Source organism: Streptomyces sp. NPDC090127 (genome assembly GCF_044746945.1).
Classification (GTDB): Bacteria; Actinomycetota; Actinomycetes; order Streptomycetales; family Streptomycetaceae; genus Streptomyces.
Map to the genome: position 1 here is coordinate 1,029,007 of NZ_JBIVDE010000001.1, position 56,786 is coordinate 1,085,792.

48 protein-coding genes, 1 pseudogene and 1 riboswitch (2 of these 50 only partly in view) are annotated in these 56,786 nt (G+C 72.7%); of the genes and pseudogenes, 21 read left to right on the plus strand and 28 right to left on the minus strand.

The window, feature by feature from the left end:
- The 7 genes from ACIPPS_RS04560 to ACIPPS_RS04590 form a co-directional block, all read left to right on the plus strand.
- Positions 1–424, plus strand: partial view of a 2-oxo-4-hydroxy-4-carboxy-5-ureidoimidazoline decarboxylase gene (locus ACIPPS_RS04560; RefSeq protein WP_401427213.1) — the 3' portion only. 125 nt of this gene lie to the left of the window's left edge; the window shows 424 of its 549 coding nt (coding positions 126–549); its start codon lies off the left edge, out of view; its stop codon occupies positions 422–424.
- Between the two features lie 183 nt (positions 425–607).
- Positions 608–988: a succinate dehydrogenase, cytochrome b556 subunit gene (gene sdhC, locus ACIPPS_RS04565; RefSeq protein ID WP_015035721.1), complete on the plus strand. Its 381-nt coding sequence runs from the start codon at positions 608–610 to the stop codon at positions 986–988.
- 8 nt (positions 989–996) lie between these two features.
- Positions 997–1,470 (plus strand): succinate dehydrogenase hydrophobic membrane anchor subunit, encoded by a 474-nt coding sequence (locus ACIPPS_RS04570; protein WP_260229269.1) that lies wholly within the window; start codon positions 997–999, stop codon positions 1,468–1,470.
- Between the two features lie 25 nt (positions 1,471–1,495).
- Entirely contained in the window at positions 1,496–3,250 is a 1,755-nt protein-coding gene (sdhA, locus tag ACIPPS_RS04575) for a succinate dehydrogenase flavoprotein subunit (protein WP_401426744.1), read from the plus strand.
- Positions 3,250–4,008 carry a succinate dehydrogenase iron-sulfur subunit gene (locus ACIPPS_RS04580; protein ID WP_401426747.1) on the plus strand — a complete coding sequence of 253 codons (759 nt, stop codon included), beginning with the start codon at positions 3,250–3,252 and terminating at the stop codon, positions 4,006–4,008. Before sdhA ends, ACIPPS_RS04580 begins: the two co-directional genes overlap by 1 nt.
- A 113-nt stretch (positions 4,009–4,121) precedes the next feature.
- Complete coding sequence (locus tag ACIPPS_RS04585) at positions 4,122–4,697, plus strand: hypothetical protein (RefSeq protein WP_401426750.1); 576 nt, start codon at positions 4,122–4,124, stop codon at positions 4,695–4,697.
- A gap of 48 nt (positions 4,698–4,745) precedes the next feature.
- Entirely contained in the window at positions 4,746–5,555 is an 810-nt protein-coding gene (locus ACIPPS_RS04590; protein ID WP_401426752.1) for a TetR/AcrR family transcriptional regulator, read from the plus strand.
- Positions 5,556–5,649: 94 nt separating this feature from the next.
- On the opposite strand, the gene ACIPPS_RS04595 is transcribed toward ACIPPS_RS04590, so the two are convergent.
- The 3 genes from ACIPPS_RS04595 to ACIPPS_RS04605 all read right to left on the minus strand — a co-directional run bounded on the left by ACIPPS_RS04595 (position 5,650) and on the right by ACIPPS_RS04605 (position 9,242).
- Entirely contained in the window at positions 5,650–7,203 is a 1,554-nt protein-coding gene (locus ACIPPS_RS04595) for an ABC transporter substrate-binding protein (protein ID WP_401426755.1), read from the minus strand.
- A gap of 216 nt (positions 7,204–7,419) precedes the next feature.
- Positions 7,420–8,985 carry a metallophosphoesterase gene (locus tag ACIPPS_RS04600; RefSeq protein ID WP_401426757.1) on the minus strand — a complete coding sequence of 522 codons (1,566 nt, stop codon included), beginning with the start codon at positions 8,983–8,985 and terminating at the stop codon, positions 7,420–7,422.
- A gap of 11 nt (positions 8,986–8,996) precedes the next feature.
- A complete protein-coding gene (locus tag ACIPPS_RS04605) occupies positions 8,997–9,242 on the minus strand; it encodes an SCO4848 family membrane protein (RefSeq protein WP_362413633.1) in 246 nt (81 codons plus the stop codon).
- Positions 9,243–9,600: 358 nt separating this feature from the next.
- On the opposite strand from ACIPPS_RS04605, the pseudogene ACIPPS_RS04610 reads away from it, so the two are divergent.
- Positions 9,601–10,323, plus strand: a pseudogene (locus tag ACIPPS_RS04610) (D-alanyl-D-alanine carboxypeptidase family protein); the annotation flags it as partial.
- Positions 10,324–10,672: 349 nt separating this feature from the next.
- On the opposite strand, the gene ACIPPS_RS04615 reads toward ACIPPS_RS04610, so the two are convergent.
- From ACIPPS_RS04615 to ACIPPS_RS04625, 3 genes are all read right to left on the minus strand, one after another.
- Complete coding sequence (locus ACIPPS_RS04615; RefSeq protein WP_401426760.1) at positions 10,673–11,746, minus strand: YhjD/YihY/BrkB family envelope integrity protein; 1,074 nt, start codon at positions 11,744–11,746, stop codon at positions 10,673–10,675.
- A gap of 154 nt (positions 11,747–11,900) precedes the next feature.
- The gene (locus ACIPPS_RS04620) at positions 11,901–12,875 is read right to left on the minus strand and encodes a decaprenyl-phosphate phosphoribosyltransferase (RefSeq protein ID WP_401426762.1); all 975 of its coding nucleotides are present in this window, start codon (positions 12,873–12,875) and stop codon (positions 11,901–11,903) included.
- On the minus strand, positions 12,868–13,440 hold the full coding sequence (locus ACIPPS_RS04625) for a phosphatase PAP2 family protein (RefSeq protein WP_401426764.1): 573 nt from the start codon (positions 13,438–13,440) through the stop codon (positions 12,868–12,870). The genes ACIPPS_RS04620 and ACIPPS_RS04625 overlap by 8 nt, the downstream gene beginning before the upstream one ends.
- Positions 13,441–13,647: 207 nt before the next feature.
- On the opposite strand from ACIPPS_RS04625, the gene ACIPPS_RS04630 reads away from it, so the two are divergent.
- Together ACIPPS_RS04630 and ACIPPS_RS04635 are read left to right on the plus strand one after the other, a co-directional pair.
- Entirely contained in the window at positions 13,648–15,012 is a 1,365-nt protein-coding gene (locus ACIPPS_RS04630) for an FAD-binding protein (protein WP_401426767.1), read from the plus strand.
- Between the two features lie 25 nt (positions 15,013–15,037).
- The gene (locus ACIPPS_RS04635; RefSeq protein WP_401426770.1) at positions 15,038–15,793 is read left to right on the plus strand and encodes a decaprenylphospho-beta-D-erythro-pentofuranosid-2-ulose 2-reductase; all 756 of its coding nucleotides are present in this window, start codon (positions 15,038–15,040) and stop codon (positions 15,791–15,793) included.
- A 62-nt stretch (positions 15,794–15,855) separates the two neighbouring features.
- Here the strand turns inward: ACIPPS_RS04635 and ACIPPS_RS04640 are convergent, their stop codons facing one another.
- From ACIPPS_RS04640 to glyA, 3 genes are all read right to left on the minus strand, one after another.
- Positions 15,856–16,449 carry a 2'-5' RNA ligase family protein gene (locus ACIPPS_RS04640; protein ID WP_401427215.1) on the minus strand — a complete coding sequence of 198 codons (594 nt, stop codon included), beginning with the start codon at positions 16,447–16,449 and terminating at the stop codon, positions 15,856–15,858.
- Positions 16,450–16,542: 93 nt separating this feature from the next.
- On the minus strand, positions 16,543–17,556 hold the full coding sequence (gene trpS / locus ACIPPS_RS04645) for a tryptophan--tRNA ligase (RefSeq protein WP_401426772.1): 1,014 nt from the start codon (positions 17,554–17,556) through the stop codon (positions 16,543–16,545).
- Positions 17,557–17,758: 202 nt separating this feature from the next.
- On the minus strand, positions 17,759–19,111 hold the full coding sequence (gene glyA, locus ACIPPS_RS04650) for a serine hydroxymethyltransferase (RefSeq protein WP_401427217.1): 1,353 nt from the start codon (positions 19,109–19,111) through the stop codon (positions 17,759–17,761).
- Between the two features lie 83 nt (positions 19,112–19,194).
- A riboswitch (ZMP/ZTP riboswitch) is annotated at positions 19,195–19,285 on the minus strand.
- A gap of 107 nt (positions 19,286–19,392) precedes the next feature.
- Here glyA and rocD point away from each other — a divergent pair.
- The gene (gene rocD, locus ACIPPS_RS04655; protein ID WP_401426775.1) at positions 19,393–20,598 is read left to right on the plus strand and encodes an ornithine--oxo-acid transaminase; all 1,206 of its coding nucleotides are present in this window, start codon (positions 19,393–19,395) and stop codon (positions 20,596–20,598) included.
- 192 nt (positions 20,599–20,790) lie between these two features.
- Here rocD and ACIPPS_RS04660 read toward each other — a convergent pair whose 3' ends face one another.
- Positions 20,791–21,978, minus strand: a complete 1,188-nt coding sequence (locus ACIPPS_RS04660; protein ID WP_401426777.1) for a glutathionylspermidine synthase family protein — start codon at positions 21,976–21,978, stop codon at positions 20,791–20,793.
- A 17-nt stretch (positions 21,979–21,995) separates the two neighbouring features.
- Complete coding sequence (locus ACIPPS_RS04665; RefSeq protein ID WP_401426779.1) at positions 21,996–22,295, minus strand: hypothetical protein; 300 nt, start codon at positions 22,293–22,295, stop codon at positions 21,996–21,998.
- 90 nt (positions 22,296–22,385) lie between these two features.
- On the opposite strand from ACIPPS_RS04665, the gene ACIPPS_RS04670 reads away from it, so the two are divergent.
- The gene (locus ACIPPS_RS04670; protein ID WP_401426782.1) at positions 22,386–23,249 is read left to right on the plus strand and encodes a hypothetical protein; all 864 of its coding nucleotides are present in this window, start codon (positions 22,386–22,388) and stop codon (positions 23,247–23,249) included.
- A gap of 140 nt (positions 23,250–23,389) precedes the next feature.
- On the opposite strand, the gene ACIPPS_RS04675 is transcribed toward ACIPPS_RS04670, so the two are convergent.
- Positions 23,390–24,751 carry a PLP-dependent aminotransferase family protein gene (locus ACIPPS_RS04675; RefSeq protein WP_401427219.1) on the minus strand — a complete coding sequence of 454 codons (1,362 nt, stop codon included), beginning with the start codon at positions 24,749–24,751 and terminating at the stop codon, positions 23,390–23,392.
- Between the two features lie 242 nt (positions 24,752–24,993).
- Between ACIPPS_RS04675 and ACIPPS_RS04680 the strand changes: the two genes are divergently transcribed.
- On the plus strand, positions 24,994–25,509 hold the full coding sequence (locus ACIPPS_RS04680; RefSeq protein WP_401426785.1) for a carboxymuconolactone decarboxylase family protein: 516 nt from the start codon (positions 24,994–24,996) through the stop codon (positions 25,507–25,509).
- Positions 25,510–25,618: 109 nt separating this feature from the next.
- Here the strand turns inward: ACIPPS_RS04680 and ACIPPS_RS04685 are convergent, their stop codons facing one another.
- The 4 genes from ACIPPS_RS04685 to ACIPPS_RS04700 form a co-directional block, all read right to left on the minus strand.
- Positions 25,619–26,608: a malate dehydrogenase gene (locus ACIPPS_RS04685; protein WP_401426788.1), complete on the minus strand. Its 990-nt coding sequence runs from the start codon at positions 26,606–26,608 to the stop codon at positions 25,619–25,621.
- Positions 26,609–26,936: 328 nt separating this feature from the next.
- A complete protein-coding gene (locus tag ACIPPS_RS04690; RefSeq protein ID WP_401426790.1) occupies positions 26,937–28,082 on the minus strand; it encodes a DUF2690 domain-containing protein in 1,146 nt (381 codons plus the stop codon).
- A 222-nt stretch (positions 28,083–28,304) separates the two neighbouring features.
- On the minus strand, positions 28,305–29,051 hold the full coding sequence (locus tag ACIPPS_RS04695) for a DUF3017 domain-containing protein (protein ID WP_401426792.1): 747 nt from the start codon (positions 29,049–29,051) through the stop codon (positions 28,305–28,307).
- Between the two features lie 2 nt (positions 29,052–29,053).
- The gene (locus ACIPPS_RS04700; protein WP_401426794.1) at positions 29,054–29,914 is read right to left on the minus strand and encodes a bifunctional methylenetetrahydrofolate dehydrogenase/methenyltetrahydrofolate cyclohydrolase; all 861 of its coding nucleotides are present in this window, start codon (positions 29,912–29,914) and stop codon (positions 29,054–29,056) included.
- Positions 29,915–30,193: 279 nt separating this feature from the next.
- On the opposite strand from ACIPPS_RS04700, the gene ACIPPS_RS04705 reads away from it, so the two are divergent.
- Entirely contained in the window at positions 30,194–30,778 is a 585-nt protein-coding gene (locus ACIPPS_RS04705) for a hypothetical protein (protein ID WP_401426797.1), read from the plus strand.
- Positions 30,779–30,905: 127 nt separating this feature from the next.
- Here the strand turns inward: ACIPPS_RS04705 and ACIPPS_RS04710 are convergent, their stop codons facing one another.
- The 3 genes from ACIPPS_RS04710 to purN all read right to left on the minus strand — a co-directional run bounded on the left by ACIPPS_RS04710 (position 30,906) and on the right by purN (position 34,808).
- Positions 30,906–32,357, minus strand: coding sequence for a DUF2079 domain-containing protein (locus tag ACIPPS_RS04710; RefSeq protein WP_401426800.1), 1,452 nt, complete (start codon positions 32,355–32,357; stop codon positions 30,906–30,908).
- Positions 32,358–32,601: 244 nt separating this feature from the next.
- Positions 32,602–34,188, minus strand: coding sequence for a bifunctional phosphoribosylaminoimidazolecarboxamide formyltransferase/IMP cyclohydrolase (gene purH, locus ACIPPS_RS04715; RefSeq protein ID WP_401426802.1), 1,587 nt, complete (start codon positions 34,186–34,188; stop codon positions 32,602–32,604).
- Entirely contained in the window at positions 34,185–34,808 is a 624-nt protein-coding gene (gene purN / locus ACIPPS_RS04720; RefSeq protein WP_401426804.1) for a phosphoribosylglycinamide formyltransferase, read from the minus strand. Before purN ends, purH begins: the two co-directional genes overlap by 4 nt.
- A gap of 243 nt (positions 34,809–35,051) precedes the next feature.
- Between purN and ACIPPS_RS04725 the strand changes: the two genes are divergently transcribed.
- Positions 35,052–35,834 carry a hypothetical protein gene (locus tag ACIPPS_RS04725; RefSeq protein WP_401426807.1) on the plus strand — a complete coding sequence of 261 codons (783 nt, stop codon included), beginning with the start codon at positions 35,052–35,054 and terminating at the stop codon, positions 35,832–35,834.
- Between the two features lie 12 nt (positions 35,835–35,846).
- Here ACIPPS_RS04725 and ACIPPS_RS04730 read toward each other — a convergent pair whose 3' ends face one another.
- The gene (locus tag ACIPPS_RS04730; protein WP_401426810.1) at positions 35,847–37,682 is read right to left on the minus strand and encodes a DUF6350 family protein; all 1,836 of its coding nucleotides are present in this window, start codon (positions 37,680–37,682) and stop codon (positions 35,847–35,849) included.
- 131 nt (positions 37,683–37,813) lie between these two features.
- Between ACIPPS_RS04730 and ACIPPS_RS04735 the strand changes: the two genes are divergently transcribed.
- Positions 37,814–39,406, plus strand: coding sequence for a sigma factor-like helix-turn-helix DNA-binding protein (locus ACIPPS_RS04735; protein WP_401426812.1), 1,593 nt, complete (start codon positions 37,814–37,816; stop codon positions 39,404–39,406).
- A 344-nt stretch (positions 39,407–39,750) separates the two neighbouring features.
- On the opposite strand, the gene sucD is transcribed toward ACIPPS_RS04735, so the two are convergent.
- The 4 genes from sucD to ACIPPS_RS04755 all read right to left on the minus strand — a co-directional run bounded on the left by sucD (position 39,751) and on the right by ACIPPS_RS04755 (position 45,870).
- Entirely contained in the window at positions 39,751–40,635 is an 885-nt protein-coding gene (gene sucD, locus ACIPPS_RS04740) for a succinate--CoA ligase subunit alpha (RefSeq protein WP_401426815.1), read from the minus strand.
- A 20-nt stretch (positions 40,636–40,655) separates the two neighbouring features.
- Entirely contained in the window at positions 40,656–41,834 is a 1,179-nt protein-coding gene (sucC, locus tag ACIPPS_RS04745) for an ADP-forming succinate--CoA ligase subunit beta (RefSeq protein ID WP_401426817.1), read from the minus strand.
- Between the two features lie 377 nt (positions 41,835–42,211).
- A complete protein-coding gene (locus ACIPPS_RS04750) occupies positions 42,212–43,369 on the minus strand; it encodes a VWA domain-containing protein (protein ID WP_401427222.1) in 1,158 nt (385 codons plus the stop codon).
- 203 nt (positions 43,370–43,572) lie between these two features.
- Positions 43,573–45,870: a DUF5682 family protein gene (locus tag ACIPPS_RS04755; protein ID WP_401427224.1), complete on the minus strand. Its 2,298-nt coding sequence runs from the start codon at positions 45,868–45,870 to the stop codon at positions 43,573–43,575.
- Positions 45,871–45,916: 46 nt separating this feature from the next.
- On the opposite strand from ACIPPS_RS04755, the gene ACIPPS_RS04760 reads away from it, so the two are divergent.
- On the plus strand, positions 45,917–46,546 hold the full coding sequence (locus tag ACIPPS_RS04760) for a hypothetical protein (protein WP_401427237.1): 630 nt from the start codon (positions 45,917–45,919) through the stop codon (positions 46,544–46,546).
- Here the strand turns inward: ACIPPS_RS04760 and ACIPPS_RS04765 are convergent.
- Entirely contained in the window at positions 46,458–47,627 is a 1,170-nt protein-coding gene (locus ACIPPS_RS04765; protein ID WP_401426820.1) for an AAA family ATPase, read from the minus strand. The genes ACIPPS_RS04760 and ACIPPS_RS04765 overlap by 89 nt on opposite strands.
- A gap of 110 nt (positions 47,628–47,737) precedes the next feature.
- Entirely contained in the window at positions 47,738–48,151 is a 414-nt protein-coding gene (locus ACIPPS_RS04770) for a hypothetical protein (RefSeq protein ID WP_401426822.1), read from the minus strand.
- A gap of 143 nt (positions 48,152–48,294) precedes the next feature.
- Here ACIPPS_RS04770 and ACIPPS_RS04775 point away from each other — a divergent pair, with 143 nt between their 5' ends.
- Both ACIPPS_RS04775 and ACIPPS_RS04780 read left to right on the plus strand, forming a co-directional pair.
- Positions 48,295–49,665, plus strand: coding sequence for an SWIM zinc finger family protein (locus tag ACIPPS_RS04775; protein ID WP_401426825.1), 1,371 nt, complete (start codon positions 48,295–48,297; stop codon positions 49,663–49,665).
- Between the two features lie 66 nt (positions 49,666–49,731).
- Entirely contained in the window at positions 49,732–51,336 is a 1,605-nt protein-coding gene (locus tag ACIPPS_RS04780) for a DUF5691 domain-containing protein (protein ID WP_401426827.1), read from the plus strand.
- A 220-nt stretch (positions 51,337–51,556) separates the two neighbouring features.
- On the opposite strand, the gene ACIPPS_RS04785 is transcribed toward ACIPPS_RS04780, so the two are convergent.
- Positions 51,557–51,964 carry a cobalamin B12-binding domain-containing protein gene (locus ACIPPS_RS04785; protein ID WP_401426830.1) on the minus strand — a complete coding sequence of 136 codons (408 nt, stop codon included), beginning with the start codon at positions 51,962–51,964 and terminating at the stop codon, positions 51,557–51,559.
- Between the two features lie 302 nt (positions 51,965–52,266).
- Here ACIPPS_RS04785 and ACIPPS_RS04790 point away from each other — a divergent pair, with 302 nt between their 5' ends.
- Positions 52,267–53,097 carry an esterase/lipase family protein gene (locus ACIPPS_RS04790; RefSeq protein ID WP_401426832.1) on the plus strand — a complete coding sequence of 277 codons (831 nt, stop codon included), beginning with the start codon at positions 52,267–52,269 and terminating at the stop codon, positions 53,095–53,097.
- Positions 53,098–53,381: 284 nt separating this feature from the next.
- A complete protein-coding gene (locus ACIPPS_RS04795) occupies positions 53,382–54,953 on the plus strand; it encodes a M23 family metallopeptidase (RefSeq protein WP_401426834.1) in 1,572 nt (523 codons plus the stop codon).
- A gap of 77 nt (positions 54,954–55,030) precedes the next feature.
- Here ACIPPS_RS04795 and pcrA read toward each other — a convergent pair whose 3' ends face one another.
- A protein-coding gene (gene pcrA / locus ACIPPS_RS04800; RefSeq protein ID WP_401426836.1) for a DNA helicase PcrA crosses the window boundary here: on the minus strand, positions 55,031–56,786 show its 3' portion. The gene runs 704 nt beyond the window's last position; 1,756 of the gene's 2,460 nt are visible here — the last part of the coding sequence; its start codon lies beyond the right edge, outside the window — the gene reads right to left on this strand; the stop codon is at positions 55,031–55,033.

The following is a 56,786-nucleotide window of genomic DNA, read 5'->3' on the forward strand; positions in this document are numbered from 1 at the left end:
CGAACGGGTGGCCGCGCACCGCCCGTATCCGACCCTCGACGCGCTGCTCGCCGCCGCCGACGAGGCCGGGTACGACCTGTCCGCGGCCGATCGCGAGGAGGCGCTCGCCGCCGAGTCCTCGGCCGCGCCCCACCCGGACGCCCCGCCCGCCGCCCACACCGCGCTGCGGGCCGCGCACGCCGCGTACGAGAGCCGTTTCGGGCACGCCTTCGTGATCAGCCTCGACGGCGTACGTCCCGGCGAGCGTCTCGACCAGGTGCTCGCGGGCATCCGGTCGCGGCTCGCCAACGAGCCGGAGGAGGAGCGGGTGGTCGCCGCCGACGAGCTGCGCCGGCTGGCCCGCGGTCGGCTCGCGCACCACGTCGGCGCGGCGGCCTGGCCCCTTCTGCCGCCGAATGCCACACATCCGTCCGGAATGCGGTGATCCGGGCAGCGGTGCCTGTCTCTCCGTAGTCCGTCCGTGCCTCTTTGATCACACCTATGGACCCCGCGCGAGCGAACCGACAAGTCGTCGCTACGATGACCAGGGCCGGTGGACCGTACCCGGCCGGGTCAGACCGACACTGAAGCCGGCCGACCCTGATCCCCGCTCCCGGAGGGTTTTTCCGTGCCGGCTGGAACGCTGTACCGCGGCCGGGAAGGAATGTGGTCCTGGGTGGCTCATCGAGTCACCGGCGTCCTCATCTTCTTCTTCCTGTTCGTACACGTGCTGGACACCGCTCTCGTCCGCGTCTCTCCCGAGGCCTACGACGAAGTGGTCGCCACGTACAAGACGCCGATCGTCGCACTCCTCGAGTACGGCCTGGTCGCCGCCATCCTCTTCCACGCGTTGAACGGCCTTCGGGTCATCGCCGTGGACTTCTGGTCCAAGGGCCCGCGCTACCAGAAGCAGATGCTCTGGACCGTCGTGGGCATCTGGGTCGTGCTGATGGCGGGCTCGCTGTACCCCGTCCTCGGCCACGCCGCACGTGAACTGTTCGGGAGCTGACGCCAGACATGTCTGCTGACACCACTTCCGCGATCGGTCCCGTCGAGGGCGCTTCCTACGACGTGGACAACCCGGCCCCGTACATCGAGGCCCCCCGCAAGCGCACCGGCAAGACGCCGCGGGCGACGCGAGGCAACTTCGAGATGGCCGCATGGCTCTTCATGCGCCTCTCCGGCATCGTCCTCGTCGTCCTGGTCCTCGGCCACCTGCTGATCCAGCTCTTCCTCGACGGCGGCGTCTCCAAGATCGGTTTCGCCTTCGTGGCGGGCCGTTGGGCCTCGCCGTTCTGGCAGGTCTGGGACCTCCTGATGCTCTGGCTCGCCATGCTGCACGGCGCCAACGGCCTCCGCACGGTCATCAACGACTACGCGGAGCGGGCCAACACGCGCCTGTGGCTCAAGGGCCTGCTGTACACCGCCACGGTGTTCACCATCCTTCTGGGCACGCTGGTGATCTTCACCTTCGACCCGAACATCCGCTAGGCACGGGGCTGAGGTAATCCACGACATGCAGATCCACAAGTACGACACCGTCATCGTCGGAGCCGGCGGCGCCGGCATGCGCGCCGCCATCGAGGCGACGAAGCGCAGCCGCACCGCCGTGCTGACGAAGCTCTACCCCACCCGCTCCCACACGGGCGCCGCGCAGGGCGGCATGGCCGCCGCGCTGGCCAACGTGGAGGAGGACAACTGGGAGTGGCACACCTTCGACACGGTCAAGGGCGGTGACTACCTGGTCGACCAGGACGCCGCCGAGATCCTGGCGAAGGAGGCCATCGACGCCGTCCTCGACCTGGAGAAGATGGGCCTGCCGTTCAACCGGACCCCGAACGGCACCATCGACCAGCGCCGCTTCGGCGGTCACTCCCGCAACCATGGCGAGGCCCCGGTCCGCCGGTCCTGCTACGCCGCGGACCGCACCGGCCACATGATCCTCCAGACGCTGTACCAGAACTGCGTCAAGGAGGGCGTGGAGTTCTTCAACGAGTTCTACGTCCTGGACCAGCTCATCGTCGAGGTCGACGGGGTCAAGAAGTCCGCCGGTGTGGTCGCGTACGAGCTGGCCACCGGCGAGATCCACATCTTCCAGGCCAAGGCCGTGATCTACGCCTCCGGCGGCACGGGCAAGTTCTTCAAGGTGACCTCGAACGCGCACACCCTGACGGGTGACGGCCAGGCGGCCTGCTACCGCCGCGGCCTACCGCTGGAGGACATGGAGTTCTTCCAGTTCCACCCGACGGGCATCTGGCGCATGGGCATCCTGCTGACGGAGGGCGCCCGCGGTGAGGGCGGCATCCTCCGCAACAAGGACGGCGAGCGCTTCATGGAGAAGTACGCGCCGGTCATGAAGGACCTCGCGTCCCGTGACGTCGTCTCGCGCTCCATCTACACGGAGATCCGCGAGGGCCGCGGCTGCGGTCCCGAGGGCGATCACGTCTACCTGGACCTGACGCACCTCCCGCCGGAGCAGCTCGACGCCAAGCTGCCGGACATCACCGAGTTCGCCCGTACGTACCTCGGCATCGAGCCGTACACGGACCCGATCCCGATCCAGCCCACCGCGCACTACGCCATGGGCGGCATCCCGACCAACGTCGAGGGTGAGGTCCTCAGCGACAACACCACCGTCGTCCCGGGTCTGTACGCGGCCGGCGAGGTCGCGTGTGTGTCGGTGCACGGCGCCAATCGTCTGGGCACCAACTCGCTGCTCGACATCAACGTCTTCGGCAAGCGCTCCGGCATCGCCGCCGCCGAGTACTCCGCCAAGCACGACTTCGTCGCGCTGCCGGAGAACCCGGAGTCCCTCGTCGTCGCGCAGATCGAGAAGCTGCGCAACTCCACGGGCAGCGAGCGGGTGGCCGACATCCGCCGTGAGCTGCAGGAGACGATGGACGCCAACGTGATGGTGTTCCGTACGGAGCAGACCATCAAGACGGCCGTCGAGAAGATCGCCGAACTGCGCGAGCGCTACGAGAACGTGTCCATCCAGGACAAGGGCAAGCGCTTCAACACGGACCTGCTGGAGGCCGTCGAGCTGGGCAACCTGCTCGAACTGGCCGAGGTCATGGCCGTCTCGGCCCTGGCGCGCAAGGAGTCCCGCGGCGGTCACTACCGCGAGGACTACCCGAACCGCGACGACGTCAACTTCATGCGTCACACGATGGCGTACCGCGAGGTCGGCGAGGACGGCTCCGAGACCGTGCGTCTCGACTACAAGCCGGTCGTCCAGACCCGCTACCAGCCGATGGAGCGTAAGTACTGATGGGTACCCCCGTACTGGACAAGGTCGAGGCGGGCTCCGCCGCCTCCCCGTACATCACGGTCACGATGCGGATCCGCCGCTTCAACCCCGAGGTGTCGGACGCGTCGGTCTGGGAGGACTTCCAGATCGAGATCGACCCGAAGGAGCGCGTGCTCGACGCCCTTCACAAGATCAAGTGGGACGTCGACGGCACGCTGACCTTCCGTCGCTCGTGCGCCCACGGCATCTGCGGCTCGGACGCGATGCGGATCAACGGCAAGAACAGGCTCGCCTGCAAGACGCTGATCAAGGACATCAACCCCGAGAAGCCGATCACCGTCGAGGCCATCAAGGGCCTCACCGTGATGAAGGACCTCGTGGTCGACATGGAGCCCTTCTTCCAGGCGTTCCGGGACGTCATGCCGTTCCTGGTCACCAAGGGCAACGAGCCGACGCGTGAGCGTCTGCAGTCGGCCGAGGACCGCGAGCGCTTCGACGACACCACCAAGTGCATCCTGTGCGCCGCGTGCACGTCGTCCTGCCCGGTGTTCTGGAACGACGGGCAGTACTTCGGCCCGGCCGCGATCGTCAACGCGCACCGCTTCATCTTCGACTCGCGCGACGAGGCGGGCGAGCAGCGCCTGGAGATCCTGAACGACAAGGACGGCGTGTGGCGTTGCCGCACGACGTTCAACTGCACGGACGCCTGCCCGCGTGGCATCGAGGTCACGAAGGCGATCCAGGAAGTGAAGCGCGCGCTGATCACGCGCCGCTTCTAGTCCGGCGCCGTCGACCCGTCGTCTTCTGACAGCTGGTCACAACGGTGAAGCCCGCTTCTGTACGCTCGGCGTGCAGAAGCGGGCTTTTCCGTTGGTGGAGAGAGCGGGGAGAGATGAGCGAGCCGAACCCTTACGCGGACGGTGAGTACAAGTGGGGGCCCGGGCAGCAGCAGCCGGGGACCCCCGGCTACGGATATCCGCAGGCGGGGACGCCGGGTTACGGGTACCCGCAGGAGGGGACGCCCGGCTACGGCTACCCGCAGGCCGCCGGCACCGGGGGCGGGTACCAGCCGACGCTGCCCGGCCTGCCGGTGCCGCCGCAGCACCCGACGGGGCAGGGCGGGGGCGCGCCGCTGCTGAGCCTGGGTGACATCACGGTCGTCGGGGACCAGATCATCACCCCGGCCGGGCAGATGCCGCTCCGGGGCGCGGTGTGGAACGTGATGGACATGTCGCGGACCGAGGAGAAGATCCCGACCGTCGCGATCGTGCTGGCCATCATCTTCTTCGTGCTGTGCCTGCTGGGCCTGCTCTTCCTGCTGATGAAGGAGAAGCAGACGACCGGCTTCATCCAGGTCACGGTGGTGAGCGGCGGCCGCCACCACGCGACGATGATCCCGGCGAGGGGCCCGGACACCCTCCACTGGGTCATGGGCCAACTGAACTACGCCCGTTCCCTGAGCATGTGACAACGGGGCCTGCGAGGCACCCGACGCGCCCGGCTAGGCTCGGGGACTGTGAAGGACGTGAAGGAAGAGAAGCCCGCCGAGCGCGACGCACGGGCCGCGGAGCCCGAGCCCACCGCGATCGGAGCCAAGGCCCCGGCCAAGGCCGCGAAGAGCGAACAGACCCGCACGCTCATCCTCGAAACCGCGCTCCGGCTGTTCAAGGAGCGCGGCTACGACAAGACGACCATGCGGGCCATCGCCCAGGAGGCCGGGGTCTCCGTCGGCAACGCGTACTACTACTTCGCCTCCAAGGAACACCTCGTCCAGGGCTTCTACGACCGGATCGCCGAGGAGCACCAGTCGGCCGTCGCGGCGGTCCTGGACAGCGACGAGAAGGACCTCACGGCCCGTATCCGCGGGGTCCTGCTCGGCTGGCTCGACATCGCCGAGCCGTACCACGAGTTCGCGTCGCAGTTCTTCAAGAACGCCGCCGACCCGGACAGTCCGCTCAGCCCCTTCTCCCCCGAGTCGGAGGGGCCGCGCGAGGCCGCGATCGACGTCCACCGGCGGGTCATCTCCGGCGCGAACGTCAAGATCGACCCCGAGCTGGCCGAACCGCTTCCCCAGCTGCTCTGGCTCCAGCACATGGGCCTGGTGCTGTTCTGGGTGTACGACCGCTCCGAGGGCTGCGCCAACAGCCGCCGACTGGTCGAGCGCCTCTCCCCCGTGACCGCCCGGGCGATCACGCTCTCCCGCTTCCGGCTGCTGCGCCCCCTGGTCCGCGAGACCCACGACCTCCTGGCCGACTTCATGCCGACGGCGGCGGGCATGGCCGCCTCGGGCAGGCCGCGGCGCGCGAAGGCCCCCAAGGAGAGCTGAGGCTCCCACCACGACCGAGGGGCCTCGAACCGGTGCACGGTTCGAGGCCCCTCCGTCATCGCCTGTCGCTGTGGACGGTCCGACGGACGCCGGATCAGATCCAGCTCAGCTCCCAGAGCCGCCAGATCCCGGTGCCGTCGGTGAGGTACTGCGAGCCGGCGATCTCGGTGGTCGCCAGGACGTAGTCCTTCTTCTGCCAGAGCGGGACCAGGGGGACGTCCTTCGCGACCTCCGACTGGATGTCCTCGAAGTCGTTGACGGCCGCCGCCCGGTCGCTGTACTGCTGCGTCGCCGAGATCAGCGAGTCGATCTTCCGGCTGGAGAAGCCGTTGTGCATGGCGTTGCCCGCGCCCACGAGCGGGGCGGTGAAGCTGTCGGAGTCCGGGAAGTCGGGCAGCCAGCCGACGGGGTACGCGTCGTACTCGCCCTTCGCGTACGCCTTCTGGAAGTCCTGCCACTCGGCCTCGACGAGCTTCACCTTGAACAGGCCGGTCGCCTGCAGCTGCTTCTGGAGCTCCTTCGCCTCGGCGGCGTAGGTGGCGTCCTTGCGGTAGCCGAGGGTGAAGGTCACCGGCGTCTCGACGTCCGCGTCCTCGAGCAGCTCCTCGGCCTTCTTCCCGGACGGCTCGGGGTACGCGTCGTAGAAGGAGGTGCTGTGGCCGTTGAAGCCCTGCGGAATGAGGGAGTACAGCGGCTCGACCGTGCCGTGGTAGGCGCCGGTGACGATCGCCGGGCGGTCGACGACGGCGGCGACGGCCTGCCGGACCTCCTTCTTCGCCATCGGGGAGCCGGGCTTCACGTTGAAGTAGAGGTTGCGGACCTCGGCGGTCTGCGCCTCCGTGATCCGGGCGGAGTCCTTGCTCTCGCTCGCCTCGGAGAGGAACTCCGGCGGCATCTGCCGGTGCGCGACGTCGACCTGCCGGGTCTTCCAGGCGGTCGCGAGCTGCTCGGACTCCGTGAAGTACTTCACGACGACCGTGGCGCCGGCCTTGGCCGCGCCCCGGTAGTTCGGGTTGGGCTCCAGGCGCGCGCTCTCGCCGGGCTTGAACTCCTTGAGGACGTACGGACCGGAGCCGTCGACCGTGTTGCCGTCGCGCAGCCGCTTCGCGGGGTACTGGCCGCTGTCCACGATCGATCCGGCGCCCGTGGCGAGCTTCAGCGGGAAGGTCGCGTCCCGGCTGTTCAGGTGGAAGGTGACCTTCTGCCCGTCGGCCACGACGCTCTTGAGCGTCGGGAAGAGCGGCGCGGGACCGGTGTCCGACTTGATGCTCAGAATCCGCTCGAAGGAGTGCTTGACGTCCTCGCCGGTCACCTTGCGGCCGTTGGAGAAGGTCAGGTCGTCCCGCAGCTCGCACTGGTACGTCGTGAGCCGCGCGCCGACGAACTTGCAGCTCTTGGCGGCGTCCGGGACGGGCGTGACGACGCCCGGCTTGAAGCTCAGCAGCGTCTGGTAGACGTTGCTGTACATCGCCCAGGAACCGGCGTCCCAGGCACCGGCCGGATCGAGTGAGGTCACCTCGTCCGTGGTGCCGATGGTGATCGGATCGGTCCGGACGTCGTCGGACGGGAGCAGTTGCCAGCCCCCCACCCCGGCGACCGCCAGAACTCCACAAGTGATGAGGATCCGAAGACGGACCGTCGACCGCATCGCCGTGCTTCCTTCATGTCGAGCCCACCCCTGCCGCGGCGGCTCCCAGCCATGCCGCGATGGCGTCACCCAATCACACGGGCTTCACAAGTGGAAGAGGAAACCTTCACGATGCAGCTATATGTCCGAGATGAGACATGGAGGGATCGAACGGTACGTATCGCCCCCTGCGCGATGAGTGATGTCTTCCGCTCGCGCGGCCTCACCCGCGGCTTGTCATGCCTGCCGTGAAGCCAGCTGTACGAGGGTGATGTCGGAGGGCGCGCCGACCCGGACCGGGGGTCCCCAGGCGCCGGCTCCGCGGGAGACGTACAGCTGGGTGTCGCCGTACCGTTCGAGCCCCGCGACGGTCGGGTTGGCCAGCTCGGCGAGGTAGTTGCCGGGCCAGAGCTGTCCGCCGTGGGTGTGGCCGGAGAGCTGGAGGTCGACGCCGTGGCGGACGGCGTCGTCGATGACGATCGGCTGGTGCGCGAGGAGGACGGCGGCCTTCGTACGGTCGCGGTCGCCGAGCGCGGCGGCGAAGTCCGGGCCCTGGCCCTCGCTCTCGCCGGCGATGTCGTCGACCCCGGCGAGGTCGAAACCGGCCGCGATCTCCAGGCGTTCGTTGCGCAGCGGGCGCAGGCCGAGCTCACGGACGTGGTCGACCCAGGCGTCGGCGCCGGAGAAGTACTCGTGGTTGCCGGTCACGAAGAACGAGCCGTGCCGGGCCCTGAGCCGCGCGAGCGGTTCGGCGGCCTGGCCGAGGTTCTCGACGGTGCCGTCGACGAGGTCGCCGACGACGGCGATCAGGTCGGGCTGGGTGGAGTTGATGGAGTCCACGATGCGCTGGGTGTGGGCGCGGCCGAGGACGGGCCCGAGGTGGATGTCGGACACGACGGCGATCCGGTACCCGTGCAGGGCGCGCGGAATCCTGGCCAGCGGCACGGTCACCCGCTTGACGCGCGGGCCACGCAGGACGCCGTACGTCCCGTACCCGACGGTCCCGAGGGCGGCGGCGGCCGCGGCTCCGCCGACGACACGCGACACGAACAGCCGCCGGGAGACGGCGGTGGCGCCGGGGGCGTGCGGGGAGGACCCGGCCTCGGTCTTGGCCTCGATGGTGGCCCCGGCCCGGTCCTCGGTGTCGGGGGGCGCGCCCTGGCCGTTCGCGGTGGGGACCGGGACGGGAGGGGCGGCCGGCTGGGCCGAGGCGGCGGCTGGGGCCGGAGTCGGGGCGGAGGGCGCGGCCGGGGCGGAGGGCGCGGCCGGGGCCGAGGTCGAGGCCGAGGTCGAGGTAGCGGCCGGGGCCGAGGTCGAGGTCGAGGTCGAGGTCGAGGTCGAGGTCGAGGTCGAGGCCGGGGTCGAGGTCGAGGTCGAGGCCGAGGCCGGGGCCGAAGTCGAGGGCGCCGCCGGGGTCGTGGCCGAAGCCGGGGTCGGCGCCAGGACCGAGGCCTGGGCCTGGGCCTGGGCCGTACGGTCGGTCGCCCCGCGCTCCAGCGCGCGCCGCAGCAGCGGGCGTACGGCCTCCCCGACGACGAGGGCGAGGGTCACGTACAGCAGCACGGCCAGCCAGAGGAAGCCCGGCCAGGCCACGACCTGCTGGAGCCAGAAGGGGGCGCCCGCCCGCGCCGAGGACAGGGCCGCGACCGAGAGCGCGGGCAGGACGAAGGCGGCGGCCGTCCCCAGGCGCCGCGCCACGCTCCCCCGCGCGGTGACATCGCGCACCAGGCGCCGCCACACGTACCAGTGAACCCCGCCCAGGAGGCTCAGGGCCACGACAGCCACCAGCAGAAAGCCGAGCACGCGCCCCACCCCTATCCGCGTTCGCGCCGCAATGCGCGCACGCCACGCAACCCGATCGCGCCGACCACCGTCCCCAGAACAAAGGACGTGATGGCGAGCAGCAGATGAACCCAGAAGTAGGCCGTCGGGTCGCCCGCGTCGTCGAAGGCGAGACCGCTCCCGTCGTTCCACAGGTTCTTGACGAAAGTGATCCAGATGAACCAGCTCCACACCCCGAAGGCGAGCAGGAACCAGGAGACCGGCCGGCTGAGCTTCATACCCCCAGTATCACCACCGGTCCCAGAGGCCTCGGCGCCGGGGCGTCCGGGGCCGGGGGGCAGGGCGGAGCGTCGGGCGGGGCGCGGGCCGGAGCACCGAGGGGAGGGCCGAGGGGAGGGCCGGGCGGAGCTCCGCGCGGAGGGCCGGGCGCGTCCGAGTGGTCGCCTGTGGGCCAACCGCCTGGCGGGGTTCGGTTCGTTGTCGGGTACCTGTACGTTTTCGATCGTGTCTGCTTCGAAGACGACCGCCCGGGCGGTCCTTGCCGCCGCGTTGCTCCCCCTCCTCGCCGCCGTCCCCGCCCATGCGGACACGGCGGACAGCAAGAAGGAGGACCAGCAGCCCAAGCCACCCGCCCTCATGTCCTCCGTCGGAGGGTCGCTGCTGAGCAGGCCCGGCACGCAGGTGAACCTCGCGCCCGGGGTTCCGGTGCTGCCCAAGGAGCTGAGCGCGCGGTCGTGGATCGTCGCGGACGCCGAGACCGGTGCCGTGCTCGCGGCGCACAACTCCCACTGGCCGCTGGCGCCCGCCTCGACGCTCAAGATGCTCTTCGCCGACACGGTCCTGCCCAAGTTCCCCAGGACGGCGAACCACACCGTCACCGCCCAGGACCTGGCCGGGCTCGGCGCGGGCTCCAGCCTCGTCGGGATCAAGGAGAAGCAGAGCTACACGGTCCACGACCTCTGGCTCGGCGTCTTCCTTCGCTCCGGCAACGACGCCGTGCGGGTGCTCTCCGCGATGAACGGCGGCATCGAGAAGACCGTCACGGACATGAACGCCCGCGCCGACGAGCTCCAGGCCCTCGACACCGAGGTCGTCTCGCCGGACGGCTACGACGCCCCGGGCCAGGTCTCCTCCGCGTACGACCTCACGCTGATCGCCCGCAGCGGCATGCAGAAGCCGGACTTCCGGGAGTACGCCGCGACCTCCCGCGCCCCCTTCCCCGGCGAGCTCAAGCCGGGCAAGAAGCGCGAGACCTTCGAGATCCAGAACACCAACCGGCTGCTCACCGGCGACCTCGGCGTCGCGCCCTACCAGGGCATCGCGGGCGTCAAGAACGGCAGCACGACGCACGCCGGCTCCACGTTCACCGGCGTTGCGGAACGCAACGGCAAAGTCCTGCTCGTGACGGTGATGAACCCGTCCTCCAAGGAGCAGTACGCGGTCTACAAGGAGACCGCGCGGCTCCTCGACTGGGGCTTCGCGGCGTCCGGGAAGGCCGTGCCGGTCGGCGAGCTGGTCGCGCCGAAGTCCGCCGTCACGGGCCCGGGCACCGGAAGCGACGGCTCGGCCGCTCCGGCGCCGGGCAAGGACGCGCCCGGCGCGGACACCGCCGCGAACGTCGCCGCGGCGGAGCGGCCGGGTGGCGTGGGGACCGCCCTCGCCGTGGTCGGCGGGGTCCTGCTGCTGCTCGCGGGCGGCGTCTTCCTCGTCAACCGCCGCTGGCCGCTGGGCCGCCCTCGGCCGTCCGGCCCGGACGCCGCCCCGGACGCTCAGGAGGCTCAGGAGTCGCCGAGCTCCCCGAGCTCTCCGGACTCGTCGGACGCGCAGGGCTCTCCGGACCCGTCGGACGCTCCGAGCTCCCAGGTTCCCCCGAGCTCTCAGGTTCCCCCGAGCTCCCAGATTCCCCCGAGCTCTCCGGACGCTCGGGATCGGACCGTGACCCCGTAGCCGTCCAGGCGGCGCAGAACAGCAGCAGCTTCGCGGTGAAGTTGATCCAGAGCAGCAGCGCGACCGGCACGCCGAACGCGCCGTACATCGACTTCGCCGCGACCTCCCGCATGTAGCCGCCGATCAGCAGCTTCAGCAGCTCGAAGCCGATCGCGCCGATCACCGCCGCCACCACCAGGCGGCGGCGCGGCGGCTGGACGCCGGGCAGCAGCGTCAGCATGTAGAGCAGGATGAGGAAGTCCGCGAGGGCGGCCACGGCGATGGCGGCGATCTGGAGCAGGATGCCGCCTGCCCCCGAGTCGGGGATGCCGACCCGGTCGGCGGTCCAGCCGACCGCCGTCGAGCCGAGCCAGGACGCGGCGAGCGTGCACAGCCCGACCCCGCCGAGCCCGACGAGCACGACCGCGTCCTTGGCCTTGCGCAGGACGGGGTTGCCCTCGTCCTCGTCGTCCATGCCCCAGACGGCGCGCAGGCAGTCCCGCATCGAGCCGACCCAGCCGATGCCGGTGAAGAGCAGCAGCGCGCCCGCCACGAGGCCGACGGTGCCGGCGTTGTCCACGAGACCGCCGATGTTGAGCTGGTCGGAGATGCCGGGGACCTGCTCGGAGATCTTGTCCTCGATCGTGTCCAGCTGCTCCTTGCTCAGCAGCGCGGCGCCGATCGCGGCGGCGACGGTGATCAGCGGGAAGAGCGCGAGGAAGCTGAGGAAGGTGATCGCGGCGGCGAGCCGCGCCCAGTGCACGGATTCCAGGGTCTCGTACGAACGCCAGGCGTGGGTCCGCATGAGCCGGGCGGCCCAGGGGCCGATGACGGGGAGCTTGGTCAGCCAGTCCATGTCGTACGCGTACCCCTCGATCCGCCGGATGAGCGGAAGACGATCGTCCGAGTGCCCCAGAATCGCAGACAGGTGGCGAGAACCCCGCTGATAACGGGTCCTGACACCGTGTCGGACCTCCCGACGTGGGGCCCGAGGCCGGGGTCGGGGGCTCTCACAGGTCCGCGACCGCCATGCCGTACATCGCCGCCCAGGCGAGCCCGATGACGGCGAGCGGGCGGTCGCGCAGGACGACGTCCTCCGGGGCCCCGGCGGCGCCGCGGTCGGCGAAGACGGCGTAGCGCAGGACGGCGAGGATGAACGCGATCACGGAGAGCTGGCGCCAGGGCAGCAGCGAGCCGGTGGCGACGCCGCCGCTCTCCAGCGCCCACAGGCAGTAGCCCAGGACGGCGACACCGGCCGCCAACTGCCAGACGAAACGCAGGTACCCGGTCGTGTACTGGGTGAGCAACGCGCGCGTGGCGCCCTGCGCGGCCTCCATCTGGACGGCCTCGGAGTAGCGCTTGGCGGCGACCATGAAGAGGGCGCCGAAGCCGGTGGTGATCAGGAACCAGCGGGAGAGCGGGATCGCGAGCGCGACCCCGCCGATCATCGCCCGCATGAGGAAGCCGGTGGTGACGACGGCGAGGTCGACGACGAGGACGTGCTTGAGGCGCAGGCAGTACGCGCACTGCATGACGAGGTACGCGATGAGGAGCGCGGCGGTCATGGGGTTGCACAGGACCGCGCTCGCGACGGCGGCCCCGGCGGCGAGGAGCGCGCCGGTGGCGTACGCGAGGGGGACGGGGACGAGGCCCGCGGCCACCGGGCGGCGGCACTTGACGGGGTGGGCGCGGTCGGCGGCGGCGTCGCGGGCGTCGTTGACCAGGTAGACGGCGGCGGCGGCCGCCGTGAACAGGGCGAAGACGAGGGCGAGTCGGGCTGCGGTGTGCCAGGAGACGAGCTGCCCGGCCGCGACGGGCGCGGCGACGACGAGCACGTTCTTGACCCACTGCCGGGGCCGCGCGGTCCTGACGAGCCCGACGACCGTCGCGGTCGGCTGTCGGCCGAGGCGCCCGCGGCGCCGTTCCCGTACGGCGACGGGCTTGTCGAGGACGGCGGCGAGGCCGGTGGTGGCACGGTCAGCCACGGCCGCCTCCGGGGGGCGCAGGACACGTGGGGCCGGGCGCCCGGAGCCAGGCGCGGCCCAGGGTGGCCGTCACGGCCCCCAGGAGGGCGCCCGCCGCCACGTCCGACGGGTAGTGCACGCCGACGACGAGACGGGAGAGGCACATCGCGGCGGCCACAGGGGCGGCGAGGCGGCGGGCGGTCGGGTGGAGCGCGCCGAAGGCGACGGCGGCCGCGACGGCGGAGGTGGCGTGGGAGCTGGGGAAGGAGTGCCGGCCCGCCGTGCGGACCAGGGGCGCGTACTCCGCCGCCCCCGGGCGTGGCCGCCGTACCACCCGCTTCACGCCCATGCTGGCCAGCTGGGCCCCGGCGGTCAGGGCCGTCCCGCGCAGCCAGGCCGCCCGCCGTTCCGGGTCCACCGCGGCGCAGGTGAGCCCGGCGGCGAGCCAGAGGGCGCCGTGCTCGCCGCCGAAGGACAGCGCACGAGCGGCCCCCGCCACGGAGGCCCGGGCCCCGCAGCCCCGCAGCACGCCGAGCACCCGCCGCTCGGCGGCGACCACGGCCCCGGCCATGTCCGCGTCTCGCATCGGCTCCGCCTCCCGGATCCCGGTCGACTCCGCCGTCGGCCCGGTCGAGCTGGTCGAACTGGTCGAACTGGTCGACCAGGGGTGACTCTGACCGGGCGTCAGGCGGACCGCACGGCAATCTTTCCTGACACTCCTTTAATCACCCATTTCGGCGAACCGCCGGACATACCCGGCATAACACATAGGTCGGGCGATACGGTCGCCTCCATGGCTGTCCACACCGATGCCGAGCCCCTCACCGGCTGGGGCCGCACCGCCCCCACCCTCGCGCGCGTGCACCGCCCCCGCACCTACGAGGAGGCCGCCGACGTCGTCCGCACCTGTGGCGCCCGAGGGACCGTCGCGCGTGGTCTCGGCCGCGCCTACGGCGACGCCGCGCAGAACGCCGGGGGCTCCGTCCTCGACATGACCGGCCTCGACCGCATCCGCTCCGTCGACGCCGTCGCCGGTGTCGTCGTCTGCGACGCGGGCGTCAGCCTGCACCGGCTGATGGAGGTCCTGCTCCCCCTCGGCTGGTTCGTCCCGGTCACCCCCGGGACCCGGTACGTCACCGTCGGCGGGGCGATCGGCGCCGACATCCACGGCAAGAACCACCATGTCTCCGGCTCCTTCGGCCGCCATGTGACCTCCCTCGAACTCCTCACCGCCGACGGCGGGATCCACACCGTCGTCCCCGGCACCGACCTCTTCGACGCCACCACCGGCGGCATGGGCCTGACGGGTGTCATCCTCTCCGCGACCCTCCGGCTGCTCCCCGTCGAGACCTCCCTCATGGCCGTCGACACCGAACGCGCCACGGATCTCGACGACCTGATGGCCCGGCTCACCGCCACCGACGACCGGTACCGCTACTCGGTCGCCTGGATCGACCTCCTCGCCCGCGGCGCCGCCACCGGCCGGTCCGTCCTCACGCGCGGCGACCACGCCCCGTACGACGCGATCCCCGTCCGGGACCGCCGCTCCCGCCGCGCGCCGCTCGCCTTCCGGCCGGGGCAGCTGCCGGCCGCGCCCGCGCTCGTCCCCGAGGGGCTGCTCGGCCGCACGAGCGTCAGCCTGTTCAACGAGCTCTGGTACCGCAGGGCGCCCCGCCGCCGCACCGGCGAGCTCCAGCGGATGTCCGCCTTCTTCCACCCCCTGGACGGCGTCCCGCACTGGAACCGGATCTACGGGCGCGGTGGCTTCGTCCAGTACCAGTTCGTCGTCGGCCACGGCCACGAGGAGACCCTGCGCCGGATCGTGAAGCGGATCGCCCGGCGTGGCTGTCCGTCGTTCCTCGCCGTCCTGAAGCGCTTCGGTACGGGCGACCCGGGCTGGCTCTCGTTCCCCGTGCCCGGCTGGACGCTCGCGCTCGACATCCCGACCCGGCTCTCCGGCCTCGGCGCGTTCCTCGACGAGCTGGACGAGGAGGTGGCGGACGCGGGCGGCCGGGTCTACCTCGCCAAGGACTCGCGCCTGCGGCCCGAGCTGCTGCACGCGATGTACCCGAGGCTCGCCGACTTCCGCGCGCTGCGCGCCGCGCTCGACCCGCGTTCCGTGTTCACGTCGGACCTCTCCCGTCGTCTCGCCCTGTGATTGCCCACTGAGGAGTTTGATCGCCATGAAGGACGCCTTCGGCACCCCGCAGTCCCTGCTCCTGCTCGGCGGCACGTCCGAGATCGGGCTCGCCACCGCCCGTCGGCTGATCGCCCGCCGCACCCGTACGGTCTGGCTCGCCGGCCGTCCCTCGCCCGCCCTGACGGCCGCCGCGGACTCGCTGCGCGCGCTCGGCGCGGAGGTGCGGACGGTGCCGTTCGACGCGCTCGACACGGAGTCGCACGAGGAGCGGCTCGGCAAGATCTTCACCGAGGGCGACATCGACATGGTGCTGCTCGCCTTCGGGATCCTCGGCGACCAGGCGCACGACGAGGCCGACCCGCTCGCCGCCGTCCGGGTCGCCCAGACCAACTACACGGGCGCGGTCTCGGCGGGCCTGATCTGCGCGGGCGCGCTCCAGGCGCAGGGCCACGGCTCGTTGGTGGTGCTCTCGTCGGTGGCCGGGGAGCGCGCCCGCCGCGCGAACTTCATCTACGGCTCGTCCAAGGCGGGCCTGGACGCGTTCGCCCAGGGCCTGGGGGACGCGCTCCAGGGGACCGGGGTGCACGTGATGGTCGTACGCCCCGGATTCGTCCGCTCACGGATGACGGCCGGCCTGGAGGAGGCCCCGCTGGCGACGACGCCGGAGGCGGTCGCCCTGGCGATCGAGCTGGGGCTGCGGCGCCGGTCGGAGACGGTGTGGGTGCCGGGGGCGCTGCGGATGGTGATGTCGGCGCTGCGGCACGTACCGAGGCCCCTGTTCCGCCGACTGCCGGTCTGAGACGACCTGAGGCTCTGGCGGTGAAGGGGGCGCCTCGGCGGAGGGGAGGACCGCGGCCGGGGTCAGCTCGCCGACGGGGCGGGTTCGTCGACCGGTGCACAGCCCTGGGCAGGGACTCCGGAGGCCTGCCGGCCGTCGCCGAACTCGAAGACGCGGAGCTTGCGCCACACCCCGTCCGCGCCCTGCTCGTACAGGGCGAAGGAGGAGCAGGTCCAGGCGGCCTCGAAGTCGGCCAGCTCCTCGTACGCCCGGTCCATCGCCTCCTCGGCGATGGCGTGGGCGACGGTGACGTGCGGGTGGTACGGGAACTGCAGCTCCCGCACGAGCGGCCCGGCCTCGTCCCGGACCCGCTCCTGGAGCCAGCCGCAGGAGGAGACGCCCTCGGCGAGCCTCACGTAGACGACCGGGGAGAGCGGGCGAAACGTTCCCGTGCCGCTCAGCCGGACCGGGAAGGAGCGGACACCGGCGGCGACCTCGGCGAGATGCGCCTGGATCGCGGGCAGCCGCTCCTCGTCCACCTCGGTCGGCGGGACGAGGGTGACGTGCGTGGGGATGCCGTGCGCGGCAGGGTCCCCGAAGCCGGCGCGCAGCTCCTGGAGCAGGCTGCCGTAGGGCTCCGGGACCGCGATCGAAACGCCGAGCGTTACGGTCCCCACGTCGTTCTCCTCCGTAGTCGTGTCCATTCGGGAAAGTGTGGTGCAGCCGCCAGTGTGCGGCCTGCACCGCCCCTGAGGCCAGAGTCCTCGGACTCAGTGCTTCGCGGGCAGGAAGCCCACCCGCTCGTACGTCTGCGCCAGGGTCTCCGCGGCGACCGCGCGGGCCTTCTCCGCACCCTTGGCCAGCAGGGAGTCCAGCGTCTCCGGGTCGTCCAGGTATTCCTGCGTACGGCTGCGGAACGGCGTGACGAAGTCCACCATGACCTCCGCCAGGTCGGTCTTCAGCGCCCCGTACATCTTGCCCTCGTAGCTCGTCACCAGGTCCGGGACGCTCGTCCCCGTGAGCGTGGACATGATCGAGAGCAGGTTGGAGACGCCGGCCTTGCCCACCGGGTCGAAACGGATGACCGTGTCGGTGTCGGTGACGGCGCTCTTGACCTTCTTCGCGGTCACCTTCGGCTCGTCGAGGAGGTTGATCAGGCCCTTCGGCGTGGACGCCGACTTGGACATCTTGATCGTCGGGTCCTGGAGGTCGTAGATCTTCGCCGTCTCCTTCAGGATGTACGGCGCCGGGATCGTGAACGTCTCGCCGAAGCGGCCGTTGAACCGCTCGGCCAGGTCGCGGGTCAGCTCGATGTGCTGGCGCTGGTCCTCGCCGACCGGGACCTGGTTGGCCTGGTAGAGCAGGATGTCGGCGACCTGGAGGATCGGGTACGTGAAGAGTCCGACGGTGGCCCGGTCGGAGCCCTGCTTGGCGGACTTGTCCTTGAACTGGGTCATGCGGGAGGCCTCGCCGAAGCCGGTGAGGCAGTTCATGACCCAGCCGAGCTGCGCGTGCTCGGGGACGTGGCTCTGGACGAAGAGCGTGCAGCGCTCCGGGTCGAGACCGGCGGCGAGCAGCTGCGCGACGGCGAGCCGGGTGTTCGCGCGGAGCTCGGCCGGGTCCTGCGGGACCGTGATCGCGTGCAGGTCCACCACCATGTAGAAGGCGTCGTGGGACTCCTGCAGCGCGACCCACTGACGGACGGCACCGAGGTAGTTGCCGAGGTGGAACGAGCCTGCGGTGGGCTGGATTCCGGAGAGCACGCGAGGACTGTCAGAGGCCATGCTCCACATTCTCTCAGGTGCGGGAGGCGATCCGTGCGGGCACCTTGCGGCGCCACTGCTGGCCATCCCCGTGTGCCCACCCGTCCCGCCCAGCGGGACGATCGCCCACACGGTGGGGGGCGGGCCGGGTCGGGTCGGCACGGCGGGGGGCCTCCGCCCACGCGAGGGCCCTGGGGGCGACGGTCGCGGGGCACGGCGTGGGTCAGGTCGGGAGGCCTGGGGCCGGGTACGCGGTCATCAGCGCCGCCACCTCCGCGCGGATCCCCCGCAACGCCTCCTCGTCGCCCGAGCCCGCCGCCGCCACACCCCGGTCGATCCACTCGGCGACCTGGGCCATGCGCGCCGTGCCGAGGCCCCGGGAGGTGAGGGAAGGGGTGCCGATGCGGAGGCCGGAGGGGTCGAAGGGCTTCCGGGGGTCGTAGGGGACGGTGTTGTGGTTGACGACGATCCCCGCACGGTCGAGGGCCTTGGCCGCGATCTTGCCGGGGACCTCCTTGCGCGTGAGGTCCATCAGGATCAGGTGGTTGTCGGTACCGCCGGAGACCAGGTCGAAGCCGCGGTCGAGGAGCGCCTCGGCGAGGGCCTTGGCGTTGGCGACGACCGCGTGGGCGTAGGCGCGGAAGGACGGCCGGGACGCCTCGCGCAGGGCGACGGCGATGCCGGCGGTGGTCTGGTTGTGCGGGCCGCCCTGGAGCCCGGGGAAGACCGCCTTGTCGAGGGCCTTGGCGTGCCGCTCCCGGCACATCAGCATCGCGCCGCGCGGGCCGCGCAGGGTCTTGTGGGTGGTCGTCGAGATGACGTCGGCGTACGGCACCGGGGAGGGATGGGCGCCGCCCGCGATCAGGCCGGCGATGTGGGCGATGTCGGCGACGAGGACGGCCCCGGCCTCGCGGGCGATCTCCGCGAAGGCGCCGAAGTCGATCGTGCGGGGCAGCGCGGTGCCCCCGCAGAAGATCACCTTCGGGCGCTCCTTGAGAGCGAGCTCGCGGACCTCGTCGAAGTCGATGAGCCCGGTGTCCCGGCGTACGCCGTACTGCACGCCCCGGAACCACCGGCCGGTCGCGGAGACGCCCCAGCCGTGGGTGAGGTGGCCGCCCATCGGCAGCGCCATGCCCATCACGGTGTCGCCGGGTTCGGCGAAGGCGAGGTGGACGGCGAGGTTCGCGGGGGAACCGGAGTAGGGCTGGACGTTGGCGTGCTCGACGCCGAAGACCGCCTTGGCGCGCTCGACGGCGAGGGTCTCGACCTGGTCGATGTTCTGCTGGCCCTCGTAGTACCGGCGGCCGGGGTAGCCCTCGCTGTACTTGTTCTGCAGGACCGTGCCGGAGGCCTCCAGGAGGGCCTCGGAGACGTAGTTCTCGCTGGGGATCAGGCGCAGGGTCTCGGCCTGCAACCGCTCCTCGGCGCCGACGAGCGCGGCGAGTTCGGGGTCGGCGGCGGCGAGGGCGGGGTGGCGGTGGTCGGGGGCGAGCGGGTGGGGCGTGGCGTGCGTCGTGGCGTGGGGCGTCGCGTGCGTCGTGGCGTGGGGCGTGGCGTGCGTCGTGGCAGGGGTCATCGCGTCGGTCACGGCGTTCCTCCGGGCGTTGCGGCGGATCCCGGGGCACTGCGAAGGACGCGGCACCACACGGGACGGGGTCCTTGTGGTGCCCAGGCGGGCGGCACCGCGTGTGGTCTGCCGCGCACGGGTCCCCCGGGGTCGATTCCCCGTACGCCAGTCGCCGTGCGTGTTCTCAGACTAGCTGGCGCGCCGACGCAGAGGTTTCCTCGTCCGGCATCCGAGCGACGATAGGAAAGGGAGCCACACACGCCCCACCCCGCAGGACGAACGGAGATCCCGTGTCGAGTACGCAAGACGCGATCGCTTCCGCGGAGGCGCACAGCGCGCACAACTACCACCCCCTGCCCGTCGTCGTCGCCTCGGCCGACGGGGCCTGGATGACCGACGTCGAGGGGCGCCGTTATCTCGACATGCTCGCCGGGTACTCGGCGCTCAACTTCGGGCACGGCAACCGTCGCCTGATCGATGCCGCCCGGGCGCAGCTGGAGCGGGTGACGCTCACGTCGAGGGCGTTCCACCACGACCGCTTCGCGGAGTTCTGCTCGCGGCTCGCGGAGCTGTGCGGCAAGGACATGGTCCTGCCGATGAACACGGGCGCCGAGGCGATCGAGACGGCGGTGAAGACCGCCCGGAAGTGGGGGTACGAGGTCAAGGGCGTCCCGGACGGGCACGCGAAGATCGTCGTCGCGGCGAACAACTTCCACGGCCGGACGACGACGATCGTCAGCTTCTCCACGGACCACGAGGCCCGCGACCACTACGGCCCGTACACGCCGGGCTTCGAGATCGTCCCGTACGGCGATCTGACGGCGATGGAGGCCGCGGTCACCGCCCACACGGTGGCGGTGCTGATCGAGCCGATCCAGGGCGAGGCCGGGGTCCTCGTCCCGCCGACCGGGTATCTGCGCGGGGTGCGGGAGTTGACCCGCGAGCGGAACGTGCTGTTCATCGCGGACGAGATCCAGTCGGGCCTCGGCCGGACCGGGCGGACGTTCGCGTGCGAGCACGAGGGCGTGGTGCCGGACGTGTACGTCCTCGGCAAGGCGCTGGGCGGCGGTGTCGTACCGGTCTCGGCGGTGGTGGCGGACCGGGACGTGCTGGGGGTGTTCCGGCCGGGTGAGCACGGCTCGACGTTCGGCGGGAACCCGCTGGCGTGCGCGGTGGCCCTGGAGGTGGTCGCGATGCTGCGGACGGGCGAGTACCAGCAGCGTGCGGCGGAGCTGGGCGAGCACCTGCACGCGGAGCTCGGGCTGCTGGTGGGCGGGGGCGCGGTGGAGGCGGTGCGCGGACGTGGCCTGTGGGCCGGGGTGGACATCGCGCCGTCGCGGGGCACGGGCCGGGAGATCTCGGAGAAGCTGATGGAGCGGGGGGTGCTGGTGAAGGACACCCACGGCTCCACGATCCGGATCGCGCCGCCGCTGGTGATCAGCAAGGAGGACCTGGACTGGGGCCTGGATCAGCTGCGTTCGGTGCTCTCGGCCTGAGGCCCACGTCCTTGGAGGGGGCCGGGCCGTCCGGGAGGAGGGCGGTCCGGCGGGCCCCGCGGGGCTCGGGCCCTGCGACGAGACGTCGGAGCAGGACCTGACGCTCGCCCTGGCCGCCGCCGAGGCGGGCGGCCCGAAGCCCGCGCCGCTCAGGGAGTACGTGGCCGAGCAGCCGGCGGCGCGGGGCAGGGCTCAGAGGATGACGTGCGGCAGGAAGCGGGCGTACTCGTCCGTGATCAGGCCCGCCGACTCCCGTATGCCGAGCCCCGCCGCCTCGTCCTCGACGACCCACGCACCGAGCACCACGCGGTTGCCGTCGAAGTCGGGCAGCGGGGCCAACTGCTGGTAGCAGCACGGCTCGTCGCGCGGCTCCGGCGGCGGGCCGTCCGGTTCGTGGACGGTGACGCCCGCGCCCTCGCGGCCGAGGAGCGGCTTGGCGACGTAGCCGCCGCGGGCGGCGAGCTCGCGCGGGCCGTCGAGGTAGGCCGGCAGCAGGTTCGGGTGGCCGGGGTACAGCTCCCAGAGGATCGCGAGCAGCGCCTTGTTGGAGAGCAGCATCTTCCAGGCGGGCTCGATCCAGCAGGTCGTGCCCGTACCGCCGCCGTTGTCGAGGGTGTCCAGGACGTACGGGCCGAAGCGGTCGGTGGCCAGCCACTCCCACGGGTAGAGCTTGAAGCAGCTGCGTATGAACCGCAGCCGGTCGTCCACGAACCGCCCCGAGAGCCGGTCCCAGCCGATCTGTTCGACCGACAGCGCCTCGGTGTCGAGCCCGGCCTGCTGCGCGGTCTCGCGCAGGTACGCGACCGTCATCAGGTCCTCGCCGAGTTCGTCGCCCTCGGAGTGGACGAAGTGGACGGGGTTGCCAGGCGGCAGCAGCGGAGCCTGGCGCCGCCAGGCGTCGACGAGCCGTTCGTGGAGGGAGTTCCACTGGTCGGCGCCGGGGAAACGATCCTCCATCCAGAACCACTGCGGGCTCGCCGCCTCGACCAGCGAGGTCGGGGTGTCGGCGTTGTACTCCAGCATCTTGGCCGGGCCCGTACCGTCGTACCGCAGGTCGAACCGTCCGTAGAGCGACGGCAGTTCGGCGCGGCGGCGCCAGGACTCGGCGACGAGGGAGGCGAGCCGGGGGTCGGTGAGCCCGAGGTCGGCGAACCGGTCGTGCTCGACGATGTGCGCGGCCGCCGCCAGACACATCGCGTGCAGCTCCTCGACGACCTCCTCCAGCGCCTCGACCTCGGGCAGCGTGAAGGAGTAGTACGCGCTCTCGTCCCAGTACGGGCGCAGGGAGTCGTCGGGGTAGCGCGTCAGGGGGTAGACGAGCCCCTGCTCCTCGACCGTCTGCTGCCAGCCGGGCCGGGGTTCGATCGTGTGCCGCCGCATGTCCGCAGAGTCTCCGCTCAGCCGCCGCTGGAACCGGAGCAGCCGAAGCCCCCGGTGTCGACGGCCTTCTTGTCGAAGCTGCCGCCGCTGACACGGTTGTCGCTGACGCTGCCGCCGTAGTAGTACGAGCCGCGGGCGGTGGTGCCGCCGGTGCCGCTGCCACTGCGGCTGCCGCTCTCGCACTCGTAGCTCGGGAGCTTCTCGCGCGTCAGCGGATCGACACACCGCTTGTCGGGCTCGGATCCGCAGGACGTGATCGTCGCCGCGAGGACCCCCATACCGCCGAGCACGACCGTGCTCGACCTCAGCCTGCGCATGATTCTGCCTCCCCATCCCGTGGTTGCGACCGCACAGTTTAGGCCGGTGCCCGGGCGGCCTCGCACTAGAGTCGTTTCGTGCTCCTTGGGATGATTTGCGCGCTGGCTTCCTCGCTCTGTTTCGGTATGGCGTCGGTCCTGCAGGCGCTCGGCGCGCGGGAGGTGAGCCCCGGGACGGGCGGCGGGGTGGACGTGGCCCTGCAACTGCGGGTGATGCGGCGGTGGCGCTATCTGTTCGGTCTCTCGCTGGACGGCATCGGCTTCGGGCTCCAGGTCGTCGCGCTGCTGACGCTGCCGATCTACATGGTGGGGGCGGCGCTCGCCGCGAGCCTGGCGGTCACGGCGGTGGCCGCGTCCTGGCTGCTCAAGGTCCGGCTGCACCGGGCGGAGTGGGCGGCGGTGGCCGTGGTGTGCCTGGGGCTCGTGATGCTCGCCCTTGCCTCCGGCGACGAGGGCGAGCAGAGCTCGTCGGAGCCGCTGCGGTGGGCGATGCTCGGGGCGGCGTTCGGGGTGCTGGGGCTCGGCGCGGCCGCCGGGCGGCTCCCCGGCCGGCCGCGGGCCCTGGCCCTGGGGCTCTGCGCGGGCTTCGGCTTCGGGGTGGTGGAGGTGGCGGTCCGGCTGATCGACAGCTGGTCCCTCGCGAACCCCGCGGTGTACGCGCTGATCCTGGGCGGCGGAACGGCGTACGTGCTGCTGACCTCCGCGCTGCAACGGGGCTCGGTGACGACGGCGACGGCGGGCGCGGTCCTCGGCGAGACGATCGGCCCGGCGCTGGTGGGCGTGGTCTGGCTCGGCGACCGGACGCGGGAGGGGCTGGCATGGCTGGCGATCCTGGGCTTCACCGTGGCGGTGGCGGGGGCGCTGGTACTGGCGCGATTCGGGGAACCCCCGACCCCGGCGACGGAGGAGGTGGGGGCGAGTGCGGGGGGCGCAGGGGCGGGAGGCGGGGCGTGAGGGGGCGGGGCGTGAGGGGGCGGGGCATGAGGGGGCGGGGCATGAGGGGGCGGGGCATGAGGGGGCGGGGCGTGGCCGGCCATGGGGGCAAGCCGGCGCTGGTCCCGCAGGGACGAGGCGCGGGCCTCCGCCGGGGCCCGTTACGTCGGCGGGAGGACTCGGCACAAGGCCGACAGGGCGCCTGACCATGCACTGTCCGGGGGTGTCGCGTAGCCGACCACCAGGCCGTCCTGGGTGCGGGGCACGTCCGGGTGGCGGAAGCGGTCCAGGCCGAGGACGGCCAGGCCCTGCCACGCGGCCGAGCGGACGACCTCCTGCTCCTGGCCCGGCGGCAGGCGCAGGACCGCGTGGAGGCCGGCCGCGATGCCGCTCACCCGGGTCTCCGGCGCCTGCGCGGCCACCGCCGCCACGAGCTCGTCGCGGCGCCGCCGGTAGCGCAGCCTCATCGCCCGTACATGCCGGTCGTACGCCCCCGAGCCGACAAGCTCCGCGAACGCCAGCTGGTCCAGCGCGCTGCCCGACCAGTCGCTGTGACCCTTCGCCGCGAGCACCTCGTCCAGCAGGCTCTCCGGCACCACCAGCCACGCCAACCGCAGCCCGGGCGCGAGGGACTTGCTGGTGGTGCCCAGGTAGACGACCCGCTCCGGATCGAGGCCCTGGAGCGCGCCGACGGGCTGCCGGTCGTAGCGGAACTCCCCGTCGTAGTCGTCCTCCAGGACGAGCCCGCCCGAGGACCGCGCCCAATCGATCGCCGCCACCCGCCGGTCGGGTGGGAGCGCGCCGCCGAGCGGGAACTGGTGCGCGGCCGTCATCAGCACCGCGCCCACGCTCCGCATCGCGCCCAGCCCCTCCGTCCGCGTGCCGCGCTCGTCGTACGGCAGTGCGGGCAGCCGCAGCCCCGTCCGGGTCAGCAACTCCCAGTGCAGGTCGAGCCCGTACGACTCGACCGCCACCTCCCGCACCCTCCGCCCCCGCAGCACCTCCCCCATGAGCCGCAGCCCGTGCACGAACCCCGAGCAGAGCACGATCCGTTCCGGCCGCGCGTACACGCCCCGGGCCCGCGCGAGGTACTCGGCGAGCACCGTGCGCAGTTCGATCCGGCCGCGCGGATCGCCGTAGCCGAAGGCCTCGTGCGGCGCCGCCGTCAGCGCGCGCCGGTAGGCCTTGAGCCACTCGGCGCGCGGGAAGGAGGCCAGATCGGGCGTGCCCGGCTTCAGGTCGTACGCCGGCCGGCCGGGCGCCTTCCTGGCCGCCGTCGCGCGCCGCGCTCCCCCGGCCGCCGCCGCCCGGCGCGGCACCGCGCGCTGCGCCGCCGACCGCTGCGCCACCCGAGTCCCCGAGCCCTGCCGGGCCGTCAGCCAGCCCTCCGCGACCAGCTCGGCGTAGGCGTCGGCGACCGTGTTGCGGGCGATACCGAGGTCCGCGGCGAGGGAGCGGGACGACGGCAGCCGTACGCCCGCCGCCAGACGCCCACTGCGCACCGCCTCACGCAGCGCGTCCATGAGCCCGGCGCGCAGCCCCGTACGCGACCCCGCGCCCGATGCGGCGTCCGATCCGCCGTCCGGCCCGGCGTCCGGTCCGGCCTCCGACTCGGTGTCCCGCCCGGCGGCCGGTCCCCTGCCCGGCCTCGTACCGAGTCCCCGTCCGCGCAGGTCAAGGTGGAGGTCGGCGCCGAAAGTGGCCCAGTCTTCTGCCATAGAAATGGACCATACTCCTGCGCCATCCGGCTCGTACGGTGGGAAGCATGACGACGACCACAGCCTCCGAAGCCACCACGCCCGAGTACGCCCACGAGCACGCCCCCCGCCTCAACTTCGGCGAGCGCGTCCCCGAGTTCTACCGGGCCATGCTGCGCCTCGAACAGGCCGCGGCCAAGGACATCGACCCCACCCTCTACCACCTGATCAAGACCAGGGCCTCGCAGATCAACCACTGCGCGTTCTGCATCGACATGCACACCAAGGACGCCCTCGCCGAGGGCGAGTCGGTGGAGCGGCTCGTCCAGCTCTCCGCCTGGCACGAGTCGCGGCACTTCTACACCGAGCGCGAGCTCGCCGCACTCGAACTGACCGAGGCCGTCACCGTCCTCACCGACGGCTTCGTCCCCGACGAGGTGTACGCGCGGGCCGCCGCCCACTTCGACGAGACGGAACTCGCCCGGGTGATCAGCGCCATCACCGTCATCAACGCCTGGAACCGCATCGCCGTCACCACGCGGATGACGCCCGGGCACTACACCCCCGGCCAGTACAAGAAGTAGGGCCGGACGGAAGGCCGGACGGAGCGCCGCCCGACGAAAAGACGCACCGCCCCCGGCCGTCGTGGCCGGGGGCGGTGCGTCGCGTGCGGGGTGTCCGCCGGGCTCGGTCTCAGATGAGGCCGAGCTCGCGGACGGCGTCGCGCTCCTCCGCCAGCTCCCGCACCGAGGCGTCGATGCGGGCGCGGGAGAACTCGTTGATGTCCAGGCCCTGGACGATCTCGTACCTGCCGTCCTTGCAGGTGACGGGGAACGAGGAGATCAGGCCCTCGGCGACGCCGTAGGAGCCGTCCGACGGGATGCCCATGGAGGTCCAGTTGCCCTCGGCGGTGCCGTTGACCCAGGTGTGGACGTGATCGATGGCGGCGTTGGCGGCGGAGGCGGCCGAGGACGCGCCACGGGCCTCGATGATCGCCGCACCGCGCTTGGCGACGGTCGGGATGAAGGTGTCGGCCAGCCACTGCTCGTCGGCGACGACCTCGGCGGCGTTCTTGCCGGCGATCTCCGCGTGGAAGATGTCCGGGTACTGGGTCGCCGAGTGGTTGCCCCAGATGGTGAGGCGCTTGATGTCCTCGACCGACGCACCGGTCTTGGCGGCCAGCTGCGACAGCGCGCGGTTGTGGTCCAGGCGGGTCATCGCGGTGAAGCGCTCGGCGGGCACGTCCGGGGCCGCGGCCTGGGCGATCAGGGCGTTGGTGTTGGCCGGGTTGCCGACGACGAGGACCTTGATGTCGTCCGCGGCGTGGTCGTTGATGGCCTTGCCCTGCGGCTTGAAGATGCCACCGTTGGCGGCGAGCAGGTCACCGCGCTCCATGCCCTTGGTGCGCGGGCGGGCGCCGACGAGCAGCGCCACGTTCGCACCCTCGAAGCCCTGGTTCGGGTCGTCGAAGATGTCGATGCCCTTGAGCAGCGGGAAGGCGCAGTCGTCGAGCTCCATGGCGGTGCCCTCGGCGGCCTTGACGCCCTGCGGGATCTCGAGGAGGCGCAGCTTGACCGGCACGTCCGCGCCGAGCAGGTGGCCGGAGGCGATGCGGAACAGCAGCGCGTAGCCGATCTGGCCGGCCGCGCCGGTCACGGTGACATTCACGGGAGTGCGGGTCATGGCGATCTCCGTAAGACAGCTGGCGGGTGGGGGTCCCTGCCCCGGGTGCTGGACAGCTCTTCTTGATCGATCGGTGTCTCGACGTGAAGAGATTTTCCAGCGGTCAGGCTATCCGACCCGGGACGGGTCGAACCCCCACCCCCTTGTGGTCCGGCTCACTGCCACCCGACCGGGGTCGACGCCTACCCCGACCGGGGTCAACGCCCAGCCCACCGGGGTCAACGCCCGCTCCGACCGGGGTCGACGTCCGCCCCGACCGGGGTCGACGTCCGCTCCGACCGGGGTCGACGTCCGCCCCGACCGGGGTCGACGTCCGCCCGGACCAGGGTCAGCGCCCACCCGCGCACGTCCGCGCGCCGTTCGTGAGCGTCACGCAGACGGTCGCCGCCGTTCCGTCGGTGACGGCGACCATCGGGGTGTACGCGTCGGGGTCCACGCCCACGGAGACGTCCTGGCTGCTCCCGGCGGCGGTCACGCTCACGGTGTCGCCCGGCGAGGCCCCGGTGATCCGCGCCCAGGCGGCGCCGCAGGCGCTGCTGAACCGCACCTCCAGCTGCCCGGCGGCGCCGAACGGCGTACGGGCGGTGGTGAAGGCGAACGGGCCGCCGCAGCCCATGACTTCGGGGTCCTGACCCGCACACGCGGCGCCCGAGCACGTCACTCCGACGGGGAGCGGCGTCGCCGTGACGTCCGGCCCTGAGCCGGGGGGCGTGGCGGACGGCCGGGTTCGGTCGGTGCCGTCGATGCCATCGATGCCGTCGGTGCCGTCGGTGCCGTCGGTGCCATCGGTGCCGTCGGTGCCGTCGCCGACGATGCCGCTCCCCGCACCGACGCTCCCGCCGCCGTCGCTGCCGCCGTCGCTGCCGCCGAGGTCGGCGAGGAGGACGGCGGCGGTGACGACGAGGAGGGCGCCGACGATCCCGGTGAGGAGCAGGAGGACGCGTACAGCGGCGCGGGGGCGGGGCCGGGAAGCCGGAGCCGCGACGTGGGCAGAGGCCGGCGACGGGGCGGTCGGCTGCGCGGGGGCGGAGGTTGACGGGGCGGCCGGCTGCGCGGGGGCGGAGGTTCCGGTGTCGTCGCCGAGCCCGGCAGCGCTGTGACCGTGGCCGAGGCCGACGCTCGTCTCCGTCGAGGTGTTGCCACTGGGAGCGGGTTCGGCGGCGGCCACCGCGTCGCGCGGGCGCGCGTCCCGGGGGCCTGGTGGGGTGCCCTTCCAGGCGCGTTCGGCCGCTTCCCACTCCACCGTGAGCCGTCCGACGTCGGTGCCGGTCGCCTCGGCGAGCGCGAGGACCGCCCTCCTGGGTGCGAGGAGGCGGCCGTCGAGATAACGGTCCCAGGCGGTCCTGCCGTAGCCGGTGCGGTCGGCCACGGCGGCGACGCTCAGCCCGCTGCCGTCGACGAGGCGACGTAACCGGTCCGCGAACGCCCGCACGTGCGGGTCGAGTTCGTCAGGCAGCGCCCGCCAACGAGGCATGTGCGGTTCCCCCTCGCCTCCTCGCGGCCCCCGCGAGGTTCCTCCCGCTCAGGATGGCAGGAAGGGGCGGGACGCGGGAGTGACGGAGTGGCGGAATGGTCACTTCCGTGCCACAACGGCCGGGCCGCCCTTGAACATCATTGGCACGTACATGACCCTCACAGAGGACGGCGCCCGCCCTCCCACGGGGGAGAGGGCGGGCGCCGTTCGCCCGGACACGACCTAGGTGATCGTCAGATGGAGGATGTCCTCCAGGAACGGGATCTTCAGCCAGGGGTCCGGCTGCACCATGAGCGCCAGCAGCACGATGAGCCCGCCCATGACCCCGTACGTGACCATGTCGGTGAACCGCGACCGTACGGCCAGCATGCCCACCGACGGCAGCGCGCGCCGCAGTGCCGCGCCGACGAGCAGGGCGATGCCGACGAGCATCGTCCCGACCCGGAACGACTGCGGGAACAGGTCCGTCCCGACGATCAGCAGACCCAGCCCGGTGAGGCCGAGCACGGTCAGCAGCGGCCACTGGCGCGCGGGCGCCGAGGCGTCACCCGCGGCGGCCCGCCCGCCCCCTTCGGGGCGCGCGGTGTCGGTCGTGAGCGACGGGGGCCGCCGCCGCGCGTGTGCGGGGACGGCCGGGACACCGGCCACCCCGGCCGCCGTACCGGATTCCGCGCCGGAGTCCGTCCCGGATTCCGTACGGGATGGCGTACCGGATTCCGTACGGGAGGAGTCGGAGCCGCTGTCGGCGTCGGCGTCGTTGTCGACCACCGCGCCGTCGACGCCCTCGGCACGCTCGGCACGCCTGACGCCCTCGATGTCCGAAGACCCGTCCGCAGCGCCCGCCGCACCGGAGCCCGGCCCCACCGTGAGCCTCTTGACCCCCTCGACGCCCTCGATGCCCCCGGCACCCTCCGCGCCCTCGGCGCCCTCGGCGCCCGGCGCGTCGCCGCCTACCACCCGCGACGTCATCGTCAGAGGGCCGCGGCCGCGCGCTCGGCGGCCTCGACGACGTTGACGAGCAGCTGCGCGCGGGTCATCGGGCCCACGCCGCCGGGGTTCGGGGAGATCCAGCCCGCGACCTCGCTCACCCCCGGATGCACGTCACCGACGATCTTGCCCTCGCCGTCGCGCGAGACGCCGACGTCCAGGATGGCCGCGCCCGCCTTCACGTCCTCCGGCTTGATCAGGTGCGGCACGCCCGCCGCCGCGACGATGATGTCCGCCCGCCGCAGGTGCCCGGCGAGGTCGCGCGTACCGGTGTGGCACTGCGTCACCGTCGCGTTCTCCGAGCGCCGCGTGAGCAGCAACGGCATGGGGCGGCCGATCGTGACGCCGCGGCCGACGACCACGACCTCCGCGCCGTTGATCTCCACGCCGTGGTTGCGCAGCAGGGTGATGATGCCGTTGGGGGTGCACGGCAGCGGCGCCGGCTCGTTCAGCACGAGCCGGCCCAGGTTCGTCGGGTGCAGGCCGTCGGCGTCCTTGGCCGGGTCCATCAGCTCCAGGACGCGGTTCTCGTCGATCCCCTTGGGCAGCGGGAGCTGGACGATGTAACCGGTGCAGGCGGGGTCCTCGTTGAGCTCCCGTACGACCGCCTCGATCTCCTCCTGCGTGGCGGTCGCGGGCAGTTCGCGCTGGATCGAGGCGATGCCGACCTGCGCGCAGTCGCGGTGCTTGCCCGCGACGTACTTCTGGCTGCCCGGGTCGTCGCCGACCAGGATCGTGCCGAGGCCGGGCGTGACGCCCTGCTCCTTGAGGGCCGCCACGCGGACGGCCAGTTCGGTCTTGATCGCGGCTGCGGTGGCCTTGCCATCGAGAATCTGGGCGCTCATGGGCCCATCCTCCCGGATGACCCCTCGCTAGTTCCAATTCGGCCCCGCGCGGACGGCACGCGGGCGGCACGGGGGCGGCACGCGGGCGGCGGGAACGCTTCGCGGGAAGGTTGCACTCGCACAACGCGCTGCGTATCGACTGGACAAAAAGTCGACGGTGCGACGACGATGTCGGCGAACTGCCGCGGGCAGTGCCGGGGGGCAAATCGCTCATAAGGTGTGAAAGCTCCTCCGTCGCGGGCCGCGTCGTCCCCGCACAGACCAACGGAGGAACCCGCGATGAGCTTCGGCGAACCGAACAACCCCTATGGCCAGCAGCCGCAGGGGCAGCAGCCGGGCTACGGCTACCCCCAGCAGCAGGGTCAGCAGCCCGGCTACGGCTACCCGCAGGCTCCCCCGATCCAGCAGCCGTACGGCGCCGGCGGCTACCCGGGGGCGACGATGGAGATGCCGGGCGGTGTGAAGTCGGCCCGCGTGATCCTCTGGATCATGAGCGCCCTCAACGTGCTCGGCGCGTTCGCCGTCATCGGCCTCTCGTTCACCCTCGACAGCGAGCTCGCGAACTCCGGCACCTCGTCGGCCGAGGCGGACGCCTTCGCCGACCTGGGCCAGGGCCTGATGATCGGCGTCGGGATCTTCTCCCTGATCATCGGCGCGCTGGGCATGGTGCTCGCCGCCAAGTTCAAGACGGGTGGCAGCGGCGTTCGCGTCTGCACCATCGTCTACGCCTCGTTCATGGTGCTCTTCAGCATCTTCTCGCTGCCCGTGGGCATCATCAGCCTCGCGCTGGGCGTCCTGATCATCGTCTTCGTGGCGAAGGCGGACGGCGCGGCCTGGTTCAACCGCCAGAAGCAGCAGTACTGATCACCTGATCGCCTGATCAGGTGATCGCCTGATCGCCTGCCTCGGCCATGCCGAAGGGGCCCGGTTCCGCTCTCGGAACCGGGCCCCTTCGGCATACCCCCGGCCTGCCCGGAGCGGATCAGCCGGATCAGCTCCGCTTGAGCACCACGAACTGTCCCGTCCGCGCGGACACCTCGTACCGCACCTCCGGGTGCAGCTGCGACGCCAGCCGCACCGGGTCGGTCACCGGCTGGGACCAGCCCGAGGAGAGGTCGAGCGCGAGGTAGTCGGGGCTGACGCCCTGCGCCCCGCCCACCCAGTAGACCTTCCGGTCGGCGGTGAGGTGGGCCATCAGCGGGACGTTCGTCTCCACGCTCGCCCCCGTCGGCACCGCGTCGACCGCCTGCCGGGCCTCCAGCGTCCGGGCGTCCGTACGGTACGTCTCCGAGCGCAGCAGCTCCCGCAGCGGCAGGTCGAGGGCGATCACGATCGCGACGGCCGTGACGACCGGGACGACGACCCTGCCGTACGCCACGAGCCACGCGCGCGGCGAGGTGCGGACGGTGCGGACGGCGTCGACCAGGGCGAGGAAGACGATCGGCATCAGGATGGCGCTGTAGTGCCAGATCATCCCCCAGTGGTTCGGGTCCTGGGAGAGGAAGCGCCAGCCGAGCGTGGGCAGCACCAGCAGCATCAGCGGGGAGCGCAGCGCGAGGAAGCCGGTGATGCCGACGAGGAAGAAGACCATCTCCCACTTCACGTCGGAGCCGAGCGAACCGAGCAGCACCTGCACGAAGGAGACCTCGGCGCCCTCGTTCGACTTCTCGATCTTGGCCCAGTAGTCGTACTGGCCGACCCGGCTCGCCGCCGGGATCAGGACCAGGACCGTGAGCGCGAAGAACGCGGCTCCGAAGGAGGCGAGGGCCGCGCCGAGCCGCTTCTGGCCCTTGAGGAAGAGCACCGCGCCGACCATGGCGACGGTGAGCCCCATGTCCTCCTTGACCAGGACCAGGGGCGCGGACCAGGCGACGGCGGCGGCCCAGCGCCCGAGGAGCAGGGCGCGGCAGGTCAGCGCGAGCATCGGCACGGCGAAGGCGATCTCGTGGAAGTCGGACTTGACCGCCTCCTGGAGGCCCCAGGACAGGCCGTAGGCGAGGGCGAGCCCGAGGCCCGCGGCGCGGCTGCCGAGCACCTGGTGGGCCGTGCGTCCGACGACGGCGGCGGAGGCCGCGAAGAGCGCGGCCTGCGCGAAGAGGAGCGCGAGCGGGGAGGACCAGATCCAGTACAGGGGCGCGAGGAGCGCCGTCACGGGACTGAAGTGGTCCCCGAGTATGAGGAAGCCGGGGCCCTTGATGTCGACGATCGGCGCCCGGAACTCGGCGTAGGCCCGGACGGCCTGGTTGAAGATCCCGAGGTCCCAGGAGGGCGTACGGAAGTGCGCGTACTGGACCCAGGAGTAGAGGAAGTAGAGCGCGCAGAGCACGCCCGCCACCAGGGCGTACGGCCCCAGGGGCGCCTCGGCGAGTCCGCTCCGGGGCGGTCCGGCGCGGCCGGTCTCCGGGGCGGTGGTCTCCGCCACCCCGTTCTGTACATCCAACACCGCGCCCCCACCTGCAAGCCGCCGACAAAAGAGCAATCCATTAGACCAGAGCGCTCCGGGCGGTCCCACAGGCCGAAACCGGGCGGCCCCACAGCCCGAAACGGACGGGCCCGCGAATCGGGCGGCGGCGGACGGGCGGACGGGCGGACGGGCGGACGGCCCGCCGGTACGTCACGTACCGGCGGGCCGTCCGTTCCTCACTCGCCGCTCAGTGGAAGAAGTGGCGAGCGTCCTCGTTCGCCGCTCAGTGGAAGAAGTGGCGCGTGCCCGTGAAGTACATCGTCACGCCGGCCTTCGTCGCCGCCTCGACGACCTGCTCGTCCCGCACCGAGCCGCCCGGCTGCACGACCGCCTTCACGCCCGCCGCCGTGAGGATCTCCAGGCCGTCGGGGAACGGGAAGAAGGCGTCCGAGGCCGCGTACGAGCCGCGCGCCCGCTCCTCGCCCGCGCGCTCGACCGCGAGCTTCGCGGAGTCGACGCGGTTGACCTGGCCCATGCCGACGCCGACCGAGGCGCCGTCCTTGGCGAGCAGGATCGCGTTGGACTTGACCGCGCGGCAGGCCTTCCAGGCGAAGGCGAGCTCGGCCAGCTCCGCCTCGGAGAGGGCGTCGCCCGCCGCCAGGGTCCAGTTCGCCGGGTCGTCGCCGTCGGCCTGGAGGCGGTCGGTGACCTGGAGGAGCGCGCCGCCGTCGATCGGCTTGACCTCGACCGGGTTGGCCGGGGCGCCCTCGGCCCGCAGGACGCGGATGTTCTTCTTCTTCGCGAGGACCTCGACGGCGCCGTCCTCGTAACCGGGGGCGACGACGACCTCGGTGAAGATCTCGGCCACCTGCTCGGCCATCGCGACGGAGACCGGCCGGTTGACGGCGATCACGCCGCCGAACGCCGACAGCGGGTCACAGGCGTGCGCCTTGCGGTGCGCCTCGGCGACGTCCGCACCGACGGCGATGCCGCACGGGTTGGCGTGCTTGATGATCGCGACGCAGGGTTCGGTGTGGTCGTACGCGGCCCGGCGCGCGGCGTCGGTGTCCGTGTAGTTGTTGTACGACATCTCCTTGCCGTGCAGCTGCTCGGCCTCGGCGAGGCCGCCGGTGCCGTCGACGTAGAGCGCGGCGCCCTGGTGCGGGTTCTCGCCGTAGCGCAGCACGTTGGAGCGCTCGTAGGTGGCGCCCAGGAAGTCCGGGAAGTCACCCGCGGCGGAGCCGCTGTCCGACACGGTGTCCGCGGCGGCGTAGTCGGCGGCGAACCAGGACGCGACCGCCACGTCGTACGCGGCGGTGTGCTGGAAGGCCTCCGCCGCCAGACGCTTGCGGGTGGCGAGCTCGAAACCGCCCTCACGGGCCGCCGCGAGGACGTCGGCGTACCGCTCCGGGCTGGTGACCACGGCGACCGACGGGTGGTTCTTGGCGGCGGCGCGGACCATCGACGGGCCGCCGATGTCGATCTGCTCGACGCACTCGTCGGGGGTCGCGCCGGAGGCGACGGTCTCCTTGAACGGGTACAGGTTCACGACCACCAGGTCGAAGGGCTCGACGCCCAGCTCGGCGAGCTGGTTGCGGTGGTCCTCCAGACGCAGGTCGGCGAGGATTCCGGCGTGCACGCGCGGGTGGAGGGTCTTGACCCGACCGTCCAGGCACTCGGGGAAGCCGGTGAGCTCCTCGACCTTGGTGACCGGGACGCCGGCCGCGGCGATCTTCGAGGCGGTGGAGCCGGTGGAGACGAGGGCGACACCCGCCTCGTGCAGGCCGCGGGCCAGCTCCTCAAGGCCGGTCTTGTCGTAGACGCTGACGAGTGCGCGGCGGATGGGGCGCTTCGTACCTTCGGCGGTCACGGGATTGTTACCTTTCGTCCCTCAATGCGGTAGCCGTGCCGGGCCAGACGCCCCACGACCTCGACGAGCAGCGAACGCTCGACTTCCTTGATGCGCTCATGGAGAGCGGCTTCATCGTCCTCGTCCCGGACCTCGACCACGCCCTGGGCGATGATCGGTCCGGTGTCGACGCCGTCGTCGACGAAGTGGACGGTGCATCCGGTGACCTTCGCGCCGTACGCGAGTGCGTCCCGCACTCCATGGGCACCGGGAAAACTGGGCAGCAGCGCCGGGTGGGTGTTGACGACCCGGCCGTCGAAGCGGCCGAGGAACTCCTTGCCGACGATCTTCATGAAGCCGGCCGAGACGACGAGGTCGGGCTCGTACGCGGCGGTGGCCTCGGTCAGGGCGCGGTCCCACTCCTCGCGCGACCCGTGGTCCTTCACCCGGCAGACGAAGGTGGGGAGCCCGGCGCGCTCGGCCCGCTCCAGACCGGCGATGTTGTCGCGGTCGGCGCCGACGGCGACGATCTCGGCGCCGTACCCTTCGGGGCCGGCGGGGTCGGCGGCGATCGCGTCGAGGAGGGCCTGGAGGTTGGTGCCGGAGCCGGAGACCAGGACGACGAGGCGGGCGGCGGCCACTGGGTCACTCTTTCCGTGGTGTTTGTAGGGTCGCACGAACGAATCGTGCCTCTGCATACGGGGAACCCTACGAAGGGCCCGACCGTCAGCAACGATACCGGCACACCGGAAGGCCCCCACGGGACGGGGGCGCGGCCGGGGGGTAGCGTCGGGGTTCGACAACAGTTGAGACAGCAGTTGAGACAGCGATCGCGACAGCAGTTGCGACCGCAGTGGCGACGACAGAGGGAAGACGTTCAGCAGATGCCGGAACGCCAGTCCACGGACGACAACAATCCGTTCGCGCCGCCGCCCGAGGGGCAGCCGGACCAGCCGTGGCAGCCGCGGCGGCCGGAGGGCTCGGGCGACGACGCGTCGTCCGGGTCGTCCGGGCCCTCCGACGGCTCCGACGGTTCCGGGCGCTCCGGAGGCCGCTGGAGCCCCCGCCAGCCCGGCCGCTCCTCCGACGGTTTCGGCCGCCGCCCGGAGCGCCCCTCCGGTCCGGACGGCCAGGGCAAGGAGCCGGGGCCCAAGTGGGACCCCAAGGACCCGATGCAGCGACGGGCGCGGTACTCGCTGCTCGCGGGCATGTGGGCCTTCTTCTTCGCCCTCTTCGAGATCCAGGAGCTGGCGCTGCTGCTGGGCGCCCTGGGTCTGTACTGGGCGATCAGCGCCCTGCGCGCCAAGCCGAAGGCGCAGGGCGCGCAGACCGCCGCCACTGCCGCTGCCGCTGAGGCGCAGGGACAGGCGGGACAGGCGGGACAGGCGATGGTCCGTGGGCAGGTGGAGAGCCCGTCCGCTCCGCAGCCGCCCGCCCGGACGGGGTCCGGCTCCAACCTGGCCGCCCGGACGCAGCGCACGGCGGCGGTGAGCGGTCTGATCGCGGCGGCGCTGTCCCTGCTGATCGTCGCGGGCAGCTTCACCATCCAGATGGTCTACCGCGACTTCTACACCTGCGCGGACGACGCCCTGACCAAGTCGGGCCAGCTTGCCTGCAACGAGCTGCTGCCGGAGCCCCTGCGGGACATCTTCGGCGTACGGGAGTAGGCGCCGGCCGCCCTACGCGTCGTCGCCCTCCGCCCCCGGAGCCGCCGGATCCCCCGGCGTCACCGGGGGCGGCGGCGTCACCGGGTGCGGCGGCGTCACGAGGGGCGGCGGTGTCACCGGGGGCGGCGGCGTCACGAGGGGCGGCGGCGTCCGTTCCCAGGCCGCCGGGAGGAAGTCGTACGGCTCGAAGCCGGCCTCGTCGTACGCATAGCCGTAGCCGTACCCGCCCCCGACGGCACCCTCGCCCCCGTTCTCGCTCGCCCCGTCGTTCGCGTCCGCGATGCCGGGCAGCGGTCCGGGGGCCTTCTGCGGCTGGGACTCCTCCGGGGCCCGGAACGAGGGCCGGAACGGCAGCCGGAACGGCATCCGGAACGAGGGCCGGAACGAGGGCCGGAACGAGGGCGGCCGGGACGGAGCGCCGGACGGGGCCGGGATCGCGGCCGGTGCCGGTGCCGGTGCGGGGCCCGGGGGCAGGTCCGGGGCCGGGACCGGGACAGGGATCCGCGCGTGGGGCGTCGCCGTCGGCTCGGGCGCCTGCTTCCTGCCGCGCAGGCCCCAGGCCCGTACGCCCAGGGCCGCCGGTACCCCCACCGCCCCGCACCACAGCACCGCCGCCGCCCCGGTCTGCCACCACACGGGGCCGAACGCCGCGAGCCGCCCCGAGCCGAGCGGACCACCGGCGGCCGCCGTGAGCAGGGCCGTCACCACGCCGCACGCCCAGGCGCCGAGCAGGGCCGTAAGCGCCGCCTCCCGGCCCGTCCAGGACCGCGCCGACCGGCCGACTCCCGCGCCGAGGACCACGGCCGCCACGAGCGGGACCGCCGCGGCGGCCCCGTGCACCCAGCCGCCCGGCCCCTCGCCGGGCAGGGCCGCCAGGAGCGGGAAGGGCGGGAGGGCCGCGGTCCCGGTGACGCCCAGCGGGGTGGCCGAGGCGCCCGTACCGAGCGCGAACCCGGGCCCGAGACCGTACGAGGTCCCCCACACCGCCGCGTTCGGCACCAGCGCGGCGGCCAGCAGCAGGACCGTCACGCGCCCCCACCACTCCCCCGTGAGCCCGGCGTACGACTCCTGCGCGGCGGCCGCGTGCCAGACCAGCGAGGCGCCGAACACCGCCGCCCCACCGGCCGAGAGGACCACCAGCGCCGGTCCCGCCGAGCGCAGGGCCACGGCCGCCTGCTCCTGCCGCGGGAGGGGCCGCCCGGCCGCCGTCCACACGCCGAGCCCCGCGGAGACGGCCAGGGTCAGGGGCAGCCACAGACCGGCGCTCGCCAGGTCGGCGGGGAGCGAACCGCTCGCCGCGTAGAGCACGACAGCGGCCGCGACCAGCAGGTACCCGCCGCAGACGGCCGCCACGGCCGCCATCCCCGCTGCCGTCCCGGCTGCCGCCCTCGCGGCCGTCCCGGCTGCCGTCCTGGCTGCCGTCCCGGCTGCCGCCCTCGCGGCCGTCCCGGCTGCCGTCCTGGCTGCCGCGGAGTCGTCGGTCTCCTCCATGTACGGCTCCAGCGTGTCCCGCGCCGCCCGGTGCACCAGCCAGGCCGGCAGCGCCATGAGCAGCAACGGGGCGACCCCGAGCGGCGCGGGCGCGCCCGAGAGCGTGTCCGTGCGGATCAGGTCCACGCCGTGGGCGAGCAACCACAGCCCCGCCGCCGTGTGCAGGGCCTCGCCGGGACCGCTGTCGGGATACGGCGAGCTGATCCAGGCCGCCGTCACCAGGACCGCGAGCGCCCCGAGTCCGAGCCCCGCCGCGACCCCGCCGCGCACGAAGGCGGCCGCGACGGCGGCGGACCGGCCGCCCCGGACCAGCGGCTCGGCCGGAAACGAGGGGGTGTGCTCGGTCAGTTGGGTCACGCGCCCATGCTGCCAACGACACGCGCTTTTCTCACGTAACAGGCAAAACGCCGTTGTGTCGCTCAAGATACGTTTATGTACTTTTCCGCCCGGAGCTGCCCTGCGGGAGGTAGTCGCCGATGAACCGGTCCATGCCCTCTCCCAAAGAGCGGCGCAGACTGCGCGAAGCCAAAGGACTGACCGAGGACCAGGTCGCAGAGGCCATGGGGGTCACGCGGGCCACGGTCAGGTCCTGGGAGACCGGTCGCACCACACCCCGTGGGCGCAAGCAGGACGCCTACGCCAAACTGATCGGCGCGTACGAGTCCGAGGACGCACCCGGTTCCACGCCCGACGAGCCCCAGCCCGCGCCGATGCTCCATCAGGAGCGTGAGCAGGACCAGGAGCAGGAGCAGGAGAAGGCACGGTCCCGGGAGCGGGCACGGAAGCGGGGGCGAGAGCGAGAGCGGGAGTCTGCCGAGCCCGCGAGGCCGCTCGCCGCGAAGCCCACCGCCGGCAAGCCGTCCGCGAACACCCGCCCAAGAGCCGCGACGAAGCGCGCCGCGAAGCCTCCCAAGGCCCCTGCGGCGGCGGCCCTCGGCATCGGCTCAGGCACGGGCCTCAGCTCGGACCAGCCAGCGTCGGGTTCCCACTCCGGCTCTGCCTCGGACTCGGGCCCGGCCCCGGGCTCGGGCTCGGGCTCGGGCTCCGCTTCCGGCACCGGCACCGGCACCGACACCGACACCGACACCGACACCGTGTCCGACCCCGGTCAGCAGGCCCCGCGCCCGGTGCGGGCAGGCGCTTCGGGTGCCCAACAGCCCCTGGAGAGACGGGAATCGGTGGAGACCTCACCCGCGCCCACGCGGGAGCGGGCCTCCCACGAGCCCGAACCGGACCCCGAACTTGCCGCGCCCCAGGCGTCGGCCGAACCCGTCGAGCTCCCGCTCACCCCGGAGCAGGCCTTCGACGCCCTCTACGCGCACGCGGCGCCCGGGCTCGTCCACCAGACGTATCTGCTCACCGGCCGCCGTCGGCTCTCCCGGGAGTCCGTCGAGCACGCCTTCCACCACGCCTGGGAGCACTGGCCGGAGGTCGCGGTCGACCGGGATCCGGTGGGCTGGGTGCGGGCGGCGGCGTACGAGTACGCGCTCTCCCCCTGGCACCGACTGCGCCGCAGCCACAAGCACCCCGACGCCCCGCCGACCGAGGCCGGCCGGCGGAACCTGCTCGCGGCGCTGCTCGAACTGCCGCCGCCGTACCGCCGTACCGTCCTGCTCTACGACGGGCTCGGCCTCGACCTGCCCGACACGGCGGCCGAGACCGAGGCGAGCACCCCCGCCGCCGCCAACCGCCTGCTGCACGCCCGCACCGTCATCGCCGAGCGCGTGCCCGAGCTGGCCGACCCCGAGGCCCTCCAGCGACGGCTGGCCTCTCTGGTCGCGGAGGCGCCGACGGCGACGCTCGCGGACGCCCGGACCGTACGGTCGGGCAGCGACCGGCGCGCGCGGCTGTGGACGCGGGCGGTGCTCGGCGTGACGGCGGCGCTCATCGGGGCGACGGCCTTCACCGTCGCGACCGCGCCGACGCAGTACCTGCCGGTGATCCACCCCGGCGAGTCCGTCATCGGCGTGCCCGAGCGCGGTGGCTCGCCGAAGCTGACGCCGCAGGACGTGCGGCTGCGCGACACCCTCCGCTCCCAGCCCCACCACGGCCCGGAGCGACTGGTCCCCGCCCCGCACTAGCGGCGGGAGCGGGGCGCGTACGGCGGAAACCTGCGGGCGGGCGCGTGCGACGGGAGCCTGCGGGCGGGCGCGTACAGCGGGCGCGTGCGACGGGCTCGCGCGACGGGCTCGTACGGCGGGCTCGTACGGCGGGCTCGTACGGCGGGCTCGCGCGACGGGCTCGTACGGCGGGCTCGTACGGCGGGCTCGCGCGACGGGCTCGTACGGCGGGCACGTGCGGCGGGCTCGCGCGACGGGCTCGTACGGCGGGAGCCCATTCCGCTCCGCGCGGACGCGAGTGGGCCCCGCCCCCGCCCGGTTTCCCGGGAGGGGGCGGGGCCCACCTGTGCGGTTGAGACGCTGCGTCAGCCCGCGAGGATGGCGCGCGCCAGCTTGGCCGTCTCGGTCGGCGTCTTGCCGACCTTGACGCCGGCGGCCTCGAGGGCCTCCTTCTTCGCCTGGGCGGTGCCGGAGGAGCCGGAGACGATGGCGCCGGCGTGGCCCATGGTCTTGCCCTCGGGCGCGGTGAAGCCCGCGACGTAGCCGACGACCGGCTTGGTGACGCTCGACGCGATGAAGTCCGCCGCACGCTCCTCGGCGTCGCCGCCGATCTCACCGATCATGACGATCAGGTCGGTGTCGGGGTCGGCCTCGAACGCCGCCAGGGCGTCGATGTGCGTGGTGCCGATGACCGGGTCGCCACCGATGCCGACGGCGGACGAGAAGCCGATGTCACGGAGCTCGTACATCATCTGGTACGTCAGCGTGCCGGACTTCGAGACCAGGCCGATGCGGCCCGGCTTCGTGATGTCGCCCGGGATGATGCCGGCGTTGGACTGGCCCGGGGTGATGAGACCGGGGCAGTTCGGGCCGATGATGCGGGTCTTGTTGCCCTTCGACTGCGCGTACGCCCAGAAGGCGGCGGAGTCGTGGACGGCGATGCCCTCGGTGATGACGACGGCCAGCGGGATCTCGGCGTCGATCGCCTCGACCACGGCGGCCTTGGCGAAGGCCGGCGGGACGAAGAGGACGGAGACGTCCGCGCCCGTCTTCTCCATCGCCTCGGCGACGGAGCCGAAGACCGGGACCTCGGTGCCGTCGAAGTCGACGGTCGTGCCGGCCTTGCGCGGGTTCACGCCACCGACGATGTTGGTGCCGTCACCCAGCATGAGCTTGGTGTGCTTCATGCCCGTGGCACCGGTCATGCCCTGGACGATGACCTTGCTGTCCTTGGTGAGGAAGATAGCCATGGTGTGCTTGACCTCGTCCCTTACTTCGCAGCCGCGAGCTCGGCGGCCTTGTCGGCCGCGCCGTCCATGGTGTCCACACGCTGCACCAGCGGGTGGTTCGCGTCCGACAGGATCTTGCGACCCAGCTCCGCGTTGTTGCCGTCGAGGCGCACGACCAGCGGCTTGGTGACCTCTTCGCCCTTGGAGGCGAGGAGCTCCAGGGCCTGGACGATGCCGTTGGCGACCTCGTCACAGGCGGTGATGCCACCGAAGACGTTGACGAACACGGACTTGACGTCCGGGTCGCCCAGGATGATCTCCAGGCCGTTCGCCATGACCTCGGCGGAGGCGCCGCCACCGATGTCGAGGAAGTTGGCCGGCTTCACGCCGCCGTGGTTCTCACCGGCGTACGCGACGACGTCCAGGGTCGACATGACCAGACCGGCGCCGTTGCCGATGATGCCGACCTCGCCGTCCAGCTTGACGTAGTTGAGGTTCTTGGCCTTGGCAGCAGCCTCGAGCGGGTTGGCTGCGTCCTTGTCCTCGAGCGCCTCGTGCTCCGGCTGGCGGAAGTCGGCGTTGGCGTCCAGGGACACCTTGCCGTCCAGGGCCAGGATGTCGCCGGAGGCGACCTTGGCCAGCGGGTTCACCTCGACGAGGAGCGCGTCCTCGGCGACGAAGGTGTCCCACAGGGTGACCATGACCTCGGCGACCTTCTCGGCGACCTCGGCCGGGAACTGCGCCTGGGCGACGATCTCGCGGGCCTTCTCGATGGTCACGCCGTCGACGGCGTTGACCGGCACCTTCGCGAGCTTCTCGGGGGTCGTCGCGGCGACCTCCTCGATGTCCATGCCACCGGCCACGGAGGCCATGGCGAGGAAGGTGCGGTTGGTGCGGTCGAGGAGGTACGAGACGTAGTACTCCTCGAGGATCTCCGGAGCGGTCTCCGCGATCATCACCTTGTGGACCGTGTGGCCCTTGATGTCCATCCCGAGGATGTCCGTCGCGCGGGCGACGGCCTCGTCCGGGGTGGCGGCCAGCTTCACGCCGCCGGCCTTGCCGCGGCCGCCGACCTTCACCTGCGCCTTGACGACCGACTTGCCGCCAAGACGCTCGGTGGCCTCGCGCGCCGCCTCAGGCGTGTCGATGACTTCACCGGCCAGCACCGGTACACCGTGCTTGGCGAAGAGGTCCCTCGCCTGGTACTCGAACAGGTCCACGCGCGTCCGTCCCTTTTCTGATGATCGCGGTTCGTTGTCTGCGTGGGCGTGCCGCGAAGGGCAACGTGACTGCGCTGTCACAAGGGAGGCGTACACGGTGTCCGTGGACGCGGCATGTCCGTCCCGCAGGTTATCCCCGCAGGACGTGGGTCCCTAAATCGCAGGTCACACCGGAGCGGTGATACGGGTCACAGATCGTAGGGGTACGGGGGCGGTCCGTGGAGGACCGGGCCGGTGACCTCGGCGCCCTCGGCACAGGTGGGAAAGGGGCTCCGGCTGTCTCACGACCCGCCCGGCCCCGAAGTGAGGAACCGGACGGCCGCGCTGTGATATGAGCCTCAGTGCGCCCGGGGGCGCCCTCCCGTGCGGCTCTGCGGCTACGGATTCCGCAGGCCCCCGGCGGTGTCCGGCACCGGCAGCGGGCGCTTCTCGATCGCCGCCGCCATCACCTCCGGGAAGAGGTCGGGGGTGCAGGCGAAAGCGGGCGCGCCGAGGGCGGCGAGGGCCGCCGCGTGCTCGCGGTCGTAGGCGGGGGCGCCCTCGTCGGAGAGGGCGAGCAGGGCGACGAACTGCACCCCGGACGCCTTCATCGCGGCGACCCGCTTCAGCATCTCGTCGCGGATGCCCCCTTCGTAGAGGTCGCTGATGAGGACGACGACGGTGTCGGCCGGGCGGGTGATCCGGGCCTGGCAGTACGCGAGGGCCCGGTTGATGTCGGTGCCGCCGCCCAGCTGGGTGCCGAAGAGGACGTCGACCGGATCGTCGAGCTGGTCGGTCAGGTCGACGACGGCCGTGTCGAAGACGACGAGCCGGGTGGCGATGGCCCGCATGGAGGCGAGGACCGCGCCGAACACGGAGGCGTAGACGACCGAGGCCGCCATGGAGCCGGACTGGTCGATGCAGAGGACGACGTCCTTCTTGACCGACTGGGCGGCGCGGCCGTAGCCGATGAGGCGCTCGGGGACGACCGTGCGGTGCTCGGGCAGATAGTTCTTGAGGTTGGCGCGGATGGTGCGGTCCCAGTCGATGTCCCGGTGGCGGGGGCGGCTGATCCGGGCGGAGCGGTCGAGCGCGCCGGTGAGCGTGGCGCGGGTGCGGGTGGCGAGGCGCTTCTCCAGGTCGTCGACGACCTTGCGGACGACGGCTCGGGCGGTCTCCTTGGTCGTCTCGGGCATGACCTTGTTGAGGGAGAGCAGCGTGCCGACGAGGTGCACGTCGGCCTCGACGGCCTCCAGCATCTCGGGCTCCAGGAGGAGCGTGGCGAGCCCGAGGCGGTCGATGGCGTCGCGCTGCATGACCTGGACGACGGAGCTGGGGAAGTACGTCCTGATGTCCCCGAGCCAGCGGGCGACGGAGGGCGCGGAGGCGCCGAGCCCGGCGGACCGGTCGCTTCCGGCGGGGCGGTTGTCGGCGCGGCGGCCGCCGGTCCGGCCGTCGCCCTTGCCGTAGAGCGCGGTCAGGGCTCCGTCCATGGCGGCGTCCGTGCCGGTGAGGGCGCAGCCGGTGCCGTCGGCCTCGCCGCCGCCGAGGACCATGCGCCAGCGACGAAGGCGCTCGTCGCGCGCGACCGGGCGGTGGTGTGTGGTCGTGCCGTCGTGTGGGGTCGAGCCGTCGTCTGGGGTCGTGTCGGCGCGCGCGACCGGGCGGTGGTGTGTGGTCGTGCCGTCGTGTGCGGTCCAGCCGTCGTGTGCGGTCGAGCCGTCGTCTGGGGTCGTGTCGACCGTTCCGTTCGGTGCGTTCATCGGTCCGCTCCCACGAGGTGTGTCTTCGGGTCGGTCTCCGGGTCGGTCTCCGGGTCCGTCGCTCGCAGGATGAGCGTGAGCAGCGGCAGGACCCCGTCGGCCCGCTCCTCGTCGAGCGTCGCGCCGAAGCCGGGTAGGACGGCGTCCGTACGGCGCGCGGCGGAGGCGGACGGGCCGCGGGCCACCAGCTCGCCGAGGGTGCGGCGCACGCCCGGTTCGTACGCGGAGAAGGTGCGGCGCAGCAGGGGCAGGACGTCGGTGAACGCGTCCGCCGACACGCTCGTCAGCCAGGCGTCGACGAGGGCGAGCAGCCGTTCGTCGTGGACGAGGAGCATGCCTCCGCCGGAGGCGCCGCCGACGAAGCCCTCGATCCAGGCGGCGGCGTCGGCGGGCGGGGTGCCGGGCGAGAGGGCGAGGCCCATGAGCCGCGCGGCCTCCCCTTCGTCGAGGCGACCCTCGTCGAGGAGGATTCGGGCGGCCCGGCCCCGGATGGTGCCCGGCACGCTGTCGCGGGCGGAGAGTCCGTGCAGGACGCCGGTCCAGCGGGTGAGCGTGCCGGTGGCGTCGGGGAGCAGGGGGAGCGCGCCGTGCACGGCGTCGAGGTGGCCGCGCATCTCGGCGGCGGCGTCGGTGTCGAGGCCGGCGCAGGCGGGTGGGAGGCCGACGCAGATCCGCTCGGCGAGCCCGGCCGCGACCTCGCCGAGCGCGGCGGTGTCGGTGGCGCGGACGTCTCCGTAGCGCAGGGAGCGGGCCAGCGCGGGGAGCGCCTGGGCGAGGTGCGCGACGTCGGTGTCGAGCGCGGCGCGGTCGGCGAGGGCGGTCATGACGACGGGCAGGGCAGCGCCGAGTCCGGCGAGCAGGCACTGCTCGGCGAGGGCGGTGACGTCGGCGAGCGCGGTGGCTTCCAAGGCGCGGGCCTCGGCCTTGGCGACGGCGGCGGACCCGACGGTGGTGCCCCAGACACCGGCCTCGGCGACCCGGACGTGCAGTTCGGGCTGCCAGCGCAGCCGCCAGCTCTCCTGGAAGGTGCCGGTGCTGCCCCGTCCTGCGACGGGTGTGCCCCAGTCGACGCCGAGCAGCCGCAGGCGGTGGAGGAGGCGGCTGCGGGTGGCGTCGTTCTCCTTGCGCAGGTCGAGTTCGAGCGCGCGCTCCTGTGCCTCCGGCTTGAGGCGCAGGCTGCGCTGGAGCCGGGCGAGGTCGCGTTGGAGGGGGACGGCGGGGGCGGTGTCGGGGACCTCGCCGAGGACGTCGCCGACGACGAGGCGGTCGCGCACCAGGTCGAGGGGGAGGTCGGAGCCGTCGCACATCACGGCGCGCACGGCGTCGGTGGTCTCACCGAGCCCGGCGAGCGGCCGGCCGCGCATCGCGGCGAGGGTCTCCGCGAGGCGGACGGCCTCGATGACGTGGGCGGAGGAGACGAAGGTGTCCTCCGCCCTGAGGAGGCCGGCGACCTTGGTCATCCAGCGCTCGATCGGGCGGTCGGGGGCGGCGAAGAGGTGTGCGTACCAGCCGGGGGCGTCGATGCCGGCGCCGTAGCCGGAGCGGCGGGCGAGGCGGCGGTGGGTCCAGGGCACCCACGTCATCTCGGTCTTCACCTTGGGCAGCCCCTTGAGCAGGGCGCGGTCGGCGGTGGCGGTCGTCGCGCGGGTCAGCGCGGGGACGTGCCAGGCGCCGCAGACGACGGCCACGTCGTCCCCGAACTCTTTGCGCGCGGCGCGGAGTTGGAGCCGCATGTACGCCTCGCGGACCAGGTCGCGGGCGTGTCCGCCGTGGCCGTACGCCTCGCGGAGGGCGCCCATGGCGTCGGCGAGCGCCTCGAACGGGGCGATCGGGTCGGCCGCGCCGCGCAGTTCGACCGTGTCCTCCCACCAGCGCTCGGGGTCGTCGTAACCCGCGGCACGCGCGAGTTCGCCGATCGGGTCGATGCGCAGGCCCTGGTCGGCCTCGGGCTCGTCCTCCTCGCCGTCGCCCCAGGTGGGGTCGGTGGCGGCGAGGGTGTGCGCGGCGGGCAGGTCGATGAACCGGACGGCGGCGCCGTGGGCGAGGGCCCAGCGGATCGCCACCCACTCGGGCGAGAACTCGGCGAAGGGCCAGAACGCGGCGCGCCCGGGGTCGTCCACCGCGTGGCCGAGCAGCGCGACCGGCGGCCGCATCCCGTCGTCCCCGGCGAGCGCGAGGATCCCGTCGGCCTCGGGCGGCCCCTCGACGAGCACAACGGCGGGCCGCCGCACCTCCAAGGCCCCCTCCACGGCCCGAGCCGACCCGGGCCCGTGATGCCGCACGCCCAGAAACAGGGGCCCACCGGGCCGAAACCCGACGCCCCGGGCGGACTGCGCCCCCGTGGGCGCAGTCCCGGTCGTCGAGACCGAACGGGTCGGCGAGACCGAACTGGCCGGGAGGGTCGGAGAGGCCGAGCCGGCCGAGCGGGTCGGAGAGGCCGAGCCGGCCGAGCGGGTCGGAGAGGCCGAGCCGGTCGAGCGGGTCGGAGAGGCCGAGCCGGCCGAGCAGGTCGAACTCGCCGAGCTGGCCGGGAGGGCCGATGCGGCCGCGAGGCCCGCGCTCGCCGAGCGGGTCGACAGGCCCGAGCCCGCCGAGCTCGCCGAGAGGCCCGAGCCGGCCGAACTCGCCGAGAGGCCCGCGCTCGCGGAGATCGCAGAGAGGCCCAAGCTCGCCGAGCTGGCCCAGAGGCCCTCGCTGGCCGAGCCGGTCGACAGGCCAGAGCCGGCCGCGCTCGCCGAGCCGGTCGACAGGCCAGAGCCGACCGCGCTCGCCGAGCCGGTCGACCGGCCCGAGTTCACCGTGAGCCCCGAGTTCACCGTGAGCCCCGAGTTCACCGTGAGCCCCGAGTTCGCCGAGCGGGCCGAGTTCGCCGAGCGGGCCGTCATGCGCTCACCTCGCGGCAGGCGCGGTAGAAGTCCTTCCAGTCGTCTCTCTCCCGGACGACCGTCTCCAGGTACTCCTGCCAGATGACGCGGTCCGCCGCCGGGTCGCGGATGACCGCGCCGAGGATGCCCGCGGCGACGTCGGCGGGGCGCAGGACGCCGTCCCCGAAGTGCGCGGAGAGAGCGAGGCCGCCGGTGACGACGGAGATCGCCTCGGCCGTGGAGAGCGTCCCCGAGGGGGACTTGAGCTTGGTGCGGCCGTCCGCCGTGACCCCGTCGCGCAGCTCGCGGAAGACGGTGACGACCCGTCGGATCTCCTCCACACCCTCCGGCACGGCCGGCAGGTCCAGGGAGCGCCCGATCTGGTCGACGCGGCGCGCGACGATGTCGACCTCCGCCTCCGGTGTCGCGGGCAGCGGCAGCACGACCGTGTTGAAGCGGCGCCGCAACGCGCTGGACAGGTCGTTGACCCCCCGGTCCCGGTCGTTGGCGGTCGCGATCAGGTTGAAGCCCCGTACCGCCTGCGCTTCCTGCCCCAACTCCGGGATGGGCAGGGTCTTCTCGGACAGGATCGTGATCAGCGTGTCCTGCACGTCGGCGGGGATGCGGGTGAGTTCCTCGACGCGGGCGGTCAGCCCCTCGGACATGGCACGCATGACCGGGCTGGGCACGAGCGCGTCCCGGCTGGGGCCGTGGGCGAGCAGCCGGGCGTAGTTCCAGCCGTACCGGATCGCCTCCTCGGGGGTCCCCGCCGTGCCCTGCACCAGCAGCGTGGAGTCGCCGCTGACGGCGGCGGCGAGGTGCTCGGACACCCAGGTCTTGGCGGTGCCCGGCACTCCGAGCAGCAGCAGCGCCCGGTCGGTGGCGAGCGTGGTGACGGCGACCTCGACGATCCGGCGCGGCCCGACGTACTTCGGTGTGATCACCGTGCCGTCGGGGAGCGTCCCGCCGAGGAGGTAGGTGGCGACGGCCCACGGCGACAGCTGCCAGCGGGCGGGCCGCGGCCGGTCGTCGGCGGCGGCGAGCGCCTTGAGTTCGTCCGCGAAGGCGTGTTCGGCGTGTGGCCGCAGTACCTCGGGTCCGAGGTCCGCGGCGGGCGCCGGGCCGCCCGCCGCGGTGCCGCTTCCGGCACCGGGCAGGGCGTTCGCGATGGTTTCGGACACGGTCATGGATCCCCCTCCAGATCGTTCGACCTGATGTGGGTTCCACCGTGCACCATGCCACTGACAGTCGGCCTCAGCCGCAGGTCAGCGGCGAACTCCGGCTCCGCGCGGGGGCGTCAGCCGGCGATCGGGGAGACCGCGACGCACCCTCCGGCCATCGCGTCCTGTCCCTTCGCCTCCTTGATGACCTTGCCCTCGTGGATGACCTTGCAGGTGAGGTCGGCCGGGTTGAGCGCCATCGGCATGACGGCCGGCGGCATGATCCCCTTCAGCGTCACCGTCTTCTTCCACGGGGTGGTCGGCTTCGTCTCGGTCTCCAGCTTCGGCTCCATGGCCGAACCGCTGCCGCCGTGGAACTGGATCGACTCGATGCCCTTGCCGGTGACCTCGTAGGTGACCTGGTAGGTGTCGCTCACCGCCTTGTCGACCTGGTCGGCGGCCTTGTTCGCGGCCTCGGAACAGGCGCCGAGACCGAGCGCCAGGCCGGTGACGGCGAGCGTCGCGACGGCGGTGCGGATGGTGCGCTTCATGGGGGTCCCCCTGAGAGATCTGTGGTCGGTTTCGGCAGACAATCGTAAAGAGCAGGCAAAGTCAAATGTCCCACGCGGACAGCTCATGACTTCGAAAAGGCAGGTCAAGTCCGTTGTCAGTGGCGCCCCCTAACGTCGAGGGCATGGACACACAGGGGGTGCGCTGGACGGCGGATCAGGTGCTGGCACTGGCTCCTGACGACGCCTCGCGCAGAGCGGGGAGCAAGCTCGGCACGGCCGGGCCGTGGTCCGGTACGGGCAGCGGCGGCGAGGGGGCCGTCTGGGGGCTGTGCCGGGGCAGCGGCAGCACGCCGTACCGGACGGTCGTCGACACCACGGGCCCGGCGTACTCATGCAGTTGCCCCAGCCGGAAGTTCCCGTGCAAGCACGCGCTCGGGCTGCTGCTGCTCCGGGCCGGGGACACGGAGGTCTTCGCCGCGGGCGCCGAGGTGCCCGACTGGGCGGCGACATGGCTGGCGGGCAGACGCGAGCGCGCCGCCGCCGCCCGCACGCGCGGCGCGGAGGGGACGGGGCCGGCCCCCACCGCCGATCCGGAGGCCGCCCGGCGCAGGGCGGAGCGGCGCTCGGCCCGGATCACCTCGGGGGCCGAGGAGTTGGAGCAGCGCCTCGCCGACCTGCTGCGCGGCGGCCTGGCCGCGGCGGAGCAGGCGGGGTACGCCCTGTGGGAGGAGACGGCGGCCCGCATGGTCGACGCCCAGGCGCCCGGGCTGGCGGGCCGGGTGCGGGAGTTGGGGGCCATACCGGGCTCGGGGCCCGGCTGGCCGGTCCGGCTCCTGGAGGAGTGCGCGCTGACGCATCTCCTCGACCGGGCCTGGCTCTCCGCCGACCGGCTCCCCGGCCCGCTCGCGGCGACGGTGCGGACCCGGGTGGGCCTGACCACACCCGCCGAGGGCCCTTCGGTCCGGGACCAGTGGCTGGTCCTCGCCCAGTACGAAACGGGCGACGGCAAGCTGACGACCCGCCGGATCTGGCTGCACGGCCGGACCACCGGGCGCACGGCGCTGCTCCTCTCCTTCGGAGCGGTCGGCCGCGCCCCGCAACTGGCTCTGCCCGTCGGCATGGTGGTCGACGCCGCGCTCACCCTCCACGCGGGCGCGGGGGCGCTCCGTGCGGAGCTGACCGAGCAGTCCGCCACCCCGTCCCCGCTGGACACCCCGCCCGCCGGCGGCACGGTCGGCGACGCGCTCACGGCGTACGGCCTCGCGCTGCGGGAGGACCCGTGGCTGGACTCCTGGCCGGTCACGCTCTCCGACGTCGTACCGATACCGACGGAGCACGGCTGGCAGCTCGCCGACGCCTCGCCCGGGCCGGACGGTGCGGGCGAGGCCCTGCCGCTGACCGGTGCCGCGCTCGGGCGGCCCGGCCTGTGGCGGCTGGTCGCACTCTCCGGGGGCGGCCCGGTCTCGGTCTTCGGGGAGTGCGGCCACCGCGGGTTCACCCCGCTGGCCGCCTGGTCGGCCGACGCCCCGGGCGAGACGGTCCCGCTCCACTGAACCTCGCTCGGAACGCCTGAACCTCGTACGCCCGAACCTCGATCGGTACGACGACCTGGAGGCCCCATGGACGCCTGGGAAGAACTCGTCACGTCGGCGCTGCTCGGCACGGACCGCCGCCCGCCCGCGCTCACCCCCTCCTCCGGAGCGGGCCCCGGCAGCGCTCCCGTAGCCCTGCTCGACGCCGCCGCGCTGCACACCGTGCGGAGAAGGGCGGGCCTGCGGCCCGGGCCCGCCGCCACGGCGCCCGAGCGCGCCCCGGACGACCCGCGCCGACCGCTGCCCGAGGCGGCACGGAGCAGGCTCGGTCAGCTCCTGGCGGGCCGGGCCGCCCCCGCCCCGTCCGGCGGCCGGCGCGGCGCCGCGCCCGACCTCGCCGAGCTGCTCCCCCAGTGGCTCGCCGCCGCCAACGACCACGGCTACCGCGCGCCGGCGTCCGCGCTGCCCGCCCTGCTCGACGCCGCCCGCGCCCGTACGGACCTCCGGCCCCAGGCACTCACCCTCGCCGGACCGCGTGGCCTGTGGCTGGCGCGGCTCAACCCGGACTGGAGGTTCGCCCTGCGCGGCGCGGGCAGCGGCGCCGCGCTCCCCGACCCCGGGGACGACGAGGCGGTCAAGGCCCTGTGGGACGAAGGCCTGTTCGCCGAGCGGGTCGCCCTGCTCACCGCCGTACGGACCGAGGACCCGGCGGCGGCGCTGGCCCTGCTGCGGTCCACCTGGGCGTCCGAGCGGGCCGAGGACCGGCTGATGTTCCTGGACTCGCTGCGGGCCGGACTCTCATGCGCGGACGAGGAGTTCCTGGAGGAGGCCCTGTCCGACCGCAGCCGTAACGTCCGCTCGACCGCCGCCGAACTGCTCTGCGCCCTGCCCGGTTCGGCGCTCGCCGACCGGATGGCGGAACGTGCGGCGTCCTGCGTGTCCCTGGACCGTACGGAAGGGGGCGCGACGATCGTGGTCGAGGCGCCGCACGAGTGCGACGCGGGGATGCAGCGGGACGGGGTCGTCGCCACCCCGCCGACCGGCCGGGGCGAGCGGTCCTGGTGGCTGGGCAGACTCGTCGACTCTGCGCCGCTGTCGTGCTGGCTCGCGAGGTTCGGGGGACGCTCGCCCGAGGAGATCGTGGCGCTGCCGGTCGCGGACGACTGGGAGGCGGAGCTGCACGCGGCGTGGTGCCGCGCGGCCGTCCGCCAGCGGGACGCGCCGTGGTCGCGGGCACTGCTCGGCTCCCCGGCCGCCCCGCCGGCGACGGGCCCGGGCACGTCGTCCCTCGCGGAACGGGCGCAGTTGCTGTCGACGCTCCCGGACGAGGAACGGGCCCGCTGGGTCGCCTCGTTCATCGCGGCGCACGGCCTGTCGGAGGCCTTCCAGCTCCTCGGCGTCTGCACGGTGCCCTGGTCGGAGCCGCTGGGCGGCGCGGTGATCGACGCCTTGGACATCGCCCGGGACGCGGGCAGTTACCCCTGGAGCTTCAGCGGGGTGATGGGCCTCGCGGAGCGGTGTCTCTCCCCGGCGGCGGCTTCCCAGCTGGAGTCCCTCACCGCTCTCACCGCGGAACCCGAGGACGCGTCCCCGGGAGCCGGTGGCTACTGGTCGGAGGCGTTCCAGCGCCTGGTCTCCACCCTGCGCCTGAGAGCCCGGATGCAAGCGGAACTGACCCCACCGCCGAACTGACCCCACCCCGGCCCGACCCCGCCGGGAGCCGAGCCCCCGCCCCGAGCCGACCCCGCCTGAGCCTGCCCGCCCCCGAGCCGCCCCCTCTCCAAGGCCGCCACCTCCCCGAGCGAGCCCAGGCTCGAGGCGGCTACGCAGCGTGCCCGGGCTACACAACCGTGGCGGCTACGCAGCGTGCGCGGGCTACGCACCCCGTGGCGGCCACGCGCAACCCCTGGGGCTACGCGGCGACGCGCACGTTCGCGTTCACCCAAGCGACGATCGACGTCGTCGTCGCGCCCGGCGTGAAGATCTCCGCCACGCCCTTCTCCTTCAGCGGCGCGATGTCCGCCTCCGGGATGATGCCGCCGCCGAAGACCTTGATGTCCTCCGCGTCGCGCTCCTTCAGCAGCTCCAGGACCTTCACGAAGAGCGTGTTGTGCGCACCCGAGAGGATCGACAGGCCGATCGCGTCGGCGTCCTCCTGGATCGCCGTGTCCACGATCTGCTCGGGGGTCTGGTGCAGCCCCGTGTAGATGACCTCCATACCGGCGTCACGCAGCGCCCGCGCGATCACCTTGGCCCCGCGATCGTGGCCGTCGAGACCCGGCTTGGCCACCACCACGCGGATCGGACCGGTCACACCCATCTCTGCCTCCACATGCGACCCCCGCGCCTCGTTGCCGGGGAGGTGAACGAACGTTATCGCCAGCATCCCGCACGCAGCTGTTTCGCGGAGGGCTCCGAGGGGGAAATCACACGTGGGACATGTTCGCTGTGCGCCGGACCCTCCCCGGGCCCACCTCCTGGGCCCACCAGCCGCGAGACCGGGGTTCGGCGCAAAGGGAGCCGCTACGGGGTAGCCGTATGTCCGGCCCGCAGCCGCCGGGCCGGACATACGGCACACGGCACTGCCGTGCGGCGCCCGCGTGCCGCGTTCGGAGGTCGCCGATGGGGCTCAGCAGGCTCACCAAGGTCACCACTGCACTCAAGGCCAACGCTCTAGAGCTGGCGATCTTCACCGGCCACCTGATCCTCTACCCCTCGGGCATCGTCGCCGAGCGCCCCGGACCCGCTCCGGCCGACGCCGACGCCGACGACGACGGCGACACGAGCCCGAGCCCGCGCCCGAAGCCCGCCAACGGGGCAGGCCGCCCCGTGGTCCTCCTGCACGGCTTCGTCGACAACCGCTCCGTCTTCGTCCTGCTGCGCCGCTCCCTCCTCCGTCACGGCCGTCGCCCTGTGGAGTCCTTCAACTACTCTCCGCTCACCTTCGACCTGCGCGCGGCCGCCGAGCTCCTCGGTCGGCACGTCGAGCGGCTCTGCGCCCGCACCGGCCACCACGAGGTCGACCTCGTCGGGCACAGCCTCGGTGGCCTCATCGCCCGTTATTACGTGCAGCGCCTGGGCGGTGACACGCGGGTGCGCACGCTCGTCATGCTCGGCACGCCGCACGCCGGCACCACCGCCGCGCCCTGGGCCGGCGCCCATCCCCTCGTACGCCAGATGCGTCCCGGCTCTGACGTCATTCTGGAGCTCGCCGAGCCCGCCGCCGGCTGCCGGACGCGCTGCGTCAGCTTCTGGAGCGACCTGGACCAGGTGATGGTCCCCGTGGAGACGGCCCGGCTCGACCACGCCGATCTGCGGGTGCACAACGTCCAGGTCAGCGGCATCGGCCATCTCGCCCTGCCCGTGCACCCGACCGTGGCGGCGGGGATCCGCGAGGCACTGGACGCCGACGACGGGGCCGCCGCCGAGCCGGGAGCCGCCTCCGTGGCCTGAGCCGCAGACGAAGCCTCCGTGGCGTGAGCCGCAGACGAATCCGGGACGTCTGACGGCCCGCCAGAAGGTGGCCGTTCTTCGAACGTTCGTCGAACACAGGGCCAAAGCTCTGCCCCGAGGCCACCGAAACACGGCCGATTGCCCGTTTCCTGTGGACCCAAAACCCTCGGAAGATTGTCGCTTGCGCATACCGCCGGGTACAGTCGCGCCACTGCTTCAACCCCGGGACACCCTCATCGGGCCCGCCCCGGACTGGTCCTGCCGCCGAGGCGAGAGAGAAGTTGGTGAACGACCAGCACCCCCACGCCGGGTACGTCGGAGACGACGCCCACAGCACCGGCAGCTTCGCCACCGACCCGCTCTTCGGCGCCCTCCCGGGCGGCTACGACGCCGGTCACAGCGGCCAGTACGACAGCACGCAGTGGAACGGCGGCCAGCAGTGGGACGCCGCCGCGTACGGTGCCACCGGGCAGTACGACACCACGCCGTACGACGCGACCGGCCAGTGGGACGCCTCCGCCTGGAACGAGGCGCAGCAGACCGGCCAGTACGAGACCGCGCGCGTCGCTTCGTACGACACCACGGGCCAGTGGACGACCCCCTCCTTCGAGACGGGTACCTTCGACGCCACCGCCTGGAACTACGCCGCGCCGCAGCAGGACGTCCTGGTCTCCGAGCCCGTCGTTCCGCAGCAGTACACCCCTGAGTACGGCTACGACTTCATCCCCGAGCAGCAGGCCGAGCAGCCCGCCGCGTACGAGGAGAAGACGTACGAGGACACGACGTACGAGAGCGGCGCGTACGAGAGCGGCGCGTACGAGAGCGGCGCGTACGAGAGCGGCGCGTACGAGGACGGCGCGTACGAGGACGGCGCGTATCGGGAGACCGCGTACGAGCAGGCCCCGTTCGAGCAGACCGCCGCCCATGAAGGCGACGCCCCGTACGAAGGCGACAGCTCGTACGAGCACGGCCACGAGCCCCGGCACGACCGCGAGTACGAGTACGACCACGAGGAGTCGGCCGCCGAGACCCTCACGGAGTCTCCGGCCGCCACCGGGTCCGCCACCACCGTCGGCCGCCCCGTGCGCCGCTCCTCCGGTGGCAGCCGAGGCCGGCGCCGTACGCCCGCCAAGCGCTCCGCGCTGCTGACCGTCGCCGTCCCGTCCGCCTGCGTCATGGGCGTCGCCGGGATCGCCGCCGCCTCGGTCGGCGGGCTGACGGATCCGGCCGCCACCACCAAGGACGACACCACGGCGCTCGCCGCCGCCGACCCGGCGTCGGTGAAGCCGGTCGCCGCCAACAACGAGCTGGACACCCAGCTCGCCGCGCTGAGCGCCGACGCCCGCGACTTCGGCGACCGTGCCAGCCGCACCCAGGAGCGCATCGACCTCAAGGCGCGCCAGGAGGCCGAGCGGAAGAAGCGCGAGGAGGAGGCGGCCCGCAAGGAGGCGATGCGCCCCAAGTTCGCGCTGCCGGTGAAGCTGCACCAGCTCAGCGCGAGCTACGGCCAGGCGGGCGTCAACTGGATGTCCGTGCACACCGGCATCGACTTCCCCGTCCAGTACGGCACGAAGGTGATGGCGGCGACCGACGGCACCGTCCGCACCCAGTACAACTCCGCCTACGGCAACATGGCGATCGTGACCGCGCCCGACGGCACCGAGACCTGGTACTGCCACCTGAGCAGCACCAAGATCCGCTCGGGCAAGGTCCAGGCCGGTGACGTCATCGCGTACTCGGGCAACTCGGGCAACTCCACCGGCCCGCACCTCCACTTCGAGGTCCGTCCCGGCGGCGGCGCGGCGATCGACCCCGAGGCGTGGCTGCGCAGCCACGGCCTCAACCCGACGGGCTGACGTCCGCCGCGGGCACACGACGCATGAGAGGGCCCCGGCCGAAGCCGGGGCCCCTCTCCCGTGTGCGGGAGAGATCCCTACAGCTTCTCGACCGGCGCGTACCGCAGCAGCAGCCGCTTCGGCTTCTCGTCGCCGAAGTCGATGGTCGCCTGCGCGTCGCCGCCTGCGCCCGTGACCTGCATGACCGTGCCGAGGCCGAACTGGTCGTGCGTGACCCGGTCGCCGACCTGGAGGGCGATGACCGGCTTGTCGCTGGTCCGGCGGGTGGCGAAGCCCGAGGGGCCCGAGCGCGAGCGGGAGGAGGAGAGCGAGGAGGTGATCCCCGAGGTCGGCCCGGCCGGCTTGACCATGGGCCCGGTCCGCTTCCACTCCAGGTACGTCGGCGGGATCTCCTCCAGGAAGCGGGACGCCGGGTTGTACGAGGGCTGGCCCCAGGCGCTGCGCATCGAGGACCGCGTCAGATAGAGCCGCTCGCGGGCGCGCGTGATGCCCACGTACGCGAGGCGCCGCTCCTCCTCCAGCTCCTTGGCCTGGCCGAGGGCGCGCATGTGCGGGAAGACGCCGTCCTCCATGCCGGTGAGGAAGACCACCGGGAACTCGAGGCCCTTGGCGGTGTGCAGGGTCATCAGCGTGATGACGCCCGCGCCCTCCTCGTCCTCGTCGGGGATCTGGTCGGAGTCGGCGACGAGCGCGACCTTCTCCAGGAACTCGGCCAGGGTGCCGGTCTCGTCCTCGCCCCGCTCCTGCTCGAACTCCAGGGCCACGGCGGCCAGCTCCTGGAGGTTCTCGATCCGGGTCTCGTCCTGCGGGTCGGTGGAGGCCTGCAGTTCGGCGAGGTAGCCCGTCCGTTCCAGTACGGCTTCGAGGACGACGGCCGGTCCCGCGCCGGAGTCGACGATCGTACGGAGCTCCTCCATGAGGGTGTTGAAGCGCTTGACCGCGTTCGCGGAGCGGGCGGCCATGCCGTACGCCTCGTCGACCCGCTTCAGGGCCTGCGGGAAGGTGATCTTCTCCCGGAGGGAGAGGGCGTCGATCATCGCCTCGGCGCGCTCGCCGATGCCGCGCTTCGGCACGTTCAGAATGCGGCGCAGCGGGACGTTGTCCTCGGGGTTGGCGAGGACGCGCAGGTAGGCGAGGACGTCACGGACCTCCTTGCGCTCGTAGAAGCGCACGCCGCCGACGACCTTGTAGGGCAGGCCGACGCGGATGAAGATCTCTTCGAAGACACGGGACTGGGCGTTGGTGCGGTAGAAGACCGCGACGTCGCCGGCCTTGGCGTCGCCCGCGTCCGTGAGCCGGTCGATCTCGTCGGCGACGAACTGCGCCTCGTCGTGCTCCGTGTCGGCGACGTAGCCGGTGATCTGCGCGCCCGCGCCCGCGTTCGTCCACAGGTTCTTGGGGCGGCGGGACTCGTTGCGCTCGATGACGGCGTTGGCGGCGGAGAGGATCGTCTGCGTGGAGCGGTAGTTCTGCTCCAGGAGGATCGTCGTCGCGTTCGGGTAGTCCTCCTCGAACTGGAGGATGTTGCGGATGGTCGCGCCGCGGAAGGCGTAGATCGACTGGTCCGCGTCGCCGACGACGCACAGCTCGGCCGGGTCCAGGTCTTCGTAGCCGGTGCCGACCAGCTCCCGTACGAGGGTGTACTGGGCGTGGTTGGTGTCCTGGTACTCGTCGACGAGGACGTGGCGGAAGCGGCGGCGGTAGTGCTCGGCGACGTCCGGGAACGCCTGGAGCAGGTGGACCGTCGTCATGATGATGTCGTCGAAGTCCAGGGCGTTGGCCTCGCGCAGCCGTGCCTGGTACATCCGGTACGCCTCGGCGAGCGTCTTCTCG

Coding starts and splice junctions, on each gene's coding strand:
- ACIPPS_RS04705 (WP_401426797.1), top strand. CDS start 30,194: ATGAGCTTCGGCGAACCGAACAACCCCTATGGCCAGCAGCCGCAGGGG.
- ACIPPS_RS04630 (WP_401426767.1), top strand. CDS start 13,648: ATGGCTGTCCACACCGATGCCGAGCCCCTCACCGGCTGGGGCCGCACC.
- ACIPPS_RS04775 (WP_401426825.1), top strand. CDS start 48,295: ATGGACACACAGGGGGTGCGCTGGACGGCGGATCAGGTGCTGGCACTG.
- ACIPPS_RS04690 (WP_401426790.1), bottom strand. CDS start 28,082: ATGCCTCGTTGGCGGGCGCTGCCTGACGAACTCGACCCGCACGTGCGG.
- ACIPPS_RS04785 (WP_401426830.1), bottom strand. CDS start 51,964: ATGGGTGTGACCGGTCCGATCCGCGTGGTGGTGGCCAAGCCGGGTCTC.
- ACIPPS_RS04695 (WP_401426792.1), bottom strand. CDS start 29,051: ATGACGTCGCGGGTGGTAGGCGGCGACGCGCCGGGCGCCGAGGGCGCC.
- ACIPPS_RS04670 (WP_401426782.1), top strand. CDS start 22,386: ATGATTTGCGCGCTGGCTTCCTCGCTCTGTTTCGGTATGGCGTCGGTC.
- ACIPPS_RS04725 (WP_401426807.1), top strand. CDS start 35,052: ATGCCGGAACGCCAGTCCACGGACGACAACAATCCGTTCGCGCCGCCG.
- sdhA (WP_401426744.1), top strand. CDS start 1,496: ATGCAGATCCACAAGTACGACACCGTCATCGTCGGAGCCGGCGGCGCC.
- ACIPPS_RS04780 (WP_401426827.1), top strand. CDS start 49,732: ATGGACGCCTGGGAAGAACTCGTCACGTCGGCGCTGCTCGGCACGGAC.
- ACIPPS_RS04665 (WP_401426779.1), bottom strand. CDS start 22,295: ATGCGCAGGCTGAGGTCGAGCACGGTCGTGCTCGGCGGTATGGGGGTC.
- trpS (WP_401426772.1), bottom strand. CDS start 17,556: ATGGCCTCTGACAGTCCTCGCGTGCTCTCCGGAATCCAGCCCACCGCA.
- ACIPPS_RS04700 (WP_401426794.1), bottom strand. CDS start 29,914: ATGAGCGCCCAGATTCTCGATGGCAAGGCCACCGCAGCCGCGATCAAG.
- ACIPPS_RS04685 (WP_401426788.1), bottom strand. CDS start 26,608: ATGACCCGCACTCCCGTGAATGTCACCGTGACCGGCGCGGCCGGCCAG.
- ACIPPS_RS04585 (WP_401426750.1), top strand. CDS start 4,122: ATGAGCGAGCCGAACCCTTACGCGGACGGTGAGTACAAGTGGGGGCCC.
- ACIPPS_RS04765 (WP_401426820.1), bottom strand. CDS start 47,627: ATGACCGTGTCCGAAACCATCGCGAACGCCCTGCCCGGTGCCGGAAGC.
- ACIPPS_RS04625 (WP_401426764.1), bottom strand. CDS start 13,440: ATGCGAGACGCGGACATGGCCGGGGCCGTGGTCGCCGCCGAGCGGCGG.
- sucD (WP_401426815.1), bottom strand. CDS start 40,635: ATGGCTATCTTCCTCACCAAGGACAGCAAGGTCATCGTCCAGGGCATG.
- ACIPPS_RS04570 (WP_260229269.1), top strand. CDS start 997: ATGTCTGCTGACACCACTTCCGCGATCGGTCCCGTCGAGGGCGCTTCC.
- ACIPPS_RS04675 (WP_401427219.1), bottom strand. CDS start 24,751: ATGGACGCGCTGCGTGAGGCGGTGCGCAGTGGGCGTCTGGCGGCGGGC.
- ACIPPS_RS04735 (WP_401426812.1), top strand. CDS start 37,814: ATGCCCTCTCCCAAAGAGCGGCGCAGACTGCGCGAAGCCAAAGGACTG.
- ACIPPS_RS04750 (WP_401427222.1), bottom strand. CDS start 43,369: ATGGTCCTCGGCGGCGGCGAGGCCGACGGCACCGGCTGCGCCCTCACC.
- ACIPPS_RS04635 (WP_401426770.1), top strand. CDS start 15,038: ATGAAGGACGCCTTCGGCACCCCGCAGTCCCTGCTCCTGCTCGGCGGC.
- ACIPPS_RS04615 (WP_401426760.1), bottom strand. CDS start 11,746: ATGGACTGGCTGACCAAGCTCCCCGTCATCGGCCCCTGGGCCGCCCGG.
- ACIPPS_RS04680 (WP_401426785.1), top strand. CDS start 24,994: ATGACGACGACCACAGCCTCCGAAGCCACCACGCCCGAGTACGCCCAC.
- ACIPPS_RS04605 (WP_362413633.1), bottom strand. CDS start 9,242: ATGAAGCTCAGCCGGCCGGTCTCCTGGTTCCTGCTCGCCTTCGGGGTG.
- ACIPPS_RS04660 (WP_401426777.1), bottom strand. CDS start 21,978: ATGCGGCGGCACACGATCGAACCCCGGCCCGGCTGGCAGCAGACGGTC.
- ACIPPS_RS04790 (WP_401426832.1), top strand. CDS start 52,267: ATGGGGCTCAGCAGGCTCACCAAGGTCACCACTGCACTCAAGGCCAAC.
- glyA (WP_401427217.1), bottom strand. CDS start 19,111: ATGACCCCTGCCACGACGCACGCCACGCCCCACGCCACGACGCACGCG.
- ACIPPS_RS04770 (WP_401426822.1), bottom strand. CDS start 48,151: ATGAAGCGCACCATCCGCACCGCCGTCGCGACGCTCGCCGTCACCGGC.
- ACIPPS_RS04580 (WP_401426747.1), top strand. CDS start 3,250: ATGGGTACCCCCGTACTGGACAAGGTCGAGGCGGGCTCCGCCGCCTCC.
- ACIPPS_RS04595 (WP_401426755.1), bottom strand. CDS start 7,203: ATGCGGTCGACGGTCCGTCTTCGGATCCTCATCACTTGTGGAGTTCTG.